This is a genomic window from Mycobacterium sp. NGS59, from assembly GCF_059812345.1.
Genome location: NZ_JCALCN010000022.1, coordinates 1 through 55,486, shown reverse-complemented (window position 1 = coordinate 55,486; position 55,486 = coordinate 1). Strand labels below are relative to the sequence as shown.

The 55,486-nt window shown below is 66.0% G+C and carries 58 protein-coding genes, 1 other RNA gene and 1 pseudogene (1 of these 60 cut by a window edge); 24 read left to right on the top strand and 36 right to left on the bottom strand.

Features of this window, described 5'->3' with window-relative positions; all coding sequences use genetic code 11:
- The 7 genes in view from AC5Y46_RS20640 to AC5Y46_RS20610 are tightly spaced (at most 9 nt apart) and all read right to left on the bottom strand, a layout consistent with a single transcriptional unit that may run on beyond the window.
- Positions 1-1,408: the 5' portion of an NADH-quinone oxidoreductase subunit G gene (locus AC5Y46_RS20640; protein ID WP_499992738.1), read on the bottom strand. 1,016 nt of this gene lie to the left of the window's left edge; 1,408 of the gene's 2,424 nt are visible here — the first part of the coding sequence; its start codon is at positions 1,406-1,408; its stop codon lies off the left edge, out of view.
- Between the two features lie 7 nt (positions 1,409-1,415).
- Positions 1,416-2,732 carry an NADH-quinone oxidoreductase subunit NuoF gene (gene nuoF / locus AC5Y46_RS20635; RefSeq protein ID WP_499946390.1) on the bottom strand — a complete coding sequence of 439 codons (1,317 nt, stop codon included), beginning with the start codon at positions 2,730-2,732 and terminating at the stop codon, positions 1,416-1,418.
- Entirely contained in the window at positions 2,729-3,499 is a 771-nt protein-coding gene (gene nuoE, locus AC5Y46_RS20630) for an NADH-quinone oxidoreductase subunit NuoE (protein WP_499946389.1), read from the bottom strand. The genes nuoF and nuoE overlap by 4 nt, the downstream gene beginning before the upstream one ends.
- On the bottom strand, positions 3,496-4,794 hold the full coding sequence (gene nuoD, locus AC5Y46_RS20625) for an NADH dehydrogenase (quinone) subunit D (protein ID WP_499946388.1): 1,299 nt from the start codon (positions 4,792-4,794) through the stop codon (positions 3,496-3,498). The genes nuoE and nuoD overlap by 4 nt, the downstream gene beginning before the upstream one ends.
- Complete coding sequence (locus tag AC5Y46_RS20620) at positions 4,794-5,531, bottom strand: NADH-quinone oxidoreductase subunit C (protein ID WP_499946387.1); 738 nt, start codon at positions 5,529-5,531, stop codon at positions 4,794-4,796. Before AC5Y46_RS20620 ends, nuoD begins: the two co-directional genes overlap by 1 nt.
- Positions 5,528-6,082, bottom strand: coding sequence for a NuoB/complex I 20 kDa subunit family protein (locus tag AC5Y46_RS20615; protein WP_499946386.1), 555 nt, complete (start codon positions 6,080-6,082; stop codon positions 5,528-5,530). Before AC5Y46_RS20615 ends, AC5Y46_RS20620 begins: the two co-directional genes overlap by 4 nt.
- A gap of 9 nt (positions 6,083-6,091) precedes the next feature.
- Positions 6,092-6,466 carry an NADH-quinone oxidoreductase subunit A gene (locus AC5Y46_RS20610; RefSeq protein WP_499946385.1) on the bottom strand — a complete coding sequence of 125 codons (375 nt, stop codon included), beginning with the start codon at positions 6,464-6,466 and terminating at the stop codon, positions 6,092-6,094.
- Between the two features lie 387 nt (positions 6,467-6,853).
- On the opposite strand from AC5Y46_RS20610, the gene AC5Y46_RS20605 reads away from it, so the two are divergent.
- Positions 6,854-8,161, top strand: a complete 1,308-nt coding sequence (locus AC5Y46_RS20605) for a PPE family protein (RefSeq protein ID WP_499946384.1) — start codon at positions 6,854-6,856, stop codon at positions 8,159-8,161.
- Here AC5Y46_RS20605 and AC5Y46_RS20600 read toward each other — a convergent pair.
- The 12 genes from AC5Y46_RS20600 to AC5Y46_RS20545 form a co-directional block, all read right to left on the bottom strand.
- Positions 8,158-8,559 carry an Rv3143 family two-component system response regulator gene (locus AC5Y46_RS20600; protein WP_499946383.1) on the bottom strand — a complete coding sequence of 134 codons (402 nt, stop codon included), beginning with the start codon at positions 8,557-8,559 and terminating at the stop codon, positions 8,158-8,160. The genes AC5Y46_RS20605 and AC5Y46_RS20600 overlap by 4 nt on opposite strands.
- A 15-nt stretch (positions 8,560-8,574) precedes the next feature.
- A complete protein-coding gene (locus AC5Y46_RS20595; RefSeq protein WP_499946382.1) occupies positions 8,575-9,117 on the bottom strand; it encodes a YceI family protein in 543 nt (180 codons plus the stop codon).
- Positions 9,114-9,521 (bottom strand): nuclear transport factor 2 family protein, encoded by a 408-nt coding sequence (locus AC5Y46_RS20590; RefSeq protein ID WP_499946381.1) that lies wholly within the window; start codon positions 9,519-9,521, stop codon positions 9,114-9,116. Before AC5Y46_RS20590 ends, AC5Y46_RS20595 begins: the two co-directional genes overlap by 4 nt.
- Entirely contained in the window at positions 9,518-9,868 is a 351-nt protein-coding gene (locus AC5Y46_RS20585; protein WP_499946380.1) for a DUF6285 domain-containing protein, read from the bottom strand. The genes AC5Y46_RS20590 and AC5Y46_RS20585 overlap by 4 nt, the downstream gene beginning before the upstream one ends.
- A complete protein-coding gene (locus AC5Y46_RS20580) occupies positions 9,865-10,824 on the bottom strand; it encodes a phosphotransferase family protein (protein WP_499946379.1) in 960 nt (319 codons plus the stop codon). The genes AC5Y46_RS20585 and AC5Y46_RS20580 overlap by 4 nt, the downstream gene beginning before the upstream one ends.
- Positions 10,821-12,059 (bottom strand): acyl-CoA dehydrogenase family protein, encoded by a 1,239-nt coding sequence (locus AC5Y46_RS20575; RefSeq protein WP_499946378.1) that lies wholly within the window; start codon positions 12,057-12,059, stop codon positions 10,821-10,823. Before AC5Y46_RS20575 ends, AC5Y46_RS20580 begins: the two co-directional genes overlap by 4 nt.
- Before the next feature lie 10 nt (positions 12,060-12,069).
- Positions 12,070-12,693 carry a TetR/AcrR family transcriptional regulator gene (locus tag AC5Y46_RS20570; RefSeq protein ID WP_499946377.1) on the bottom strand — a complete coding sequence of 208 codons (624 nt, stop codon included), beginning with the start codon at positions 12,691-12,693 and terminating at the stop codon, positions 12,070-12,072.
- Positions 12,693-13,589: a hydroxymethylglutaryl-CoA lyase gene (locus tag AC5Y46_RS20565; RefSeq protein WP_499946376.1), complete on the bottom strand. Its 897-nt coding sequence runs from the start codon at positions 13,587-13,589 to the stop codon at positions 12,693-12,695. The genes AC5Y46_RS20570 and AC5Y46_RS20565 overlap by 1 nt, the downstream gene beginning before the upstream one ends.
- Positions 13,586-14,791 carry a CaiB/BaiF CoA transferase family protein gene (locus AC5Y46_RS20560; protein WP_499946375.1) on the bottom strand — a complete coding sequence of 402 codons (1,206 nt, stop codon included), beginning with the start codon at positions 14,789-14,791 and terminating at the stop codon, positions 13,586-13,588. The genes AC5Y46_RS20565 and AC5Y46_RS20560 overlap by 4 nt, the downstream gene beginning before the upstream one ends.
- The gene (locus AC5Y46_RS20555) at positions 14,788-15,963 is read right to left on the bottom strand and encodes an alpha/beta hydrolase family protein (protein WP_499946374.1); all 1,176 of its coding nucleotides are present in this window, start codon (positions 15,961-15,963) and stop codon (positions 14,788-14,790) included. The genes AC5Y46_RS20560 and AC5Y46_RS20555 overlap by 4 nt, the downstream gene beginning before the upstream one ends.
- Entirely contained in the window at positions 15,960-17,069 is a 1,110-nt protein-coding gene (locus tag AC5Y46_RS20550; protein ID WP_499992733.1) for a homogentisate 1,2-dioxygenase, read from the bottom strand. Before AC5Y46_RS20550 ends, AC5Y46_RS20555 begins: the two co-directional genes overlap by 4 nt.
- A 258-nt stretch (positions 17,070-17,327) precedes the next feature.
- Positions 17,328-18,299, bottom strand: coding sequence for an NADPH:quinone oxidoreductase family protein (locus tag AC5Y46_RS20545; RefSeq protein ID WP_499946373.1), 972 nt, complete (start codon positions 18,297-18,299; stop codon positions 17,328-17,330).
- A gap of 144 nt (positions 18,300-18,443) precedes the next feature.
- Here AC5Y46_RS20545 and AC5Y46_RS20540 point away from each other — a divergent pair, with 144 nt between their 5' ends.
- Positions 18,444-18,974, top strand: a complete 531-nt coding sequence (locus AC5Y46_RS20540) for a GNAT family N-acetyltransferase (RefSeq protein ID WP_499946372.1) — start codon at positions 18,444-18,446, stop codon at positions 18,972-18,974.
- A gap of 5 nt (positions 18,975-18,979) precedes the next feature.
- On the opposite strand, the gene AC5Y46_RS20535 is transcribed toward AC5Y46_RS20540, so the two are convergent.
- From AC5Y46_RS20535 to hisN, 3 genes are all read right to left on the bottom strand, one after another.
- Complete coding sequence (locus AC5Y46_RS20535; RefSeq protein ID WP_499946371.1) at positions 18,980-20,182, bottom strand: acyl-CoA dehydrogenase family protein; 1,203 nt, start codon at positions 20,180-20,182, stop codon at positions 18,980-18,982.
- 35 nt (positions 20,183-20,217) lie between these two features.
- Positions 20,218-21,609: an acyl-CoA dehydrogenase family protein gene (locus tag AC5Y46_RS20530; RefSeq protein ID WP_499946370.1), complete on the bottom strand. Its 1,392-nt coding sequence runs from the start codon at positions 21,607-21,609 to the stop codon at positions 20,218-20,220.
- 76 nt (positions 21,610-21,685) lie between these two features.
- Complete coding sequence (gene hisN / locus AC5Y46_RS20525; RefSeq protein ID WP_499946369.1) at positions 21,686-22,471, bottom strand: histidinol-phosphatase; 786 nt, start codon at positions 22,469-22,471, stop codon at positions 21,686-21,688.
- A 23-nt stretch (positions 22,472-22,494) separates the two neighbouring features.
- On the opposite strand from hisN, the gene AC5Y46_RS20520 reads away from it, so the two are divergent.
- A complete protein-coding gene (locus AC5Y46_RS20520) occupies positions 22,495-22,854 on the top strand; it encodes a hypothetical protein (protein WP_499946368.1) in 360 nt (119 codons plus the stop codon).
- Here the strand turns inward: AC5Y46_RS20520 and AC5Y46_RS20515 are convergent.
- From AC5Y46_RS20515 to AC5Y46_RS20505, 3 genes are read right to left on the bottom strand one after another with little or no spacing between them, the layout of a single operon-like run.
- Positions 22,838-23,650, bottom strand: a complete 813-nt coding sequence (locus AC5Y46_RS20515) for a slipin family protein (protein ID WP_499946367.1) — start codon at positions 23,648-23,650, stop codon at positions 22,838-22,840. The genes AC5Y46_RS20520 and AC5Y46_RS20515 overlap by 17 nt on opposite strands.
- On the bottom strand, positions 23,647-24,270 hold the full coding sequence (locus AC5Y46_RS20510; RefSeq protein WP_499946366.1) for a hypothetical protein: 624 nt from the start codon (positions 24,268-24,270) through the stop codon (positions 23,647-23,649). The genes AC5Y46_RS20515 and AC5Y46_RS20510 overlap by 4 nt, the downstream gene beginning before the upstream one ends.
- A 3-nt stretch (positions 24,271-24,273) precedes the next feature.
- Entirely contained in the window at positions 24,274-26,604 is a 2,331-nt protein-coding gene (locus tag AC5Y46_RS20505) for a nitric-oxide reductase large subunit (protein ID WP_499946365.1), read from the bottom strand.
- Between the two features lie 231 nt (positions 26,605-26,835).
- Here AC5Y46_RS20505 and AC5Y46_RS20500 point away from each other — a divergent pair, with 231 nt between their 5' ends.
- The 3 genes from AC5Y46_RS20500 to AC5Y46_RS20490 are packed head-to-tail and all read left to right on the top strand — an operon-like array spanning position 26,836 to position 30,000.
- Positions 26,836-27,633, top strand: a complete 798-nt coding sequence (locus AC5Y46_RS20500) for a universal stress protein (RefSeq protein WP_499946364.1) — start codon at positions 26,836-26,838, stop codon at positions 27,631-27,633.
- A 23-nt stretch (positions 27,634-27,656) separates the two neighbouring features.
- The gene (gene dosR / locus AC5Y46_RS20495) at positions 27,657-28,307 is read left to right on the top strand and encodes a hypoxia response regulator transcription factor DosR/DevR (protein WP_499946363.1); all 651 of its coding nucleotides are present in this window, start codon (positions 27,657-27,659) and stop codon (positions 28,305-28,307) included.
- On the top strand, positions 28,300-30,000 hold the full coding sequence (locus AC5Y46_RS20490) for a GAF domain-containing sensor histidine kinase (protein WP_499946362.1): 1,701 nt from the start codon (positions 28,300-28,302) through the stop codon (positions 29,998-30,000). Before dosR ends, AC5Y46_RS20490 begins: the two co-directional genes overlap by 8 nt.
- On the opposite strand, the gene AC5Y46_RS20485 is transcribed toward AC5Y46_RS20490, so the two are convergent.
- The 3 genes from AC5Y46_RS20485 to AC5Y46_RS20475 form a co-directional block, all read right to left on the bottom strand.
- Positions 29,980-30,993: an Acg family FMN-binding oxidoreductase gene (locus AC5Y46_RS20485; protein ID WP_499946361.1), complete on the bottom strand. Its 1,014-nt coding sequence runs from the start codon at positions 30,991-30,993 to the stop codon at positions 29,980-29,982. The genes AC5Y46_RS20490 and AC5Y46_RS20485 overlap by 21 nt on opposite strands.
- Before the next feature lie 124 nt (positions 30,994-31,117).
- Complete coding sequence (locus AC5Y46_RS20480) at positions 31,118-31,546, bottom strand: pyridoxamine 5'-phosphate oxidase family protein (protein ID WP_499946360.1); 429 nt, start codon at positions 31,544-31,546, stop codon at positions 31,118-31,120.
- Positions 31,543-32,532, bottom strand: a complete 990-nt coding sequence (locus tag AC5Y46_RS20475; RefSeq protein ID WP_499946395.1) for an Acg family FMN-binding oxidoreductase — start codon at positions 32,530-32,532, stop codon at positions 31,543-31,545. The genes AC5Y46_RS20480 and AC5Y46_RS20475 overlap by 4 nt, the downstream gene beginning before the upstream one ends.
- 191 nt (positions 32,533-32,723) lie before the next feature.
- Between AC5Y46_RS20475 and AC5Y46_RS20470 the strand changes: the two genes are divergently transcribed.
- Both AC5Y46_RS20470 and AC5Y46_RS20465 read left to right on the top strand, forming a co-directional pair.
- Positions 32,724-32,927: a hypothetical protein gene (locus AC5Y46_RS20470; RefSeq protein WP_499946359.1), complete on the top strand. Its 204-nt coding sequence runs from the start codon at positions 32,724-32,726 to the stop codon at positions 32,925-32,927.
- Positions 32,928-32,937: 10 nt separating this feature from the next.
- Positions 32,938-34,515, top strand: a complete 1,578-nt coding sequence (locus tag AC5Y46_RS20465) for an FAD-binding oxidoreductase (protein WP_499946358.1) — start codon at positions 32,938-32,940, stop codon at positions 34,513-34,515.
- A gap of 261 nt (positions 34,516-34,776) precedes the next feature.
- Here the strand turns inward: AC5Y46_RS20465 and AC5Y46_RS20460 are convergent, their stop codons facing one another.
- Positions 34,777-36,135 (bottom strand): FAD-dependent oxidoreductase, encoded by a 1,359-nt coding sequence (locus tag AC5Y46_RS20460; RefSeq protein ID WP_499946357.1) that lies wholly within the window; start codon positions 36,133-36,135, stop codon positions 34,777-34,779.
- 120 nt (positions 36,136-36,255) lie between these two features.
- Between AC5Y46_RS20460 and prfB the strand changes: the two genes are divergently transcribed.
- The 10 genes from prfB to AC5Y46_RS20410 all read left to right on the top strand — a co-directional run bounded on the left by prfB (position 36,256) and on the right by AC5Y46_RS20410 (position 44,287).
- Positions 36,256-37,371 carry a peptide chain release factor 2 gene (prfB, locus tag AC5Y46_RS20455; RefSeq protein ID WP_499946356.1) on the top strand — a complete coding sequence of 372 codons (1,116 nt, stop codon included), beginning with the start codon at positions 36,256-36,258 and terminating at the stop codon, positions 37,369-37,371.
- Complete coding sequence (locus tag AC5Y46_RS20450) at positions 37,361-38,359, top strand: mechanosensitive ion channel family protein (RefSeq protein ID WP_499946355.1); 999 nt, start codon at positions 37,361-37,363, stop codon at positions 38,357-38,359. Before prfB ends, AC5Y46_RS20450 begins: the two co-directional genes overlap by 11 nt.
- Entirely contained in the window at positions 38,356-38,820 is a 465-nt protein-coding gene (locus AC5Y46_RS20445) for an Rv3103c family proline-rich protein (RefSeq protein ID WP_499946354.1), read from the top strand. Before AC5Y46_RS20450 ends, AC5Y46_RS20445 begins: the two co-directional genes overlap by 4 nt.
- Before the next feature lie 44 nt (positions 38,821-38,864).
- Positions 38,865-39,554, top strand: coding sequence for a cell division ATP-binding protein FtsE (ftsE, locus tag AC5Y46_RS20440; RefSeq protein ID WP_499946394.1), 690 nt, complete (start codon positions 38,865-38,867; stop codon positions 39,552-39,554).
- Positions 39,555-40,448, top strand: coding sequence for a permease-like cell division protein FtsX (ftsX, locus tag AC5Y46_RS20435; protein ID WP_499946353.1), 894 nt, complete (start codon positions 39,555-39,557; stop codon positions 40,446-40,448).
- 3 nt (positions 40,449-40,451) lie between these two features.
- Positions 40,452-40,949: an SsrA-binding protein SmpB gene (gene smpB / locus AC5Y46_RS20430; RefSeq protein ID WP_499946352.1), complete on the top strand. Its 498-nt coding sequence runs from the start codon at positions 40,452-40,454 to the stop codon at positions 40,947-40,949.
- A gap of 533 nt (positions 40,950-41,482) precedes the next feature.
- Positions 41,483-42,328 carry a maleylpyruvate isomerase family mycothiol-dependent enzyme gene (locus tag AC5Y46_RS20425; protein ID WP_499946351.1) on the top strand — a complete coding sequence of 282 codons (846 nt, stop codon included), beginning with the start codon at positions 41,483-41,485 and terminating at the stop codon, positions 42,326-42,328.
- Positions 42,329-42,512: 184 nt separating this feature from the next.
- Positions 42,513-43,475: a ferritin-like domain-containing protein gene (locus AC5Y46_RS20420; protein ID WP_499992732.1), complete on the top strand. Its 963-nt coding sequence runs from the start codon at positions 42,513-42,515 to the stop codon at positions 43,473-43,475.
- Positions 43,476-43,607: 132 nt separating this feature from the next.
- Positions 43,608-43,975: a transfer-messenger RNA gene (gene ssrA, locus AC5Y46_RS20415) on the top strand.
- A 93-nt stretch (positions 43,976-44,068) separates the two neighbouring features.
- Complete coding sequence (locus AC5Y46_RS20410; RefSeq protein WP_499947031.1) at positions 44,069-44,287, top strand: hypothetical protein; 219 nt, start codon at positions 44,069-44,071, stop codon at positions 44,285-44,287.
- 448 nt (positions 44,288-44,735) lie between these two features.
- Here the strand turns inward: AC5Y46_RS20410 and AC5Y46_RS20405 are convergent.
- From AC5Y46_RS20405 to AC5Y46_RS20395, 3 genes and pseudogenes are all read right to left on the bottom strand, one after another.
- A pseudogene (locus AC5Y46_RS20405) lies at positions 44,736-44,892 on the bottom strand (IS110 family transposase); the annotation flags it as partial.
- A gap of 174 nt (positions 44,893-45,066) precedes the next feature.
- Positions 45,067-45,498: an ankyrin repeat domain-containing protein gene (locus AC5Y46_RS20400; RefSeq protein WP_499947033.1), complete on the bottom strand. Its 432-nt coding sequence runs from the start codon at positions 45,496-45,498 to the stop codon at positions 45,067-45,069.
- A gap of 13 nt (positions 45,499-45,511) precedes the next feature.
- Entirely contained in the window at positions 45,512-45,859 is a 348-nt protein-coding gene (locus tag AC5Y46_RS20395; RefSeq protein WP_499947034.1) for a GH-E family nuclease, read from the bottom strand.
- A 48-nt stretch (positions 45,860-45,907) separates the two neighbouring features.
- Between AC5Y46_RS20395 and AC5Y46_RS20390 the strand changes: the two genes are divergently transcribed.
- Positions 45,908-46,219: an MmpS family transport accessory protein gene (locus AC5Y46_RS20390; RefSeq protein WP_499947042.1), complete on the top strand. Its 312-nt coding sequence runs from the start codon at positions 45,908-45,910 to the stop codon at positions 46,217-46,219.
- A 132-nt stretch (positions 46,220-46,351) separates the two neighbouring features.
- Here the strand turns inward: AC5Y46_RS20390 and AC5Y46_RS20385 are convergent, their stop codons facing one another.
- The gene (locus AC5Y46_RS20385; protein ID WP_499992752.1) at positions 46,352-46,795 is read right to left on the bottom strand and encodes a phosphatase domain-containing protein; all 444 of its coding nucleotides are present in this window, start codon (positions 46,793-46,795) and stop codon (positions 46,352-46,354) included.
- 136 nt (positions 46,796-46,931) lie between these two features.
- Here AC5Y46_RS20385 and AC5Y46_RS20380 point away from each other — a divergent pair, with 136 nt between their 5' ends.
- A complete protein-coding gene (locus AC5Y46_RS20380) occupies positions 46,932-47,762 on the top strand; it encodes a DNA polymerase beta superfamily protein (RefSeq protein WP_499947036.1) in 831 nt (276 codons plus the stop codon).
- 18 nt (positions 47,763-47,780) lie between these two features.
- Here AC5Y46_RS20380 and AC5Y46_RS20375 read toward each other — a convergent pair whose 3' ends face one another.
- The 3 genes from AC5Y46_RS20375 to AC5Y46_RS20365 all read right to left on the bottom strand — a co-directional run bounded on the left by AC5Y46_RS20375 (position 47,781) and on the right by AC5Y46_RS20365 (position 49,873).
- Positions 47,781-48,476, bottom strand: coding sequence for a proteasome protein (locus AC5Y46_RS20375; protein WP_499947037.1), 696 nt, complete (start codon positions 48,474-48,476; stop codon positions 47,781-47,783).
- A gap of 108 nt (positions 48,477-48,584) precedes the next feature.
- On the bottom strand, positions 48,585-49,007 hold the full coding sequence (locus AC5Y46_RS20370) for a hypothetical protein (protein WP_499947038.1): 423 nt from the start codon (positions 49,005-49,007) through the stop codon (positions 48,585-48,587).
- 197 nt (positions 49,008-49,204) lie between these two features.
- On the bottom strand, positions 49,205-49,873 hold the full coding sequence (locus AC5Y46_RS20365; RefSeq protein ID WP_499947039.1) for a FadR/GntR family transcriptional regulator: 669 nt from the start codon (positions 49,871-49,873) through the stop codon (positions 49,205-49,207).
- Between the two features lie 116 nt (positions 49,874-49,989).
- Between AC5Y46_RS20365 and AC5Y46_RS20360 the strand changes: the two genes are divergently transcribed.
- The 4 genes from AC5Y46_RS20360 (at position 49,990) to AC5Y46_RS20345 (ending at position 55,467) form a co-directional block, all read left to right on the top strand.
- Complete coding sequence (locus tag AC5Y46_RS20360) at positions 49,990-51,156, top strand: CynX/NimT family MFS transporter (RefSeq protein WP_499947043.1); 1,167 nt, start codon at positions 49,990-49,992, stop codon at positions 51,154-51,156.
- Positions 51,157-51,195: 39 nt separating this feature from the next.
- Positions 51,196-51,999: a crotonase/enoyl-CoA hydratase family protein gene (locus AC5Y46_RS20355; protein WP_499947040.1), complete on the top strand. Its 804-nt coding sequence runs from the start codon at positions 51,196-51,198 to the stop codon at positions 51,997-51,999.
- 180 nt (positions 52,000-52,179) lie between these two features.
- Positions 52,180-53,328: a triacylglycerol lipase LipY gene (lipY, locus tag AC5Y46_RS20350; protein WP_499947044.1), complete on the top strand. Its 1,149-nt coding sequence runs from the start codon at positions 52,180-52,182 to the stop codon at positions 53,326-53,328.
- 114 nt (positions 53,329-53,442) lie between these two features.
- Complete coding sequence (locus AC5Y46_RS20345; RefSeq protein WP_499947041.1) at positions 53,443-55,467, top strand: M13 family metallopeptidase; 2,025 nt, start codon at positions 53,443-53,445, stop codon at positions 55,465-55,467.
- The last annotated feature ends 19 nt before the right edge of the window (positions 55,468-55,486 follow it).

Sequence of the window (55,486 nt, the reverse complement as noted above, 5' to 3'; positions counted from 1 at the left end):
GCGTGCTGAGCAGGTCACCCAACTCTCCGGTCGCCAGGCCGTCCAGCGCCTGCGGTTCGGCGCCCGGTGCGGTCTGCAGCAACCGGCCCGACATCTTCTTCAGCGACCGGGTGGCGAACGGTGCGATGGCGTACACGGGGACGTTGTTCTTGCGCGCACCCTTGCGCAGCCGCAGGAACACCGAGGGCGACTCGTCTTCGGGCTCGAATCCGACCAGCAGAACCACCGGCGCCGATTCCAGGTCGGAGAAGCTGACCGTGATCGGGCGCCCGGCGATGCGCGCTGTCAGGAAATCGGTCTCCTCGGCCGAGTAGGGCCGGGCGCGGAAGTCGATGTCGTTGGTATTCAATACAATTCGCGCGAACTTGGCATAGCCGTAGGCGTCCTCCCAGGTCACCCGTCCGCCGACCAGCACGCCGGTGTTACCGCGCGCGGCTTGCAGTCCCTGTACCGCCGCGACGATCGCGTGCGACCACGACGCCGGCACCAGCTCCCCGGAGGAGTCCCGGATCAGCGGCGTGGTGAGCACGTCGCGTTGCGTGGCGTAGGTGAAGGCCCAGCGGCCCTTGTCGCAGATCCATTCCTCATTGACCTCGGGGTCGTCGCCGGCCAGCCGGCGCATCACCTTGTTGCGGCGGTGGTCGGTGCGCTCGGCGCAGCCCCCCGCGCAGTGCTCGCACACGCTGGGGCTCGAGACCAGGTCGAACGGCCGGGCCCGGAACCGGTAGGAGGTCCCGGTCAGCGCGCCCACCGGGCAGATCTGCACGGTGTTGCCGGAGAAGTAGGAGTCGAACGGTTCGTTGGCGTAGATGCCGACCTGCTGCAGCGCGCCGCGCTCCTGCATGTCGATGAACGGGTCGCCGGCGATCTGGCTGGAGAACCGCGTGCAGCGCGCGCACAGGATGCAGCGTTCGCGGTCCAGCAGCACCTGGGAAGAGATGTTGATCGGTTTGGCGAAGGTACGTTTGGGGTCGGTGAACCGAGATTCCGCGCGGCCGTTGGACATTGCCTGGTTCTGCAGCGGGCACTCGCCGCCCTTGTCGCACATCGGGCAGTCCAGGGGATGGTTGATCAGCAGCAGTTCCATCACGCCGTGCTGGGCCTTGTCGGCGGCCGGCGAGGTCAGCTGGGTGCGCACCACCATGTCGTCGGTGCACACGGTGGTGCACGACGCCAGCGGTTTGCGCTGACCTTCCACCTCGACCAGGCACTGGCGGCACGCACCGACCGGGTCGAGCAGCGGGTGGTCGCAGAACCGGGGGATCTGGATGCCCATCAGCTCGGCGGCGCGAATCACCAAAGTGCCCTTGGGGACGCTGATTTCGACGTCATCGATGGTCAGGGACACCATCTCCGGCTGAGCCAGGCCGTCGCCGGTCTTGTTGGTCGCATCAGAGGTCGTGGTCATCGGGAGCTCATGCCTTTCCGTCCAGCGAGAGCATCGAGTCTCGGGGGTCGAACGGGCATCCGCCTCTTTCGACGTGTGCGACGTACTCGTCGCGGAAGTGCTGCAGCGACGACATCACCGGGCTGGCGGCGCCATCGCCCAACGCGCAGAACGACTTTCCCAAGATCGCGTCGGAGATATCGAGAAGTTTGTCGAGGTCTTCACGGGTGCCCTGCCCGTTTTCGAGCCTCGCGTAGATCTTGTCCAGCCAGAAGGTGCCCTCCCGGCACGGGGTGCACTTTCCGCACGACTCGTGCTTGTAGAACTCGGTCCAGCGCCGCACCGCCCTTACCACACAGGTGGTTTCGTCGAATATCTCCAGCGCCTTGGTGCCCAGCATCGAGCCCACCGCGCCGACACCTTCGTAATCCAATGGCACATCGAGGTGTTCGTCGGTGAGCAGCGGGGTGGACGAGCCGCCCGGCGTCCAGAATTTGAGCCGGTGCCCGGCGCGGACTCCGCCGGCATAGTCGAGCAGCTCACGCAGCGTGATGCCCAGCGGCGCCTCGTACTGCCCCGGGTTGGTCACATGGCCGGACAGCGAATACAGCGTGAAGCCAGGCGATTTCTCGCTGCCCATGGACCGGAACCAGTCGACACCGTTGAGGATGATGGCCGGGACACTGGCGATGGTCTCGACGTTGTTGATCACCGTCGGGCAACCGTAGAGGCCGGCGACGGCGGGAAAGGGCGGCCGCAGCCTCGGCTGGCCGCGGCGACCTTCCAGCGAGTCGAGCAGCGCGGTCTCCTCGCCGCAGATGTAGGCACCCGCACCGGCGTGCACCACCAGCTCCAGGTCGAAACCGGATCCGCCGATGTCGCGGCCCAGGTATCCGGCGGCGTAAGCCTCGGCCACCGCGTTCTGCAGGCGCCGCAACACCGGGACCACTTCGCCGCGCACGTAGATGAACGCGTGGCTGGCGCGGATCGCGTAGGAGGCGATGATGACACCCTCGATGAGCACGTGCGGGGTGGCCAGCATCAGCGGAATGTCTTTGCACGTACCGGGTTCGGACTCGTCGGCGTTCACCACCAGGTAGTGCGGCTTGGCGGCGGCACCGGTGTCGCCCTGCGGGATGAACGACCATTTGGTGCCGGTGGAGAAGCCGGCGCCGCCACGGCCGCGCAGCCCGGAGTCCTTGACCGTCCCGATCACGTCGTCGGGATCCATGGACAGGGCTTTCTTCATGGCTTTGTAGCCGTCATGACGTTCGTACGTCGCAAGCGAAAACGATTCGGGGTCATCCCAATACCGGCTGATGACCGGCGTCAGCGGAGTGGTCACGACTCGGCTCCCGGGGCCGCGGTCGCCTGCATGTCGTTCTCGCGCGCCACCCGCAGCCCGGCCAGGGTGGCCGCACCGGCGCCGCCCTGTCCTTCGTCGGGGCGTTCGTCGCGCAGGCCCGCCAGGATGCGCGAGGTCTCGCGGAACTTGCACAGCGGCGCCCCTCGGGTGGGCGCCACCGGCTCACCGGAGCGCAGCGAATCCACCAGCCCGCGCGCAGATTCGACGGTCTGGTTGTCGTAGAACTCCCAGTTGACCATCACCACCGGCGCGAAATCGCAGGCCGCGTTGCACTCGATGTGCTGCAGGGTGACCGATCCGTCGGAGGTGGTCTCGTCGTTGCCGATGCCCAGGTGTTCCTTGAGGTCCTCGAAGATCGCGTCGCCGCCCATCACGGCGCACAGCGTGTTGGTGCAGACACCGACCAGGTAGTCACCGGTGGGGCCGCGGCGGTACATCGTGTAGAAGCTGGCCACCGCGGAAACCTCGGCGCCGGTGAGGTCGAGTTGTCGCGCGCAGAACTCCAGCCCGGCCGGTGTCAGGTAGGAATCCTCGCCCTGCACCAGGTGCAGCAACGGCAGCAGCGCCGAACGCTGGTTGGGGTACTTGCCGATGATCTCCTTGGCTTCGAGCTCCAGCCGGGACTCGACCTCCGGCGGATACGACTGCGGCGCGCCTTCCACGACGAACTGGTTGGGTTCTTCGGGAGGCGGTCCGAGTCTGATGAAAACCCGTTCGCCACTGCCGGATACGTTGGGTTCGCTCAACGGTCCACTCCGCCCATAACCGGGTCGATGCTGGCGACGGCGGTGATCAGGTCCGCGACCATGCCGCCCTCACACATCGCCGCCACTGCCTGCAGGTTGGTGAAAGACGGGTCCCGGTAGTGCACCCGGTAGGGGCGGGTGCCGCCGTCGCTGACCATGTGCACGCCGAGTTCCCCGCGTGGTGACTCGACGGCCACGTAGACCTGGCCGGCGGGCACCCGGATGCCCTCGGTGACCAGCTTGAAATGGTGGATCAACGCTTCCATCGAACCGCCCATGATCTTGGCGATGTGCTCGGGTGAGTTGCCCATTCCGTCGGGGCCGACGTAAAGGTCTGCGGGCCAAGCGATCTTGCGGTCCTCGACCATGGTCGGGCCGGGCTTGAGCTTGTCCAGGCACTGTTCGACGATCTTGATCGACTCCCACATCTCTTTGACGCGAATGATGTAGCGCCCGTACGCATCACAGGTGTCGGCGGTGATGACGTCGAAGTCGTAGTCTTCGTAGCCGCAGTACGGCTCACTCTTGCGCAGGTCGTGCGGCAACCCGGTGGAACGCAGGATCGGGCCGGTGATACCGAGTGCCATGCACCCGGTCAGGTCCAGGTATCCGACATCCTCGGTGCGGGCTTTCCAGATCGCGTTCTCGTTGAGCAGGTCGCCCATTTCGCGCAGCGGTTGCCGGAGCTGCCGAAGCGCTTCGGCGATGTCGTCCACCCCGTTGGGCGGCAGATCCTGGGCCAGGCCGCCGGGACGGATGTAGGCGCTGTTCATCCGCAGCCCGGTGATCTGCTCGAACAGGGTGAGGATGATTTCGCGGCCCCGGAATCCGACGAACATCGGTGTCATGGCGCCCAGCTCCATGCCGCCGGTCGCCAACGCCACCAGGTGCGAGGAGATCCGGTTAAGTTCCATCATCATCACCCGGATGACATTGACCCGCTCCGGGATCTCGTCGGTGATGCCGAGGAGTTTCTCCACGCCCAGGCAGTAGGCCGTTTCGTTGAAAAACGGTGACAGGTAATCCATTCGGGTCACGAAGGTGACGCCCTGCGTCCAGTAGCGGTACTCGAGGTTCTTCTCGATCCCGGTGTGCAGGTAGCCGATTCCGCAGCGCGCCTCGGTGACCGTCTCGCCCTCGATCTCGAGGATCAGCCGCAACACCCCGTGGGTGGACGGATGCTGGGGACCCATGTTGACGACGATGCGTTCGCCGGGGTCCGCGTTACGGGCGGCGTCGACGACCTTGTCCCAGTCCTGCCCGCCGGCGACCACGAGCGTTTCGGTTGTGCTCATCAGTTGTAACCCCTGCGCTCGTCGGGCGGAGGTATCTGCGCGCCCTTGTACTCGACCGGGATTCCGCCTAGCGGGTAGTCCTTGCGCTGCGGATGCCCATGCCAGTCGTCGGGCATCTCGATGCGGGTCAGCGACGGATGTCCGTCGAAGATGATCCCGAAGAAGTCGTAGGTTTCGCGCTCGTGCCAGTCGTTGGTCGGGTAGACGTCGAACAGCGACGGGATGTGCGGATCACTGTCCGGCGCAGACACTTCCAGCCGCAGCCGCCGGTTGTGGGTGATCGACTTCAACGGGTAGACGGCGTGCAGTTCCCGCCCGGTCTCGTTCGGGTAGTGCACCCCGTTGACACCCAGACACAGTTCGAACCGCAACTCCGGTTCGTCGCGCAGCCGCCGGGCCACCTGCGGCAGCAGATCCCGGCGCACGTTCAGGGTCAGCTCGTCGCGGTAGACGACGACTTTCTCTATTGCGTCGTCGAACTCGATGCCGTCGCGTGCCAGGGCCTCGCCCAGTCGGTCGGCGATGTCGTCGAAGTAGCCACCGTACGGGCGGGGGGTGTCGCCGGGCAGGGCGATCTCGCGCACCAGCCGGCCGTATCCGGAGGTGTCACCGGTGCCGCGAACACCGAACATGCCGTGGCGAACGGCGATGACTTCCTGCCCGTCGGCCGGGAAATCCGTCTTCGGGGCGCCGGGCGTCAACGCCGCACCCTGCGGGTCTTTTTCCGGTGAGCTCATCGCAGCAGTCCGCGCATTTCGATGGTCGGGCGCGCCGACATGGCCGCCTCTTCGGCTTCGGCGATTGCGCGTTCCCGGTTGACGCCGAGCGGCATCTCCTGAATCTTCTCGTGCAGCTTCAGGATTGCGTACAACAGCATCTCGGGCCGCGGCGGGCACCCGGGCAGGTAGATGTCCACCGGCACGATGTGGTCGACGCCCTGGACCACCGCGTAGTTGTTGAACATTCCCCCCGACGAGGCGCACACGCCCATTGCCAGAACCCATTTGGGCTCGGCCATCTGGTCATAGATCTGCCTCAGCACCGGCGCCATCTTCTGGCTCACCCGTCCCGCGACGATCATCAGGTCGGCCTGGCGCGGCGTCGCGGAGAACCGTTCCATCCCGAACCGGGCGATGTCGAATCGGGGGCCGGCCGTCGCCATCATCTCGATCGCGCAGCAGGCCAGTCCGAACGTCGCCGGCCACAGCGAGTTCTTGCGGACATAGCCCGCCACCTTCTCGACTGTCGACAGCAGAATTCCGCCGGGCAGCTGTTCTTCCAGTCCCACTTTGCTACCTCAATCCCACGTCAGGCCGCCGCGGCGCCACACGTACGCATAGGCCACGAACACCGTCAGCATGAACACCACCATCTCGACCAGCGCGAAAGTCCCCAGCGAGTCGAAGCTGACCGCCCACGGATAGAGGAACACGATCTCGATGTCGAAGACGATGAACAACATCGCGGTCAGGTAGTACTTGATCGGAAACCGTTGACCGCTGGCGTTCGGACCGCCCGCGGAGGTGTCCGTCGGCTCGATCCCGCACTCGTAGGCCTCGAGCTTCGACCTGTTGAAGCGGGTCGGGCCGGTGATGCTGGCCAGGAATACCGAGCCGACGGCGAAGGCTGCGGCGATGGCCGCCAGCACCAGGATGGGTATGTAGACGTTCAACTCGCTCCACGATCCGTCGTATGGGCCGCCCGCGCAGCGGCCAGGGCGGTGGCTGGGCTGGTTGTGACGGACCGGGCATGTGGGCCATCACAGTGACCTTCAACATAGTCTCGCGACGGCCGAAGCTCGTGGCCGGGGTCAAGCTCTTGGACAAGTCATGGGCGACGGGCGGCCGAGGTGGGCGGCGTCGATACCGCGCCGCGTGGGCCCATGGCCCCGAAATGTGCCGCACGGTCCTGCCGACGCTCTTAACCAGGCAAAATATGGCCGATTCTTTCGACCGGCAGACTCGGCGGAGCGCTAGTTGTTACCCTTACCACTGGACTGCTGCGGGGTTCTTGCGGGTCAGCAGCAACCGCTGACGGCCGATCTGGAAGGACGAAAACTGTGACCTTTCCCACGTTGCCGCCGGAGATCAACTCCTTGCGAATGTTCCTCGGCGCGGGTAGCGGTCCCATGTTGCAGGCGGCTGCGGCCTGGGACGGACTGGCCGCGGAGCTGGCATCGGCCGCCGACTCCTTCGGCTCGGTGATCTCGAACCTGGCGGGACAGGCGTGGCAGGGCGCGGCATCTGCGGCGATGGCGGCTGCTGCGGCGCCGTACGCCGGTTGGTTGGCGGCGGCGTCCTCGCAATCGATGGGGGCCGCCAGCCAGGCGCGCACTGTCGTCAGTGCCTTCGAAGCGGCCCGCGCAGCCACCATTCACCCCAGTGCAGTGGAGCAGAACCGCAACGCGTTCGTGCAGCTGGTGATGTCGAATCTGTTCGGGCAGAACGCGCCGTTGATAATGATGGCCGAGAGCATCTACGAGGAGATGTGGGCTCAGGATGTGAGCGCGATGACGGGGTATTACGCCGGCGCCGCGGCGGCGGCCGCGCAGGTGGTGCCGTGGCAGACGGTTTTGCAGAGCTTCCCGGCGCTGACCGCTGGTCTGGCGGGCGGACTCAGCGCAGCCGCGCACGCGGGTTCGGGGACCGGCGCCGCGGCGGGCGCGGCCGGGGGCGCCCCGGCCGCTGCCGGACCGGTAGGCGCCGGCGGTGCCGCCGCGGCGGCGGGCGGCGGTGGCGGCGGGAGCGCTGCTGGGGGCGTCGGAAGCGCCGACGCGGGCCTGGCGCCGGCCAGCTACACCGCCGGTGACCCGTCGGCATACACCGGCGGCGGCGCGGCAGCACCCGCGGCCGCAACCAGTGCCGCGGCCACCGCCGCGAATACCGGAGTCGCGAGTCCGGGGTTTGCCGGCATGGGCATGATGCCGATGGCGATGGGCGGCCTCGCCATGGCCGGGTTGCTCGGCGACAGTCCGTCGGTGCCGGTTCTCGCCAAGTACGGAGACCCCGAAGAGTCCGAGAAGAAGGCCGTCGAGCAGACCTCGGAAGAAGTGTCGGCGGAGGCACCGGACGCCGCCGAAACGCCGGCGGCCGAGGTGCCGGCGATGACCGTGCTGCCGACGGCGGCACCTGGCATCGCCGCGCAGGCGGCCCCGGGCGCGGCACCGGCGCAAACCGCTCCCGCGACGGCATCCGGGATTCCGCAGTCGGGTCTACGCGCGGCGGCCAAGCCGGCCGGGGAAGCCGCGTCGCAGGACGAGGAAGCCGTCGAGAACGTGGCCACGTTGCGGCCGGCGATCGCCCCCGGTGAGTTTCACGCTCGGGCAGAAGAAGAGGAAGAAGCCCCGCGGGTTCAGCTCCGCGGCTAGTGCGTGAGCGCTCGCAGCAGGCTGAGCACCGTGCGACCCAGCACGATCGGGTCGAGGGGATGCGGCACCGCCGCCTCGGCGCGTGACCAGTTGGCCAACCACGCGTCGTCCGGCCGTCCGGTGAGGACCAGGATCGGCGGGCAGCTGGACAACTCGTCCTTCAGCTGCTTGGCGATACCCATACCGCCCGTCGGCGTCGCTTCCCCGTCGAGAATGGCGAGGTCGATGCCGCCTTCGTCCATCGTCCGGATCACCATCGGGCCGGTTGCGATCTCGACGTAGCTCAACTCGGGCAGGTCGGGGTGCAGCCGTTTACCCAGGGCTTGCATCACCTGCTCCCGGGTCTGGACGTTGTCGCTGTAGACGAGAATCTTCAGGGGGCTGCTGGAGTCGGGCACGGTCCAGATGGTAGATCACGCGATTCCGGCGGACCGCACGAAGACGGCTTCTGACGACACGGTGACGGTGTTGGCCATGACGCCGAGTTTGTTCCAGTCCACGTCGAAACGGGTCCGGTCGAGCTGGGTTTCACCGTGTATCCGCACTGACCCGTCGTCCAGCTCGGTGATCCGGACCGGCAACAGCACCGGCTCGCTGACGCCTTTGATGGTGAAATTCGTCTGCAGTTCGGCGGACTTCCCGGTCGTCGGTTGCAAGCCGGTGACCAGGATCGTGATGTGCGGGAAGCGCTGGGCGTCGAAGAAGTCGGCGGACAGCAGGTGCCGGTCCCGACGGCGGATGCCGGTGCGCAACGAGGCGACCACGATGGTGAGCCGGCCCGAAATGGTGCCTTCGTCGGTGAGGCGTCCGTCGCCGCTGATCTTGGTGAACTTGCCCTTGACGGGCAGCACGCCCCACATGTTCTTGATCTTGAATCCGACCGACGACCGGTCGGGTGCCAGGTTCCAGGGCCCGGTGGTCTCGGGATCGGTGAGCAGCGTCTCCAGCGTCGTCATCGTCGGTCCTCGTGCCGGTCCAGTAGCGGGGCGAGTTCCTCGGGGTTGAAGTACTCGTCGATACGGTTGATAAAACCGTTGTTGTCCAACTTGATCACGATGCAAACCCGCAGCGAGATCGACTGCCCGGCGTGCCCGCTGGCGCGCAGGATGTGCTGTTGGACGAATCCGGTGTCGAAGACCTGCCGATCGAGGATTTCGTAGCTGCGCTCGGTGGTGGCCGAGATGAACCAGTTGATCACCCGCAGCGCGCGGGCCTTGTCATCGCACTTTCTGGGGTCGCGGTGTCCGTCCGTCCGCCATACCGCGATGTCGTCGCTCCACATGTCGGCCACCTCGTCGCAGTCGCCGCGTTCGATGGCGGCGAACAGGCGATCGGCGGCCTCGAGAACGGCATGGCTCATGGGGCGGGCTCCTCTGGTGCGTCGTATCCGGGATGGGCGGCGGCCAGCCGATGGCGGACCAGGGTGCGTAGCACGGCGGTGACGTCTTGGGCGTGCTCGTCGAAGTCTCCGCGCCGGATGGCGGCGGTCAGGGCGGCTTCGTCCGGGAACCCCAAGTCCGTCAGCGCCGCCCGGACGTCGGATTCGTCGGGTTCGAGCAGTTCTCGTTCGACCATGCGCAACGCGTTGGCGGCCACCCGGGCGTGGAAGTTGACCGGTCCGCTGGTCGCCTCGCGGACCTCGGTCTCCAGGAATTCGGCGACGGCGGCGACGAGTTCGGCGGCCGTCGGCCGGCCGTGCAGACTCACGACGCTTCCTCGAGTAGGTCCAGCAGGTCCCACTCGTTCTCGCAGACGCGCCGGCCGATGGTGGCCAGTTCGACCGAGCGGGTCTGCCCGCTCAGATGCCGCTCGGCCTGGTAACGGCAGATGATCCCCCACCGCAGGGTGGCCAAGACCAGCCACCACCGGAACGTCGGGCGATCGACGGTCGAACCGGCGGCGTCCTCGTAGCTGCGCAGGAAACTTTCGATGCTGCCCAGCCCGCCCGCCGCGCGGCTGGGGGGCGCGCCGAACCGCCAGGCGCGCACACAGAACCAGGCCAGGTCTTCGTAGCTCTCTCCGGCGTGCACCAGCTCCCAGTCCAGCACGGCGGCCAGCTCGGATCCATCGACGATCAGGTTGCCCATCCGGAAATCGCCGTGCACCAGCACGGTGGGGGAAGGCGTCGACGGCCGGTTGGCTTCCAGCCAGCGGAACGCCCATTCGAAGGTGGCGGTGGTGTCACCCATCTCGTCGAGCCGTTCGCGCCACTGGCCGACGGGATCTTCCTCGGTGAGCCCGGGTATGTCGGGGTCGGCCCGGTGAATGGCGGCGATGGCCTGCGCGCACTGGTGCAACAGCCGCTGTGGGTCGCTGAGTTGCCGGTAGATGCGCCGAACGATGGTCTCGCCCTTGATCTCTTCGCAGATGAGGAACGGATTGCCCAGGGCGCCTACCGAATCATCGGCGATCAGCACGTGCGGAACCGGTGCGCCGGCGGCTCTGGCGGCGGCTTGGGTGCGGGCTTCCAGCTCCATGCCCGCGTGGACGTCATCGGGCGGGCCGCTGCGCAGGATCAGCGCGCGCCTCTCGGCGTCTGTGACGGCGTCGAACGCGTAGGTGGTGCGGCTGGCGCCGCCGGTGAGCACGCGCAGGTTCTCGACGGTCACCGGCTGGCCGGTTACCCCCGCCAACAGCGCGGCCAGGTCCTCGGCGAGGGTCATTTCTTGCCGAACTTGAACAGCCGCTGGGCGACTCGGCGGATCTGGATCTCCTCGGCGCCCTCGGTGATCCGGTAACGACGGTGATGGCGGTAGATGTGTTCGAGTTGTTCGTGGCGGCTGTAGCCGATGCCGCCGAGCACCTGCATGGCCCGGTCGGCGGCTTCGCACACCAGGCGGTTGGCGCGGTAGTTGGCCATCGACACCTTGTCGGAGACCTCCATGTGGTGGTTGTCGTCCAGCTGGGTGGCCGCGTAGTACACCAGCAGCCGCACCATCTGCGCTTCGGTCTGCAACTCCACCAGCGGCCACTGCACGGCCTGGTTCACTGCCAGCGGCTTGCCGAACACGATGCGTTCACCGGCGTAGGCCACCGCGCGGTCGATGCAGTACTGCGCGGCGCCCAGGCTGCTGGCCGCCTGCCGAATCCTGTTCTCGTGCAGGAAGGTCTGGCCCACTTCCAGGCCGCGGTCCACCTCGCCGAGCACCGCGTCGGCGGGCACCCGGACATCTTTGAGTTCCACCTCCGCGTGGTCGGTGGGCATGTTGAACGTCCACCAGTAGTACGGGATGGTGAAGCCGGGGGAGTCGCACGGCACCAGGAACGCGCTGATGCCACGGGCCTGTCCGGGCTCGCCCGAGGTGCGGGCGAACACCAGATCGTGGCTGGCGCGATGCACGCCGGTGTTGAATCGCTTGGCGCCGTTGATGACCCAGTCGTCGCCGTCCTTGACCGCGGTGGTCTCCAACCAGGTGGCGTCCGATCCGTGGCCGGGTTCGGTCAGTCCGAACGCCATCGAGCGCTCGCCGGTGATCAGCGCCTCGGTCCACTCCTGCTTCTGTGCGTCGGTGCCGAACCGGTCCATCATGATGACCTGCGGGAAGTTGCCGACGATCGACGACTCGTCCTGCAGGTCGTTGTGCAGCCCGAGACCCTTGTGCGCCAGGTGTTCCCGGATGAGGGCCATGTCGATGTTGCTGCCGTCGCGGCCACCGAACTGGGCGGGCAGGCCGTAGCGCAGCCAGCCTGCCCGGTCCGCGCGCCTGCGCATCTCGCCGAGCAGGTCCTCCCATTCGCGACGGGGGATGCCACCGTTGTCCCAGTCGGTGCGGGCGTTCTCCCGGCGATGGTCGAAGTACTGGATGTTCTCGCGTTCCAGCGGTTTGATCTCGGTCTCGATGAACTCGTCCATCTCCGCGAGCAGTCCCGGAAGATGTTCTGGCAGAGCGAAATCCACGTTGTTATCCTTACTTTCCGTACAGGGTTTTCTTCCAGATCCGCGACAGCAGGGCGATGGCGTCCTCGTCGGTGATCGTGACGCCGAGTCCTTTTCGGGGGTCTGGCTTGCCGACGAACACCGTGGTGAAGTTCTCGAACAGCAGGGCAATCGCCGCCGCGGTGTGTTCCGGGTTCAGTTCGGTGCCGTACCCCTGCTCCTGGGCGCGGTGGACCGATGCCGCCACGATGTCCATGCCGAACCGGCGGAAGTCGTTCTGCACCTTGGCAAACCGCTGCTGGGTCGCGGCCAGCTGGGCCACCGCGATCATGATGCCGATGTTCTGTTTGAACATGTTCCAGTAACCGGTGACGGTCGTGGTGAAGAACGTGTCGTCGTCGGGGGAGGAGGGCAGGTCGACGCTGGATCCCGATGGTTCGACGACGTCATGCAAAAACGACTCCGCCAGCGCGGCCAGCAGGTCTTCCTTGTCGGTGAAATACCGGTAGAACACCGCCGAGGACTTGCCCGCCGCCGAGGTGATGTCAGCCAGCGTGGTGCCGTGAAAACCGCGCTCGGCGAACAGCTTCCGGGCCGCCAGCTCGATAGCCTGACGGGTCTGTCGCCCCTTGGCGCTCACCAGCTCGGCGGGCATCAGCCGCGGATCCGGTCTCCGGCGCGCAACAGTGCGCTGGGCAGGTCATGCCCCACAGCCGATCTCGCAACCTCCGCCGCCGCGATCGCGGCCGCCAGGTCCACGTCGACCTCGAATCCGCTGTCGGTCAACAGGTACACCAGGTCCTCGGTCGCGATGTTGCCGGTGGCTCCCGGCGCGAACGGGCAGCCGCCCAGGCCGCCGACCGACGCGTCCAGGCGGGTGACGCCAGCGGTGACCGCGGCATACGCGCTGGCCAGCCCGGAACCGCGGGTGTTGTGGAAATGCCCGCCCAGCGGCAGGTCGGCGATGACCGGACTCAGTTGCGCGACCAGCGAACTCACCCGGCCGGGCGTGGCGGTGCCGATGGTGTCGGCGATGCAGAACCGGTCCACGCCGTGCGAGACCGCGGCCGCACCGATGTCCAGGACGCGCTGCGCCGGGGTGGGCCCGTCGAACGGGCAGTCCCACGCGGTGGCGACGATGACCTCGACGGCCGCGCCGCCGTCGTGGGCGATGGCGACGATGTCGCCGATCTGGTCGGTGGCCTCGGCGCTGGAACGCCCGACGTTGGCTTTGCTGAACGCGTCGCTGGCGGCCACCACATACTCGATCGAGCGCAGTCCGGCCGCGATCGCGCGTTTGGCGCCGTTGGGACTGGCCACCAGGGCGGAGAATTCGATCTCCGGGAAGTTGTGCAGTTCGGCGGCCAACTCGGCGGCATCGGCCATCGACGGCACCTTCGTCGGAGAGACGAACGCGGTGGCTTCCACCTCACGTACCCCGGTGGCCGCCACGGCGGCCAGCAGTTCCAGCTTGGCCGACAACGGGATCGGCTGCTCGATCTGCAGGCCGTCGCGCAGTGCCACTTCGCGAATGTCTATGTGGGCGTTCACAACACCTCCTCGGCGACCCATTGGGCGATGTCGTCGGAGCTCTTGCCCAGCAGGCCGGCGTAGACGTCTTCGTTGTGTTGCCCCGGCCGCGCCGGACCGGCGTTGCGGACCGCACCGGGGGATTCCGAGAGCACCGGCACGATTCCCGGGCCCAGCACTTCCCGGCCGACCCGCTCGTCGTAGTGCGGCACCAGCATGTCGCGCGCCCGCAGTTGCGGGTCGTCGACCACCTCGGCGACCGTGTTGATCGGTCCGGCGATCACCCCTGCGGCGGAAAGGGTTTCGATGATGTCAGCCGGCTGGCGCCCGGCGGCCCAGGCGCCGATGATCTCGTCGAGTTCGTCCTGGTTGCGGCCTCGGGCGCGGTGGGTGTCGAATCGTTCGTCGGTGACGAGTTCGGGACGTCCCATCGCCTTGCACAACCGGGCGAACACGGTGTCCTGGTTGGCCGCGATCACCACCCACGAGCCGTCGGCGCTGCGGTAGATGTTGGACGGGGCGATCCCTTCCAGCCGGGTGCCCGACGGTCCTCGCACCACGCCGCCGACGTCGTAGTCGGGAATCGTGGATTCCTGCACGGCTAAACAGGATTCGGTCAGCGCGACATCGACGACCTGACCTCTACCGGTGACGCCGCGGCGGTGCAGCGCAGCCAGGGCGCCCTGCGCGCCGAACATGCCGGCCAGGGTGTCGCCCAGGGACAGCGCGAGCCGGGGCGGGGGGCCGCCGGGGAAGCCGTTGAGGTGCCGCAGCCCGCTGGCCGCTTCGGCGACCGAGGCATAGCCCGCCTTGTGGGCGTCCGGTCCGGTCTGGCCGTAGCCCGACACCCGGACCAGGATGATGCCCGGATTGCGGTCACTGAGCACGTCGTAACCCAGGTTCCATTTTTCCAGCGTGCCCGGGCGGAAGTTCTCGACGATGATGTCGGACTTGTCGACGAGGTCCAGGAACAACTCGCGTCCGCGGGGCTTGCGCAGGTCGAGGGTGATGGCGCGTTTGTTGCGGGCGTGCACGGTCCAGAAGACGCGATGTCCGTCGACTTCGGCCTGGCCCCAGGTGCGCAGCGGGTCGGGGGCGTTGGGTGGTTCCACCTTGATGACGTCGGCGCCCATGTCGCCCAGCAGCCGGCCGGCGAACGGGCCGGCGATCAAGGTGCCGAGTTCGAGCACCCGGATGCCGTCCAGCGGGCCGGTGGAGGTCATCCGGCGCTCGCGAAGTCGTGCCGGTTCAGCCAGTCGGTGACGATGTCGACGGCTTGGCGCAGTTTGTCACGCTGGTCGGGTCCCACGTAATAGTGTGTCGCGCCGGGGATTTCGTACATCTCCTTGTCCGGGTGCCCGATCGCCTCGAAAAGCCGCCGGGTGTGGCTGGGTGTGCACGCGTCGTCGCCCAGGTTACCGATCACCAATGCGGGGATCGCCAGGTCCTTGCCGCACGCCACGCCGTCGCCCCGGGCGTCGTCGTAGCTCCACTGCGACAGCCAGCCGCGCAGGGTGGAAAACCGGGCCAGCCCGACCGGGCTCATGTTCACCACCTGCGGATCACCCAGGTAGCAGGTGCCCGGTGTGCGTTCGTTGGGGTCGACGGTGGGATCCAGCCAGCGCGGGTCGGCCATGGTGCCGTGCACGACGAAGGCGAACTCGTCATCCGGGCGGCCCGCCGCCTTCAACTCCTGCAGCTTGTCCTTCGCCCACGCGGTGATGCGCCGGTTGCGTTCGATCTGCGCGTTGCGGTAGCGGACCAGGAACTCCTCGCTGTAGGGCGGTTGGTTCGGGTTGTCCGGGTTGTACAGGTCCAGCTCGGGGTCGCGGTTGCTGGGATCGGATTCGTCCAGGATCGACGCATCCAGCCATTCGGTCAGCGTGCCGTGGCGGCTGATGTGCGCGGCCAGCAACATGATTCCGTCGGCGGGCGGCAGGTCGAGCTTGGTCAGGTCGGGGCCGTCCCCGGACGGGCTGGAGGTGATCGTCGGGTGCTGCGCCTGCTGCTGGTAGAACACCGACAGGGAGCCGCCGCCGCTCCAGCCGGCCAGGACCACTTTCTGGTAACCCAACCGGTTCTTGGCGTCCTTGATGCATTCGCCGAGGTCCTCGACCACCTTCTCCATCAGTAGCGCGGAGTCGGTGCCGCGGAACCGGCTGTTGCAGTAGATGACATGGTGACCGGCCCGGGCCAGGGCGTTGATCATCGGCAGGTAGGCCCCGCCGCCGATCGGGTGCATGAAGACCAGCACGGTGTCCGACGGGCGGTCCTTCGGCTTGAGCAGGTAGCTCTCCAGGACGGTCAGCTCGGCCACCCCGCCGTAGACGTCTCGTACCGCCGAATGGTTCTGGAAAGCAACGAGATAGGGGATTCGCTCGTAGTCGTACTTCACTGGTGCTGTCCTAGGTCGTTGGCGAGTATTTCGGGTGACGGGGTCAGCCGGCGCCGGGTGTCGATGGCGATCACCTGCCAGTCCACCCGTTGATAGTCGTCGAACTTGCGGCGCGCCCGTTCGCGAGCTTTCTCCGGCGCCCCGTGGTGAACCCCTTGCGGCGCATGGGAGATCAGGCCCGGCGGCATCGGGATGCCGTACAGCGAGCCGCCGTGGAAGAACGCGATCTCGTCGTAGTCGACGTTGCGGTGATACCACGGGGTTCGTTCGGTGCCGGGGATGCCCTCGGCGGGTTTGGGCAGGAAGTTCATCACGTACACGCCGGTGGCCTGCATGAACAGATGCACGGTCGGGGGCAGGTGCACGCTGTCGGAGGTGACGACGTTGTAGTCGGCGATGTTGAAGGTGAACGCGAAGCTGTCGCCGCGCCAGCCTTCGACGTCGATCGGATTGTGTTGGTAATAAAGAGTGGTTGTCGACCCGGCATCCGGCATGTCCCGATGGATCAGCCGCACTTCGTACTCGTCCCGGCCGTCGTCGTCGAGCGCCACCGGGTCCGGGATCACGGCCTGCGACGGGTCGAACGGGAAGTGCCGGCCCAGCGCACCGGGTGGCGGCACCCGGAACTCGTCGGTCGCCTCGATCATCAGCAAGGTGGTTTCGCCGTCGGGTATCTGGCGCCAGGTGGTCGCTTTCGGGAGGTACACCCAGTCGCCCGGCCGGTAGCGCAGCGGGCCGAACTCGGTTTCCAGCAGTCCGGCGCCGTCGTGCACGAAGCACAGCAGGTCGCCGTCGACGTGGCGGGTGTAGAACGGCATCTCCTCCTGCCGGCGGCTCAGCAGCACCCGGCAGTCGGGGTTGCTGAACATCAGCAGCGGTCCACCGCCTGCATCGGTGGCGTCGCTGGGTTTGAGCTGGTCGGCCAGCACGTCCACCGGTCGCAACGGTCCCACCGCGCGGTAGGCGGTGGGGTCGTGGCGGCGGTAGATGTTGGCGGTGCGACCGGTGAACCCGCCGCGGCCGAGTTCGTCGTCCTTGAGGCCGTCGAGGTCGGCGTGTACGCGTTTCGGTGTCCTGCCTTTGCGCAGGTGAATGAAGGATTCCACGGCGGCCTCCAAGACTCTGTCGAGCAGACGCAAACTCGCATGGTTGCGGACCAAATTGTGCGATTTTGCGTCTGCTCGCGCGGGGACGGGCTCATAAAACTAAAAGTGACATTAGTTTCTCTTTTGCCGGGATGCAAGCACAGGCGGTGCCGCCGGGACTTCTCGGTCACGAGGGTCCCCAAAATGCCAGAAAACCGGTGCTGCGCCGTACATTTGCGGACGCTCGCGGGATCAATCGCGTCGCGAACTGCGCACGCTCTAGTCGCGGATGCGCAGTACGACTTTCCCCTTGGCCGAGCGGTTCTCCAGTGACGCCACCGCGGCGGCGGCCTCGGCCAACGGGTACACGTCGGGTTCCGGCGGTGCCAGCTTGCCCGAGGCGAACAGTTCCTCCAACGCAGCCCACTGTTCGTCGAGTGCACCCGGATGCTTGCCTGCCCACGCGCCCCAACCGACCCCGACCACGTCGATGTTGTTGAGCAGCAACCGGTTTACCTTCACCGTGGGGATCTCGCCACCGGTGAAGCCGATCACCAGCAACCGTCCCGCCGGGGCCAGGGAACGCAGTGAATCGGTGAACCGGTCGCCGCCCACCGGGTCCACCACAATGTCGACGCCGCGGCCGTCGGTGAGCTCTTTGACCGCGTCTTTGAACCCGTCGGCCAGCACCACATCGGTGGCACCGGCCGCCGTCGCGATCTGTCCTTTCTCTTCCGAGCTGACCACCGCGATGACGCGGGAGGCGCCCAACACCGGCGCCAGGCGCAGCGCCGACGTGCCGATGCCACCGGCGGCCCCGTGCACCAGCACCGTCTCACCGGTCTGCAACCGGCCGCGGGTACTCAGCGCGAAGTACACCGTCAGGTCGTTGAACAGCACCCCGGCGCCCGCCTCGAAGCTGACGTTGTCGGGCAGCTTGAACACCCGGTCCGGGCCCAGCACCGCGACCTCGGCCATCGCCCCGGTCAGCATGGTCAGTCCGAGGACCCGGTCGCCGGCTTGCACGTGCGCCCCGTCGGGCGCCGAGCGGACCACTCCGGCGATCTCGGCACCCAGCACGAACGGGGGATCCGGCCGGTACTGGTAGAGACCGCGGGTGAGCAGCGCGTCGGGGAAGGCCACTCCGGCGGCGTGCACGTCGACCACCACGCCGTCGCCGGTGGGTTCGTCGACGTCTGTCACCTCGATCGCGTCCGGACCGTCCAGTCGAGTCACCTGTGCCGCGCGCATGCCAACCTCCAAGTCGATTCCCGCCTGCCTCAATCTAGAACTCCGCATCGTGGTGGCGCCGGGCGGTAGGCCGGTCTCGGGCTAACCTCGAGCGGTGGATCGCTTCCCTTTTGGTCGCTGCGGCGTTGTGCGACTGGCCGGCTGATGTCGTTGGTTCGCACCGCCACCGTTGCTGATGCTGCGGCGTGTGCCGAGATTTACCGGCCCTATGTGCTCGATACTCCGATCACCTTCGAAACCGAAGTGCCGACGGTGCAGGACATGGCCGATCGCATCGAAGCCGCTGTCGACGGCTACGAATGGCTGGTGCTCGAGGTCGACGGGATTGTCACCGGCTATGCCTATGCGAGCCAGTTTCATCCACGTTCGGCCTACCGGTGGGTGGTGGAGACCAGCGTCTATCTGGCGCAGGATCGCCAGCGATCGGGCGGCGGGCGGCTGCTGTACACCGAACTGCTCAAACGTCTTCCCGGACATGGGTTCCGCAGAGCATTCGCCTGCATCGCCCAGCCCAACGAGGCCAGCAACGCGTTTCACGAAGCCTTCGGGTTCCAGCCGGTCGGGCTTTTTCGTCGGGTCGGATGGAAGCTCGACACCTGGCACGACGTGCAGTGGTGGGAACTGGATCTGGTGGACCCCGACGACGAAGTCGACCCGCCGGCGGAGATCGGCTGAGTCCGCTACTTCAGTTCGGCCGAGGACAGGCCCAGCAGGCGCCGGGCGACCACCAGCTGCTGAATCTGTTGGGTGCCTTCGAAGATGTCCAGGATCTTGGAGTCGCGACCCCACTTCTCCAGCAGTGTCTGCTCGGAATAGCCGGTGGTGCCGGCTAATTCGACCGTCTTCAAGGTGACGTCGGTGGCCATTCGGCCGGCCTTGGCCTTACTCATCGACGCTTCCTTGGAGTTGGGGATGCTGTTGTCGGCCTGCCAGGCTGCCCGCAGCGACAGAAGATAGCTTGCCTCCCAGTCCGATTCCATGCGCAGGAACTCCGCAGCGGCCGCACTCTGGGCGTGCGCCGGCCGGTCGTAGTCGATGTCGACGCCGGCATTGGAGAGGATCTTGCGGATTTCCTCCAGTGCGGCCCGGCCGACGCCGACGGCCATCGCGGCGACGATCGGCCGGGTGTTGTCGAAGGTCTCCATCACACCGGAAAAGCCCTTGCCCACTTCGATTTCCGGATTGCCCAGGATGTTGTCCTTGGGGATGCGCGCGTTGTCGAACCGGATCACCGCGGTGTCCGAACCCTTGATACCCAGCTTGTGCTCGAGGCGTTCAACGGTGACGCCGGGATGCTCGCGCGGCACGACGAACGATTTGATGGCCGCGCGTCCGACCGACTTGTCCAGCGTCGCCCACACCACGATGTGGGTAGCGCGGGAACCGGCGGTGACGAAGATCTTCTCGCCGTTGATCACGTACTCGTCGCCGTCGAGGCGGGCGGTGGTGGACACCGCGGCCGAGTCCGAGCCGAACCCCGGCTCGGTGATGGCCATCGCGGCCCACACCTTGCCGAAGCGTTCCAGTTGTTCCTCGGTGGCGACGGCGGAGATGGCCGCGTTGCCCAGGCCCTGGTAGGGGATGGACAGCATCATCGCCAGGTCACCCCAGCTGGCTTCGAGGGTCTGCACCAGCGCGGCCATGTTGGCGCCGTTGTGGTTGTCGTCCTTGCTCTCCGCACCGCGCAATTCACCGGCGCCGGCGAAACTGAACGACTCGGACGCCCCCTCGAAGAGGTTGATCAGGGTGTCGAGCTCGACCGGGTAGGCGTGCTCTTTCAGGTCGTATTTGCGGGCGATCGGCCGGACCAACTCCGCGACGCCCTGGTGGGTCTTGGTGATGACGGCCTGCAGCTTGCCCGGTAGCTCGAGATTGATTGCCATGATTGATCTTTCGATTCAGAAGTTCAGGTGGCCACTCAGATGACGACGACGCCCTCGGCGACGCCGATGGCGCGTAGGTCGCGGTACCAACGTTCGACCGGGTGCTCCTTGGTGTAGCCGTGCCCGCCGAGCAGCTGCACGCCGTCCAGGCCGATCTGCATGCCCTTGTCGGCGCCGAACCGCTTGGCCAGCGCGGCTTCCCGGGCGAACGGCAGGCCCTGCTCGGCGCGCGATGCGCCGCGCCAGGTGATCAGCCGCAGCCCGTCCAACTCGATGGCGATGTTGGCGCACATGAACGCGACGGCTTGACGACGCGCGACCGGTTCGCCGAAGGCTTCCCGTTCCTTGACGTAGGGGATGACGTAGTCCAGCACCGCGTGCGAGGTGCCGACCGCCAGCGCCGCCCAGCCCAGCCGGGACAGCGCGATCGCCTCGGAATAGTCGGCGTCGCTCGCCTCGTCCTCGCCGAGCCGGGCGTGCAGCGGCACCGAAACCCCGGACAGCTCAATCTGTCCCAGTGCCGCGGCGCGGATTCCCATGCTCGGGTCGGGGCGGACGGTAAGTCCGTTGGCGGACGATTCGACGATGAACAGCGCGGGCTTGCCGTCGAGTTGGGCGCCGACGATGAACAGTTCGGCGTCGGCCGCGGCCGGCACCAACGACTTCACGCCGTCCAGGCGGTACCCGGACGGGGTGCGGACCGCGGTGGTCTTGAGCCGGGTCGGGTCGAACAGCGGCTGCGGTTCGGCGATGGCCACACAGGCCTGCGGGACGTTCTCGCCGGCGAACTCGTTCAGGTAGGTCGCCTGCTGATCGGCGCTGCCCCAGTGGGTTAGCGCGGAGGCCACACCGCCGGGCGCCAGGATCGGCAGCGCCTGCCCCATGTCGCCGTACGCCAACGCCTCGGCCACCAGCACGTTGGTGACGGCCGAGCGGTGCTCGGCGATGCCGTCGAAGTCCTCGGGGATATTGATCGCGGTGATGCCCAGTTCGGCGGCCTTGGTGATCAGGCCGGACGGGTAGGCGGCGGCTTCGTCGGCGTCGTGCGCGGCCGGACGCAGGATCTCGGCGGCGAATTCCTGCACGGTTTCGACGATCATCTGCTGGTCGTCGTCGGGCGTCAGGTCGAAGTAGTTCTTGCCGCTGGACTTCAGCCTGGTCGGGCCGCCACGCAGGCTCTGTACCCGCTTGAACTGCCGGGTGGCCGCGGTGGTGGTGCTGAACAGCGCCTTCGTGCCGGAGCGCAGGCCTTTGTTGAGCGGGTCCCGCAAGTGGTACTTGTCCAGGAATTCCTGGCCGACGAGCGGGGTGATCAGCGCGATGGCCACGTCGACCGCGGTGCGCTTGTGCGGTCTCATACCGATCGCGGTCTGGCGGTCCCGGCGCTTCTTGGCGCGCGGCGGGGTATCTGAAGCAGTGTCGGTCATTTCGGCAGCCTCGGTCGTTGGGGCGATGCGAATAACCGTATCTTACTCCGGAGTAAGATAGATAGCGCCGTGTTAGCTAATTCACAGCGGTGCGCAGGCTGTTCAGCACGCGGTCATGCAGCAGACCGTTGGTCGCGACCGCGCTGCCGCCGTGCGGTCCGGCGGCGCCGTCCAAACTGGTGAAGCGACCGCCGGCCTCGCGCACCACGATGTCCAGCGCGGCCAGATCCCAGACCGACACTTCCGGCTCGGCGGCGATGTCGACGGCCCCCTCGGCCAGCAGGCAATAGGACAGAAAATCGCCGTAGGCGCGCACCCGCCAGACCGCGTCGGTCAGTTCGAGGAAGTTGTTGCGAAGTCCCAGTGCTGCCCACCCGGACAGGCTCGAGAACGACAGGCTGGCCGAATCCAGTTCTGCCACAGCCGAAACCGACAGCCGACGGGGTGCGGCGTCGTTGGCCGACGCGAACGCGCCCTGGCCGTGCGCGGCCCACCACCGGCGCTGCAAGGCGGGAGCACTCACCACGCCGACGACCGGGACGCCGTCCTCGAGTAGCGCGATCAGGGTGGCCCACACCGGAACCCCGCGCACGAAGTTCTTGGTGCCGTCGATCGGGTCGATCACCCACTGCCGTCCGCGCAACGTTGCCGTCCCGCCGAACTCCTCGCCCAGCACGTCGTCGCCGCGCCGCCCGACCGCGATCGCTTCTCGCAATTCGGTTTCCACGGTGCGGTCGGCGTCGGTCACCGGGGTCAAATCGGGCTTGGTGTCGATGTGCAAATCGAGTGCGCCGAAGCGGTCACGGGTCAAGGCGTCGGCACGGTCGGCCAGCGCCAGTGCGAACTGCAGGTCTTCGCCCATGTCAGCAGTCCTACCATGGCCTTGTGTGGGAATTCATGGTGCTGCTGTTGCTGGTGGCCGTGCTGTTGGCGCTCATCGTGCCGCGGTTCATGCGGCCAGGGCCGCGAGGCGCGCTGGCCAGCGGCACGCTGCTGGTCACCGGGGTCAGCGCCGGGTTGCCCGATGACGGCGGACAACAGTTCGTCACGATTTCCGGGGTCATCAACGGACCCACGGTCAACGAGCACGCCGTCCATGGCCGCATGGTCGTCGGCGACGGCACGCCCTGGCCGGTGATGGGACAACAGCTTCCCGTCGTGTACTCACCGAACAATCCGGACAATTGGAGTTTCGCGCCGTCCGAACCACCCGGAGAAGCGCCCGAAATCAGTCGTGGTGATTGACGCCGGCGTTGTTGACGTTGTCGATCACGCCCCGCAACGCGTCCGGATTGCGCAGGAACGGCGTGATGATGTCGACGGGCAGCGGGAAGACCACCGTCGAGTTCTGATCGGCACCCAACTCCAGCAGCGTTTGCAGATAACGCAACTGCAGCGACGCCGGACTCTTGGAGAGGGTCTCGGCCGCCTCGCGCAGCTCCTCGGACGCCTGTAGTTCGCCGCGTGCGTTGATCACCTTCGCGCGACGCTCCCGTTCGGCTTCGGCTTCGCGCGCCATGGCGCGCTGCATCGACTCGGGGATCTCGACGTCCTTGATCTCCACCACGCGCACCTGCACACCCCACGGCTCGGTCATCTTCTCGATGATGGTGCGCAGGTCACTGTTGAGGTCTTCGCGATGGGCCAGCAGGGTGTCTAGGTCGACGCGTCCCAGCAGCGACCGCAATGTCGTCTGCGCGATCTGCGAGGTGGCCACCGCGTAGTTCTCCACTGCCAGAATCGCTTTCAGCGGATCGGTCACCGAAAACATGACCACGGCGTTCACTCGCGCCGGCACGTTGTCGCGGGTGATCACCTCCTGCGGCGGGATGGTCAAAGTCACCAACCGCTGGTCGACTCGGATCATCTTGTCCAACAACGGGACCAAGAAACGCAGGCCGGGCTGATACAGCGGTCGCACGTGACCCATCCGGAACACCACGCCGCGTTCGTATTCGCGCAGCACGGCCAGCGATAGCACGGCCAGCACACCCAACAGCACTATCCCGACGCCGGCAACCCCCAGCACCGCACCGGTCATGTCTTGTCCTCCTTGCCTTCCCAACCCCCCCAGCGGGTCGAATAGCGGTCGACCGCGGCGGCCACCTGATCCTCGATCGCGGTGCGGTGGGGCAGATGGTCCGGCGCGTTGGCCGGGGTGTTCCAAAAGTGGCGGGCCAGTGGCGCACCCAACAGCGCTACCACCACGATGGTGCCCGCCAGTACCAGCACGTCGGCCGCGGAATGATTGGCGATCAGCATCGCCAGCGGCAGCACGATCCCGAATGCGGCCACGCTGCAGGCGATTCCGCGGTGGAACCGGCCCGCTTCGGAATGCGGCCACGGATCGACGTCCCGGCTGATCTCCCGGCCGTGCTCGGAGGAGGTGCAGGACAATTTGACCGGGCAACTGTTGCACACCACCGGCAGCGCCCGGTAGCGCATCACCCGGTGCTTGGGATCGAACGACGTCGGCCACAGCCAGTGATCCTGCGGACACACCCAGGCGTCATGGTCCGGGCGGTAGCGGAACTGCCCGGTGCGCCAGGCCGCCGCCCGCGCCGAGGCGTGCCGTGCCATCGCGTCGAAGCACCACCCGACGGCCAGCAGTATCAGCGAGTAACCGGCAATCAGCCATACCGAGGTCGCGGGTGGTGCCACCGATCAGTCCTTCGCCACTGCCGGCTCCACCGTGGTGTTCTCGGTGTACAGCGGGTGCTCGGGCAGTTCCTCGACGGTGGTGCCGGACCGGAAGTTGCGCAGTGCCAGCAACGCGATCCACACGAACGGCAACACTCCGCCCACGATCAGGATCAGGTCCCCGGGCATCCGCAGCCACTCCAGCACCGCGTTGCCCGGCTTGGTGATGTAGCCCAGCGACCGCGCCTCGTAGTAGCCGTCGTTGACCGAGTGGAACAGTTGCATCACACCCAGCGGCAGCAGCGTGACGAACACCATCCAGGCCAGGCCGATGTTCATGCACCAGAACGAGATTCGGGCCAGCTTCTCCGGCCACTTGTCGGCCGGGATCACGTAGCGGAACGCGAACATGGCCAGCCCGACGGCGAGCATTCCGTACACGCCCATCATGGCCGCGTGGCCGTGGTTGGCGGTCAGCGCGGTGCCGATCTGGTAGTAGGACACCACCGGCAGGTTGATCAGGAACCCGAAGATGCCGGCGCCCAGGAAGTTCCAGAAGCCCACGGCCACCAGGAACATCACCGCCCAGCGGTGCGGGAACGGGTTGGCGTCGCCGGTCTGCTGGCGCGAACCCAACTGCAGGAACGCCCACGCCTCGACCGTCAGGAAGGTCAGCGGAATGACCTCGGCCGCGGAGAAGAACGCGCCGAGCGCCATGTGCTCCACCGGGGTGCCGGAGAAGTACAGATGGTGCATGGTGCCGATGACGCCGCCGGCCGAGTACAGGATGACGTCGAGGAAGATCACGCCCAGCGCGATGCGTTCACGCACCACTCCCAGCAGCACGAACATGTAGGCCACCATCACCGTGGTGAACAGCTCGAGGAAGTCCTCGACCCACAGATGCACCACCCAGAACCGCCAGAAGTCGGCGACGGTGTAGTGGGTGTCGCTGCCGGCCAGCAGGCCGACGGTGTAGAACACCGGGATCGCCAGTCCGGAGAAGAAGAACAGCCAGGGCATGTTCATCTTCGACTCGCCCTTGAGCCGGGCCCGCATGCCGCGCCAGATGATCGCGATCCACACGAACATCCCGACGATCAGCAGTATCTGCCACAGCCGCGGCAAATCCAGGTACTCCCACTGCTGGGAGAACAGCCCACCTTCGGGGATCACACCGTAGATGGACAGCGCCTCGGTGATCATCGATCCGAACACCACCAGCGCGACCGCGCCCAGCAGCACGTAAGCCAGCGTCGCCTGACGCTTCGGCTCGCGGCGGGCGATGAACGGCACCAGGAAGATCCCGCCGGCCAGGAAGGCGGCAGCGGTCCAGAACAAGGCCAGTTGCAGGTGCCAGGTCCGGGCCAGGTTGTACGGCAGTATGCGGGCCAGGTCGATGCCGAAGAACGTCGACAGGTCGGCCCGGTAGTGCTCGGCCGCCGCGCCCAGCAGCGTCTGCACCAGGAACAGCACCGCCACAACCGCGAAGAACCACACACAGGCCCGTTGAGCGGGAGTCAGGCCCACCTGCCCGGGTTGGCGGAACGACAGGGTGGACGACTCGGCGCCGTGCCAACCCACCTTCTGGCTCCACCGCCCGTAGACGGCGAACATGATGCCGATGCCGCCCAGCAGTGCGATCAGTGACAGCGCCGACCACACGATCACCGATGCGGTCGGACCGTTGTCGACGCGCTGCTCGGACGGCCAGTTGTTGGTGTAGGAGTACTTGTGGCCGGGGCGTTCGGCCGCCGCCGCCCACGCCGTCCAGGCGTAGAACGCGGTGAGCTGGCGGATTTGGGTCTTGTCGGTGATCAGCTCGGGCAGCAGGCCGTACTTGGTGGAGTTCTCCCCGAGTATCTCGGCGTAGTGATTCTGGATGTGGTCGAACGCCGTGGCCTGCCGGTTGGTGAATACCAGCGTCTTGTTTTCGGCGTTGTAGCGGTTGGTGCGGAATTCGTTGACCACCCGCTCACGCGGCTCGGTGACACCTTCGGCGCGGAATTGGTTCGCGACGTCGTCGGTGGCCATCCGCAGATAGTCGGCCGTGTAATCGGGGCCCAGATAAGCGCCGTGGCCCAGTACCGATCCGTACTCCATCAGACCGCGGGCCTGGTAGATCTCTTGACCTTTGGTGATGTCTTCCCCGGTGAACAACACCTGTCCCGACTCGGTGACCACCTTGTCCGGCATCGGCATCGCCGCCGTGTAGGTGCGGTAGGCCAGGATTCCCATCACGAAGAACCCGAAGATCATCACCAACGCGACGCCCTGAATCCACCCCCTGCCCACCAGTGGCTTCGGCGACGGATCACGCGGATTAGTGGAGGACGGGACTTCTTGCACAGCCATTCAGGGACTCCTGTCTGGACGGTGGGCTGGATTCGCCAGGCATCTCACGCACGGGCTGGGTGTGTGTGCCTATCAACATCCAATTCTGGATTCGGCACGCTGGCAAGAGGTCATCCCCACCCATTTTCCGGGACCAATGGCCCTGTCCCGGGGACCAATTCCTCTGTAAACGCCGTCCGCCCGGCAATACGTTCGGATTAGCCGAACGGATCGAAGTGAAGGGAGACGGCGATGAACAGCTTCGAAGCTCCGGCCGTCGTCGTCGGTATAGACGGGTCGAAGGCGGCGCTGCACGCGGCTCTGTGGGCGGTCGACGAGGCGGTCAGCCGCGACATCCCGCTGCGACTGATCTACGTCATAGACCCCGCGTACGCCTCCGTCGGCGATGACGTCGACGCGCGCCAGTCCGTCGCCCGTACGGCGCTCTATGACGCTTATCGGGCGGTCGAGGCGACGGGCGCGCTGGTCACGATGGAAACCGAAATCCTTTGGGGCAAACCACTGAACAAGTTGATGGCCGAATCGCGGTCGGCCGCGATGATCTGCGTCGGCTCGATGGGAGTCAATCACGCCCGGTGCGGCAAAGGGTCGGTTGCGGGTGCCCTGGCCGGGTCGGCGCTGTGCCCGGTGGCGGTGATCCACCGTGCGCCCGACGACGCGTCAACCCCCCAGATCGGGCGCGTCGTCGCCGAAGTGGACAATGGTTCCGTGTTGCGACACGCCTTCGAGGAGGCCCGGCTGCGTGAGGTTCCGCTGCGCGCCATCTCCGTGCGTGCTGCCTGCGCCCGGGGATCCGACGACGGAAGCCATTTGGCCCAAGCGCAATTGGATCGGCGGTTGGCGCGCTGGACCCGGCTGTATCCCGACGTCAGGATCGAGTCGGCCATCGTGGGTGGACATGCCGGCCGGTATATGGCCCACCACGGCGCTCCGGGGCAACTGTTCGTCACCGATGCCCACGCGGCGCAGGTGTGCAGCGTGTACAACGCGGGATCGTCGGTACTGACTGTGCGGTGCGGCAACTTGTAGTGACGCCAAAGGGGAGTGCAGCCTTGGTAAAGGTCTTCTTGGTCGACGACCACGAAGTGGTCCGCCGCGGACTGATCGACCTGCTGGGCGCCGACCCCGAACTCGACGTCGTCGGTGAGGCCGGTTCGGTCGCCGAAGCGATGGCCCGGATACCGGCGGCCAACCCCGATGTGGCGGTCCTCGATGTGCGGTTGCCGGACGGCAACGGCATCGAACTGTGCCGTGATCTGTTGTCCCGCATGCCCGAACTGCGATGCCTCATCCTCACCTCGTACACGTCCGACGAGGCGATGCTCGATGCGATTCTGGCCGGGGCGAGTGGCTACGTGGTCAAGGACATCAAGGGGATGGAATTGGCGCGCGCCGTCAAAGACGTGGGTGCGGGCCGGTCGCTGCTGGACAATCGCGCCGCGGCGGCGTTGATGTCCAAGTTGCGAGATGCCACCGAGCGGCCGGACCCGCTGTCGGGCCTGACCGACCAGGAGCGGACGTTGTTGAGTCTGCTCAGCGAAGGCCTGACCAACAAGCAGATCGCCGACCGCATGTTTCTTGCCGAGAAGACGGTGAAGAACTACGTGTCGCGGTTGCTGGCGAAGCTGGGCATGGAGCGCCGAACCCAAGCCGCGGTTTTCGCAACGGAATTGAAACGGTCCCGGCCGCCTGGCAATGGATAACGACATGCATCCGTTGCGCCAGACGCTGTCCGGGCTGCGTCTGCGTGAGTTGCTGGCCGAGGTGCAGGATCGGGTCGAACAGATCGTGGAAGGCCGCGATCGGCTCGACGGTCTGCTGGAAGCCATGCTGGTGGTCACCTCGGGGCTGGAAGTCAATGCCACCCTGCGCTCGATCGTGCACTCCGCGACCAATCTGGTCGACGCCCGCTACGGCGCACTGGAGGTGCACGGCCGGGACAACCGGGTGCTGCATTTCGTCTACGAGGGCATCGACCAGGAGACCGTCCGGCGTATCGGGCACCTACCCGAGGGTCTCGGTCTGATCCGGCTGCTCATCGACGAACCCAAACCGCTACGGCTGGACGATCTCTCGCAGCACCCTGCGTCGGTGGGTTTCCCGCCGAATCACCCGTCCATGCGGACCTTCCTCGGAGTTCCGGTGCGGGTCCGCGACGAATCCGTCGGCACCCTGTATCTGACCGACAAGACCAACGGGCAACCGTTCAGCGACGACGACGAGGTGCTGGTGCAGGCGCTGGCCGCGGCGGCGGGCATTGCCATCACCAATGCGCGCCTCTACCAGCAGGCCACCACGCGCCAGTCCTGGATCGAGGCCACCCGCGACATCGCCACCGAATTGCTCTCTGGCGCCGAACCTTCGACGGTGTTCCGGCTGGTCGCCGAGGAGGCGCTCAAGCTGACCGACGCCGATGCCGCCGTGGTCGCCGTACCGCTCGACGAGAGCCAGCCGGCCCTCGACGTCGCCGAGATGCTGGTCATCGAGACGGTCGGCAGCCCGGCGAATGCCGTTGCCGGAAAGACCATTCCGGTGGCGGGGTCGGCCGTCGGCGAGGTGTTGGTCGACAGCGCGCCGCGCCAGGTCGACCGGATCGACCTCGACGGCTTGGCCTACGCGGGGCCTGCTCTGCTGTTGCCGTTGCGCGCCGGGGACACCGACACCGTCGCCGGGGTGGTGGTGCTGCTGCGCCACGGCAGTCCGGGATCGTTCACCGACGAACAACTCGAGATGATGGCCGCCTTCGCCGACCAGGCGGCGCTGGCTCTGCAGCTGGCCACCTCGCAGCGCCGGATGCGTGAGCTCGACGTGCTCACCGACCGCGACCGCATCGCCCGGGATCTGCACGATCACGTGATCCAGCGCCTGTTCGCGGTGGGCCTGTCGTTGCAGGGCGCGGTGCCGCGCACCCGAGAACCCGAAGTGCAGCAGCGGCTTTCGGAGTCGATCGACGATCTGCAGGCGGTCATCCAGGAGATCCGGACCGCCATCTTCGACCTGCACGGGTCCTCCCAGGGCATCACCCGGTTGCGGCAGCGGATCGACGCCGCCGTCGGGCAATTCGGCGGATCCGGATTGCGTACCACGGTCCAGTACGTGGGTCCGCTGTCGGTGGTCGACGGCGGGTTGGCCGATCACGCCGAAGCGGTGGTCCGGGAAGCGGTCAGCAACGCCGCCCGGCACGCGCAGGCCGGCATGGTGACGGTGCGGATCAGGGTCGAAGACGATCTGTGCATCGAGGTCAGCGACAACGGCCGCGGAATGCCGCAGGATTTCACCGCCAGCGGCCTGACCAACCTGCGTCGACGTGCCGAGGAGGTCGGCGGCGACTTCTCCATCGCGAACCAGTCTTCCGGTGGCACGCTGTTGCGCTGGTCAGCGCCGCTCCTCCAATAGCGGCTCCTCCAGTTGCTGGCCGGGCCAGTCCACGACGCGGACCAGACGACGCCGCGGGGTGGCCGGGAGCGGGTCGGCGTTGATCGGGGCCCATCCCACCCGCAACAGCATCTGCGGAAAACCGCTGGCGCCGAACACATCTGAGCGCACTGCGGCACGGGTCTCGGGAATCTCCAACGGCTCGGTGATCGGACAGCAAGCCAAGCCCATCGCGGTGGCGCTCAACAGCACCACGCTGGTGGCCTCGCCCGCGCGCAACCGTGCCAGCCGGTCATCGCTTTCGGTGCCCAGCGCCAGCACTGCGGCGCTGTCGTCGGCCGGGGAGACGCCTGACGGTTGCGCCAGCCCGGCGCCGGCGAACAGCCGGCCTGGGATCGGGGCGTCGGGGTCCGACGGTGGAGCGTTGCGGGCCGGAACCCCAGCCACCGAGCCGTACCGGCCGCTCCATGTGGTGAGTTCCCGCATGTAAGCGTCGTCGGTCGCGTGGTCCCAAACAGCCCGCGCCACAATATCTTTCATCCGCTGCACGCTATCCACCTGGCGAAGCATCACCCCGCAGCGTGCGGCCCGGGCCGCCATCTGGGCGATATCGCCGCCCGGCACCGGCCAGGAACTGTAGGCACGCCGATCGGTGCGCCGCCGCGGAATGGCCGCCGCCAGTGCGATGTCGGTCTGGTCCGGAGCCTGTGGCACCACCTCGACGGTGGCCAGGTGGCGGGGATTGTCCGGGTCGGGCAGGCGGCTCACCTTGGCGTGCCAGCCCATCGAGGCCAGTGCCACCACGCAATGATGCAGCGCGACACCGCAACTGATGATCAGGTCGCGGCCGTCGGGATCGGTGCTCTGCAGCTGCATGTCGGGTTCGGCGAACAATTGCAGCGTGTCAGCGCCCACCCGCCAGCGCCACGGTTGCGTGTTGTGGATCGACGGCGCACGGGTGGCCAGGGTGAGAACCGTCCGCAGCGTGCCGGCATCCGGAAATGACACGTTCATGGTCGCCGGGCTCCTCCTGTCGATCACCGGGGGTCGTTCATCCAAGGATCGTCTGTCGATCACCGCGACGGCCAGAGGCGCAAGCCCTGGCGGCGAGGGACCTTTGGCCCTGCCCGCAACCGGCTTAGGTGACGGTCTCGTTGCCGTCGGGTTCCGGGCCGAAAACGAAACGGCGACCGGTGATGTCGGTGGCGACTATCCGCACGTAATTGGGCTTTCGGGTCGCGATCCACGGATACAGCCCGGCGCGATCGGCTTCCTGAATGTCCTTGTCGGCCTTCAATTGATGCGCGCGACCCCGCACGATCACACTCCAGCCTTCCGCGGCGTTGTGATCGTCGGCTTCGAAGACCACGGTGTGGTTCGCCACGGCGGAGAACAGTTTGGTGCCCTCGGCGGTGCGAAACAGGATGGTCTGGCCCTGCACCACGTAGTTCACCGGAAAGATTTCCGGTTCCCCGGCAAAGTTGGTCACCAGCCGGCCAAGCGCGGCGCTGCCCAGCAGATCCCAACTCTCACTTGTCGACAGGACGGTGAAGGGTTCGTCGGTCATCGGCTCAACCTATCTCCTGGGGCGTTGCGACGGACTTCGAAAACGGCATCCAGCGGATGCCGGGGTGTCGGTGGGGGAATGGGTTCCATCACCGGGGCGATCCCGACGCGAATCAGGACCTGCGGTTCGCCGCGTTTCCCGATCAGGTCGCGCACGATGTCTCGGCTCTCGTCGGTTTCGATCACATGAGTCAAGGTGCAGGTCGCCATGCCGGCCATGGTGCATTCGAGTAGCACCGTCGACAGTACTTCGCCGCACCTGAGTACGTCCGTCCTGGTGTCCTCGGGAGTGGACAAGACGACGATCTTCGACCAGTCCGCGGTCATTTCCCGACGCCGATCCTGGTGGCCGCGGACCGGGAAATCCCGTGCCACATCGACCCGGCGGCTTTCGGTGTCGGAGGCCAGCGCGGACGGCGGCACACCGTCGGACAAGACGAACGGCGAAGTCCACCAGTCGAGTTCGGCGTGATATGACGAGTCGTCGCGCCGCAGTGCTTCGGTGAGCCGGGACGCTCCGACCAAGCGGGGCCGCTGGTCGTCGTCGAGCACGTCGACCGTGGCCACCTCGTCGTCGACGATGCCGCGCAGCACCGGTTCGAACTGGTCCCAGAATGCCGGACGTGCGAACGGAAGCCGATCGGTGCGGCGCTGCAGGATGGCCTCGGCGCGGTTGCGCTGCGCCGGTGTGACGTGATCGGTCGGGCTGAAGTCCACGGCCGCCAGATGGCTCGGGTTGTTCGGGTTGGGAAAACGGGCGACGCCGGCTCGCCAACCGGCGGCATTCATCGCGACGCGCAGATGGTCGAGCGCCGCGCCGCAGCTGATGAGCGCTTCGCGGCCGGAATGGTCTGTGGCAGGCACAGTTCGGTCCCGATCGACGAACAAGTGGACGGTCGCATTGTCGGCCACGAACCGCCACGGCTGACTGTTGTGTACCGACGGAGCCCGGCCCGCCAGCAGGACCGCGTTCCGCAGGACTTCCATGTCCATGACCCCGACGTTACGGAGCGTAGCGCCTGGCCGGTAGGGGCTTTGGTCACCTCGGCCACGTTCGCATCGGAATCCGTTGCCGCACTGGCACTTCAGTTAGCTGCGGAAGTTGCCGGAATGGTTCACGGCGGTTTTCGGAGCGGTCCGACGTTTGCATTGTGGTGCCCACCTGGCATTCTGAACGGATGGCGGGCAAGGAAATCGATCCGATCCGGGCCAGGAGTGCGCTGGCGGTGATCAGGCAGAATCCGGGGATAGTGCTGTTCGCGGTGTCGCCGCTGATCGCGCTGGTGGCGGTCACCTGGGTATTCGCCGGCGCGGGCTGGGGCATCGCGCTGGCGCTGGTGCTGCTGGTCGCCGGCGGGGCCTTCGTCATGCTGCGGCGCTGACGCCACCGCCATGCGCTCGTGGTGGGGTTGGGGAACCCTCGAGCAAGCCCTCACCGAGCGGGAGACCAAGGATCTGGCGGCCCGGGTGGCGGCGATGCTGCCCGGCCACGACCTGACCGACCACCGCCCGCCCGACCCGGGCGCGCTCGGCTTGCCGGGTCCGCGGATCACCCCACCCGCGGCACTGGCCGCGCTGTGCTCGGCCCATGTGGTGGACCGGGTCGGCCACGCGCGCGGCAAGGCGTTTCGCGACGTCGCGCGCAACCTGCAGGGCACCATCGACCACGTTCCGGACCTGATTGTGCGGCCGCGACGCGAGCAGGATGTCGTCGATGTGCTCGATTGGTGTGGGCGCGAAGGGATTTCGGTGATCTCGTACGGAGGTGGCAGCTCTGTGGTCGGGGGAGTGGAGCCCCGTTTCGACGGACCCGCGATCACCCTGGACGTCAGCGCGATGAGCGCGGTCGTCGAAGTCGACGCGGTCAGCCGGGCCGCCCGCATCCAGGCCGGTGCGCTCGGGCCCTGGATCGAGGACCAGCTCCGGCGGCACGATCTGACGTTGCGGCACTTTCCGCAGTCGTTCGCGTTCTCCAGCCTCGGGGGTTGGCTGGCCACCCGTGCCGGTGGGCACTTCGCCACCCTCTACACCCACATCGACGACCTGACCGAGTCGGTGCGGGTGGTCACCCCCGCCGGGATCAGCGAATCGCGACGACTGCCGGGGTCGGGGGCAGGGCCATCCCCGGACCGGCTGTTCATAGGCTCCGAGGGCGCCCTCGGCGTCATCACCGAGGCGTGGATGCGCCTGCAGAACCGTCCCCGTTGGCAGGTCACGGCGTCGGTGGCGTTCGACCGGTGGGCCGGCGCGGTCGCCGCGACCCGCTCGATCGCGCAAGCCGGACTCTTCCCGGCGAACTGTCGGTTGCTCGACCCCGCCGAGGCGTTCCTCAACGCGGGCACCTCGGTGAGCGGCGGGCTGCTGGTGTTGGCCTTCGAGTCGGCGGACCACCCGATCGACCCGTGGCTCAACCGCGCCGTCGAGATCGCCGCCGAGCACGGCGGCACCGTCGTCGCCCGGCGCAGCCGCGACTCCGAGCCCGACCGGTCCGACGATGCTTCGGAGAGCTGGCGCTCGGCCTTCCTGCGCATGCCCTATCAGCGAGACGCCCTCGCGCGCCGCGGCGTCATCGCCGAGACGTTCGAAACCGCTTGCACCTGGGACGGATTCGATGCGCTGCACGCCGCGGTGACCGACGCCGCGCGGACCGCGATCGAGCGGGTCTGCGGTGCCGGAGTGGTGACGTGCCGGTTCACCCATGTCTACCCCGACGGTCCGGCGCCGTATTACGGCATCTACGCCGGCGGACGGTGGGGGTCGCTGGATGCACAGTGGGACGAGATGAAAGCCGCTGTGTCCGAAGCGATCAGCAGCACCGGGGGCACCATCACCCATCACCATGCGGTCGGTCGCGATCACCGTCCCTGGTATGACCGACAACGTCCGGGGCCGTTCGCCGCCGCACTGCGTGCGGTCAAGCAGACGCTGGACCCGGCCGGAATCCTCAATCCCGGAGTGCTACTGGGATAGTGGGGGCCTGCGTCGGCTGGTCTGCGGCGCTGGACGTTGCGTGTGAAGCCAGGGCGTTGCGTGTGAAGTCTGGGCGTTGGGTGTGAAGCCAGGGCGTTGCGAGTGAAGCCTGGGTGGAATCTTCACTAGAATCCCGCCCTGCTTTCACTCTGAAAGCCGTGTATTCACAATCAAAGCCAACGGTTCACACTCAAAGCCGACGATTCACACTCCGCAGCCGCGCGGGGCCGTGCGGATCTCAAATGTGAGCGAGCACCGTCGTCAGCCGTGCCCGATGTCCAGCAGCCTGGCCAGGTTGGGCAGCTTGACCCGCGGCCGGCCGTGCGGCTCACCGGCCGCCCGCTCGAACTGGTCGATGACATCCCAGTGCGCCGAGGTGACGACCTTCGGCTGACGTTCGGCCAGCCAGTCGGCCAGCCGGTCCGCGTGGTCGTCCGGCCGCTCGGTCCCCCCGCCCCCGGCCAGATCAGCGAGCAAGGTGTCCACGGTGTCCTGCGAATCCGACTTGTTGGTGCCGATGACCCCGGTCGGGCCGCGTTTGATCCAGCCGACGACGTATTCGTTGCGGCTGCCGTCGATCCGGCCGTCGCTGTGTGGAATGGTGCCGCGCTTGTCGTCGAACGGCAGCCCGGGGGTGGGGATACCGCGGTAGCCGACCGAGCGGACGACCAACTGCACCGGAAGTTCCTCGCGTTCGCCGGTGTCCTTGGCCGATGCCCATCCGCTGTCGTCGACGACCAATTCGTTGCGGCCCAACGTGATTCGTTCGACCTGGCTCTCACCCTGGATCTCGATGGGCGAGGTGAAGAAACGGAAGACGATGCGCCGGTGGCCGGGACGGGGTTCGCGCTCGGCGTAGCCGCGTAGCACCTTGATGTTCTGCTTGGTGGTTTTGCCCGCGGCCTCGGCGTCCTCGTCGGTGATGTCGGCGAACTGAGCCGGGTCGACGATCACGTCGACGCCCTCGAGTTCACCGAGCTCACGCAGCTCCAGCGTGGTGAACGCCGTCTGCAGCGGTCCGCGTCGACCGATGATCACCACTTCTTCGACTCCGCACGGACGCAGCGACTCCAGCGCATGATCGGCGATGTCGGTTTGGGCCAACACGTCGGGATCTGTGACCAGGATCCGGGCGACGTCGATGGCGACGTTGCCGTTGCCCACGACCACCGCGCGGGCGCCCGAGAGGTTCGGCGTCTTCTCTTCGAAGTGCGGGTGCGCGTTGTACCAACCCACGAAGTCGACCGCCGAGATGCTCCCGACGAGGTTCTCACCGGGGATGTTCAACGGTTTGTCCGACTGCGCGCCGACCGCGTAGATCACCGCGTCGTACTGTTCGGCGAGCTCGCCGGCCTCGACGTGCTCCCCGACGACCACGTTGCCGAAGAAACGGAAGCGGGCGTCGCCCGCGGTCTTCTCGAACTGTTTGCTGATCGACTTGATCTTGGGGTGGTCGGGTGCGACACCCGAGCGCACCAATCCCCACGGCGTCGGCAGCATTTCCAGCATGTCGACGGCCACGTCGATGTCGTCGGACGCGTCGGCGGCTTTGAGCAGGGAAGCTGCGGCGAAGAAGCCCGACGGACCGGAGCCGACGATCGCGACGTGATAAGGACGCATGCTTGTGCCTTCTGTTCGTGCCCGGCTGCGACGCGGGGGCTGAAGCCGGGCTGCGCGTTGCGGTCGGGCGGTGCACTGGTCTCCTGATGCTAGACGGTGCTGCCGGTAACGTAAGCGCCTGTGGAACCTGACCGTCAAGCAGACATCGCCGCTCTGGACTCCACCCTCACGACGGTCGAACGGGTGCTCGACGTCGACGGTCTGAAGAGCCGGATCGAGAAGCTCGAGCAGGAGGCGTCCGACCCGAACCTGTGGGACGACCAGGCGCGCGCGCAGAAGGTGACCAGCGAGCTGTCGCACACCCAGGGCGAGCTTCGCCGCATCGAAGAACTGCGGCAGCGGCTGGACGATCTGCCCGTGCTCTACGAGTTGGCCAGTGAAGAGGCAGGGGCAGAAGGCGATACTGCGCTCGCCGAAGCCGATGCCGAACTCAAGGCGTTGCGCGCCGACATCGAAGCCACCGAAGTGCGTACTTTGCTGTCCGGTGAGTACGACGAACGTGAGGCTTTGGTCACAATCCGCTCCGGTGCGGGTGGAGTAGACGCCGCCGACTGGGCCGAGATGCTGATGCGGATGTACATCCGCTGGGCTGAGCAGCACAAATACGGCGTTGAGGTGTTCGACACGTCCTATGCCGAAGAAGCGGGCATCAAGAGCGCCACCTTCGCCGTGCATGCGCCGTTCGCCTACGGCACGCTGTCCGTCGAGCAGGGCACCCACCGGCTGGTGCGGATCAGCCCGTTCGACAACCAAAGCCGACGTCAGACGTCCTTCGCCGAGGTCGAAGTGCTCCCCGTGGTGGAGACCACCGACCACATCGAAATCCCTGAAGGCGACATCCGGGTGGACGTCTACCGCTCCAGTGGGCCGGGCGGTCAGTCGGTGAACACCACCGACTCGGCGGTTCGTTTAACCCACATCCCAACGGGTATTGTCGTGACTTGCCAGAACGAGAAGTCGCAACTGCAGAACAAGGTTTCGGCTTTACGAGTGCTTCAGGCAAAGTTGTTGGAGCGCAAGCGTTCCGAAGAACGCGCGGAGCTCGACGCCCTTAAGGGCGACGGCGGCAGCTCCTGGGGAAACCAGATGCGGTCATATGTGCTGCACCCCTATCAGATGGTCAAGGATCTGCGCACCGAGTTCGAGGTGGGCAACCCGACGGCCGTCCTGGACGGAGACATCGACGGATTCCTGGAGGCGGGGATCCGGTGGCGCAACAGAAAAGATGACGACTAATACACAGGCTTTTTCAATGAATCTCGCCGATGCGGCGCAGCGCTGGCAGGACTTCTGGCGCGGCCAGATCGGCGAATGGATCATCACCCGTGGACTGCGGATCGCCATGCTGGTGATCGGAGCGATGCTCGCCGCCCGTTTCGTGCAGTGGGTGGCCCAACGGGTGACGCGCCAGCTCGACGTCGGGTTCACCGAAAGCGACGCGCTGGTGCGCTCGGAGGCGACCAAGCACCGCCAGGCGGTGGCGTCGGTGATCTCCTGGGTGTCCATCGTGTTGATCTCGATCGTGGTGATCGTGCAGATCGGCAGCTTGTTGCAGTTCTCGGTGAGCGGTCTCATCGCGCCGGCGACAGTGGTGGGCGCCGCGCTGGGCTTCGGGGCTCAACAGCTGGTCAAAGACCTGCTGTCGGGATTCTTCATCATCGTCGAGAAGCAGTACGGGTTCGGCGACCTGGTCTCGTTGACGGTTTCGGGGATCGCGGCCGAAGCCCGCGGCACGGTAGAGAACGTCACGTTGCGGGTCACCCGGTTGCGTTCCTCGGACGGTGAGCTGTTCACCATTCCCAATGGCTCGATCATCAAGACGATCAACCTCTCCAAGGACTGGGCGCGCGCGGTCGTCGACATCCCCGTCTCGACCAGCGCAGACCTCAACCGGGTGAACGAGGTCCTGCACGACGAGTGTGAGCGGGCACTCGACGACCCGAACTTGGGTGACCTCCTGCTGGACGCACCCACCGTGATGGGGGTGGAGAGCATCGAACTCAGTACCGTCACGTTGCGACTGGTCGCCCGCACGCTGCCGGGCAAGCAGTTCGAGGCCGGCCGACAGTTGCGGGTGCTGGTCATTCGTGCGCTGGCCAAGGCGGGCATCGTGACGGCAGCCGATGCGAAGGTCGGCGTGGTCGACGACGCGGGTGTCGACGACCACGAGGGCGGTGAGGTGGCCGATCCCGACAAGACCGCGGGGCAGGTGACGCGACGATGAAACTTCGGCTGAATCTGCTGCAGCAGCGGCGTGATAAAGATGAGCAGCGCGCGCCGAGTCACTTGTTCGGCGGTCGAATCCGCACCTCAACGGTGGTATTGATAGTGGCGTTCCTCGCGCTCTGGTGGACCTACGAAACGTATCGTCCCCACGAGCAACCGCGCACCAACAATCCGCCGGCCCAAGTGGTGCCGCCCGGCTATGTGCCGGATCCGGATTACACCTGGGTGCCGCGCACCAGGGTGCAACAACCGCAGCGCACGCCGGCGTCGACTCCTGTGCCGACGACGACAACGCCGCCCCCGCCGCCGGTTACCACCACGACGACGACCACTCCGCTGATCCAGCTGCCGTGCATCCCGCCGTTGTGCGTGCCCACGACGACTCCGGGCCCGACCTCGGGACCGCCGCCGCAACAGGGACCGGGTCCGACGACGACGTCGACGCAGCCGGCGCGCTGACTTTCGCTGCCCGGCCAGACACCCCGCTACACTGGCGTGCCGTGATGATCACCCTCGAACATGTCACCAAGCAGTACAAATCGTCGGCGCGTCCGGCGTTGGACGACATCAACGTCCAGATCGACAAGGGTGAGTTCGTCTTCCTCATCGGCCCGTCGGGGTCGGGCAAGTCGACCTTCATGCGGCTGCTGCTCGCCGCGGAGGTACCCACGTCCGGCGACATCCGGGTGTCGAAGTTCCACGTCAACAAGCTGCGGGGGCGCAACGTACCGAAGCTGCGTCAGGTGATGGGCTGCGTCTTCCAGGACTTCCGGTTGCTGCAGCAGAAGACCGTCTACGACAACGTGGCGTTCGCCCTGGAAGTCATCGGCAGGCGCGCCGACGCGATCAACAAAGTCGTGCCCGAGGTGCTCGAAACCGTCGGGCTGTCGGGCAAGGCGAACCGGTTGCCGCACGAGCTCTCCGGCGGGGAGCAGCAGCGGGTGGCGATCGCTCGCGCCTATGTCAACCGGCCGCTGGTGCTGCTTGCCGACGAGCCCACCGGCAACCTCGACCCGGACACCAGTAAGGACATCATGGATTTGTTGGAGCGGATCAACCGCAACGGCACGACGGTGTTGATGGCGACACACGACCACCACATCGTGGACGCGATGCGGCAGCGTGTGGTCGAGTTGTCGCTGGGCAGGCTGGTTCGCGACGAACAGGGTGGCGTCTACGGGATGGATCGCTAAGTGCGCTTCGGATTCCTACTCAACGAGGTCCTGACCGGGCTTCGCCGCAACGTCACCATGACGGTTGCGATGATCCTGACAACCGCGATCTCCATCGCCTTGTTCGGCGGCGGACTGCTGGTGGTGCAGTTGGCCGACGACTCGCGTGCGATCTACCTCGACCGGGTCGAGACGCAGGTGTTCCTCACCGACGACGTCTCCGCCAACGACCCCGGTTGCACGACCAACCCGTGCAAGGCCCTGCGCGAGACGATCGAGAAGAGGCAGGACGTCAGGTCGGTGCGGTTCCTCAACCGGGACGACGCCTACAACGACGCGATCGGCAAGTTTCCGCAGTACAAGGAGATCGCCGGCAAGGATTCGTTCCCCGCGTCGTTCATCGTCAAGCTCACCAACCCCGAGCAGCACAAGGACTTTGACGCCGCGATATCGGGCCAGCCCGGCGTGCTCTCGGTGCTCAACCAGAAGGAGCTGATCGACCGACTGTTCGCGGTGCTCGACGGGCTGAGCAACGCGGCGTTCGCGGTCGCGCTGGTCCAGGCCGTCGCCGCGATCCTGCTGATCGCGAACATGGTGCAGGTCGCGGCCTACACGCGTCGCACCGAGATCGGCATCATGCGGTTGGTCGGAGCCAGCCGCTGGTACACGCAGCTGCCGTTCCTGGTGGAGTCGATGCTGGCCGCGACCATCGGGGTGATCATCGCGATCCTCGGCCTGGTCGCCGTGCGGGCGTTGTTCCTGGAGAACGCGCTGCGCCAGTTCTACCAAGCCAACCTGATCGCCAAGATCGACTACTGGAACATCGTCTACATCGCGCCGTGGCTGTTCTTGGTGGGTGTGGCGATGGCCGGCCTGACGGCATACGGCACGTTGCGCCTCTACATTCGGCGATAGGTCGTGGCCAAGAAGCCGCCGTCAAAGCGACGAGGGGACGGCAGACAGATCATCGCCAGCAACCGCAAGGCCCGGCACAACTACGCGATTCTCGAGGTGTTCGAGGCCGGGGTGGCGCTGCAGGGTACCGAGGTCAAGAGCCTGCGCGAGGGGCACGCGTCGCTGGTCGATGCGTTCGCCACGGTCGATGACGGTGAGATCTGGCTGCGCAACGTGCGCATCCCGGAATACCGGCACGGCAGCTGGACCAATCATGAGCCGCGGCGCAACCGCAAGCTGCTGCTGCACCGCCGCCAGATCGACCAGCTGATCGGCAAGATCCGTGAGGGCAACTACGCGCTTGTGCCGCTGTCGATGTACTTCTTCGAGGGCAAGGTCAAAGTCGAGCTGGCGTTGGGGCGCGGTAAGCAGGCGCACGACAAGCGGCAGGACATGGCGCGGCGCGACGCGCAGCGGGAAGTGGTCCGGGAGCTGGGTCGGCGCGCCAAAGGTATGGCCTGACGCGTTCGTTCGCGTTACTCCGGGGCGCTTTCGTGGTCCGCAAATGCCAGAGACATGGTGCTCTGCGCGTACATTTGTGGGCCCTCGCGGGATAGCGTCCCGGCGCGACGGTGGGGTATTCCTTGCTACTGCACGACTACTGCACGACTTCGATGTGCATCGTTGGCGTTGGGTGTGAAGCGAGGGCTTTCGGCGTGCGCCCACGGTGGAAAAATCGGATAAAACCCGCCCAGGATTCACCCTGAAAGCCCTGGTTTCACGCTGAAAGCCCTGGTTTCACGCTGAAAGCCCTGGTTTCACGCTGAAAGCCCAGGCTCACTGGAACACCCAGGCTCACCGGAACGCGACAGCGCCGCGAGCTCCGGTGTGGCGATCCGCTGCGACCGGCTCCGCCGCTCTTGCGATCGCGCTGGGCCTGATGGTGGCGATCCGCTGTGACCGGCTCCGCCGCTCTTGCGATCGCGCTGGGCCTGATGGTGGCGATCCGCTGCGACGGGCTCCGCCGCTCTTGCGATCACCACTAGTATCCGAGCATGGCTGACCGTCCCGTGACCCTGCTGGACAAGTCCGACGTGCTGGCGGGTCTCTTCGCCGTGTGGGACGAACTCGACGCGCTGCTGGACGGCCTGTCCGAACCGGACTGGGCGGCGCCCAGCGCGCTGACCGGCTGGGATGTGAAGGCGGTCGTGTCGCACATCATCGGCACCGAATCGTTCCTGCAGGGCATCAGTCCGCCGGAACCCGATATCGACGTCAAGGCGCTCGATCACGTGCGCAACGACATCGGGGTGATGAACGAATGCTGGGTTCGCGCACTCAGCAAAGAATCGGGCACCCAAGTGCTCAAGCGGTTCCAGGAGATCACCGCCACTCGCCGCAACGTGCTGCAGGACATGTCCGACGACGACTGGAACGCGGTGCTGCCCACGCCGGCAGGCATGGACAGCTACGGAAGGTTCATGCGCATCCGCGTCTTCGACTGTTGGATGCACGAGCAGGACATTCGGGTGGGCTTACAGCGCCCGTCGTCCGACCAGGAGTTGGACGGACCGGCGGCGCGCCTTTCCCTCGACGAGATGTCGGCAAGCATGGCTTTCGTCGTCGGCAAACTGGGCCAGGCGCCCGACGGCTCGCGGGTGTTGTTCGAACTGACCGGTCCGCTCGCCCGGGACATCCGGGTCCGCGTCGACGGTCGCGCCCAGTTGGTCGAAGGTTTCGCCGACCAGGAGCCGACGGCGACGATTCGGGTCGACGGATTGCAGTTCACCAGGCTCGGTGGTGGGCGTCCATTGTGTCCCGCTCGCAGTCAGGACGTCGAACTCGGCGGCGACGATGAAGTGGCCGGCAGGATCGTTCAGCGATTGAATTACGTTATCTGACTTTGTATTTCGTTTGAGCCTTCGGCGGCGGTGCTCGTTTGCGTGGCCCGGGTGAGCCCGATAGTGCGATTTACGTCACAAACCCACGCATGCTCTTTTGACCTCTGGATCAACGGGTAGCCGACCTAGTACCGGCGCACCGTGCGCCAACATCACCAGTCAAATTCAGGGAGGCACCACACTAATGACTGCACCGGATACGACCAGATTGCTCGCGCAACTGCGGACTCTGCTCGATCTGACCAACACCGAGATCCAGGTCGCTGAAACCCGGATAGCTCAAGCCCGCACCGAAGCCGTTCGCCGCGAACTCGAGCAGAATGCCGCCAACGGTCGCGAGCGCGCGGAGGCCATCCAGTCAGCGATTCGGGACCTCGGCGGATACCCCGACGTGATCGGTCCGTTCCTGGGTCGCGCCGCCGCAGCGGTCAAGGCGCTGACCGAACAGGCCGAGCCGTTCGACGAAGCGCTGTTGGGTGACCTCGCGCTCGAAGACCAGCTGCTGGACCGCTCGCGCTACACCAAGGCGCTGGCCATCGCGGCAAACAACAAGGACGTCGAGAAGCTGGCGGAGCGTCTGATCACCGCGCACTCGGCGACCGTGGACTGGTTGACCACCGTGCTGGCCGAGGACGCGTTGGGTGGTCCGGCCGCGCTGCGCCGCACGCCTGTGCAGGCCGCTGCCGGTGCCGCGGTCAAGTTCGTCAATCTGCCGGTCACCTGGTCGGCTCGGGGTATCGACCGCGCCGTCGAGACGCTGCGCAATGCCGGTCCCGCGTTCAACGAGCTGGTGAAGCGGGGTGGCAACGCCAGCGAGATCGCGGCCAAGGCGATCTCGGCATCGCAGAACGCCGCTCTGCGGGCGGCGGAACGAGTCACTCGCAACGAGGGCGCTGACGAAGTCGCCGACGCTCTGCACTCGGGCCGGGAGTCCGTCGGCGTGCTGGACGCCAGCGAGCTTCCGATCAAGAACTACGACGAGCTGAACGTCAACGAAGCCGTGGGTGCGATCAAAGAACTCACCGTCCCGCGCGACGTTCGCGTGATCATCGCCTACGAAGAAGCGCACAAGGGTCGGCAAGGCGTGGTCTCTGCTGCGCAGACCCGCGTCGCCGCCATCGCCAAGGAGGCGGTCGGCATCAGCTGACGAAGCTGCGTCGAGTGCCCCCGGTGTCGTGGGACCCGGGGGCACTCGGCTCTGTCGGGAAGATAAATGCGTTGCCGGATGTTATGAGCGGCGTACCATGGGATGTCCTGCCGGGAATCGGCAGGGATGCGAGGGGCTGAACGGTTTCGACTTCGCGCATCGAATCAAGGGAAGCGTGCCGGTGCAGGCAAGAGACCACCGTAAGCGTCGATGCAACCAATTAAGCGCCGAGTCACATCAGCGCGACTACGCTCTCGCTGCCTAAGCGACAGCTAGTCTGTCGGACCGGGAACGCCCTCGCCCCGGACCCCGGCATCAGCTAGAGGGATCCACCGATGAGTTCGGTCGCGGGACTCATCGGGACACCAACAGCGACTGGGATCGTCATCCTGGCTAGTTCGCGTGACCAGGAGATCCGAGCAGAGACATAGCGGACTGCGCACGGAGAAGTCTTGAGGGAATGCCGTAGGACCCGGGTTCGATTCCCGGCAGCTCCACCACTCTGACCTGCACTGATGCAACATCAGATGCTATGTCAAACGGTTTGTCAAACGATTCGCGGGTGGGCGCGTCCATCCGGGCACGACGGAAGGGTGAGCCTGCCGAACGCCAGCGTGGACCCCGTTGGTGATCTGACCGCCTTGCGGTATCAGCAGCCGATTACCGACGCGGTGCAGGCCGCCACCCAGGCCGACCAGCTCTGTGCCGATGCCCTGAGCGCGGTGAGCCTCAACCCCGGCGACATCACCAAGGAGCAAGCGCAGAACGCGCAGAGCGCCGCGGTGCGCAAGGCTGTTGAAGAGGCGTCGTAGGTAACGTCCCGGTGATGCGCAGAGCGCGGTGGTGGTTTCTTGCGACCGCGATCCTAGTCGTGACTGCTCTAGCTTCGATAGAGATCGCTGGGTGGCAAATCGGTTCTTGGGTCCGCAAGGTGGAGGCCGCACACTGTGCGGGACCCTACCCGCCCGAACCCAACGTGAGCGTTGCTGGATGGATCACGGTCTGGTCAATAGTCCTTGCGACCGGCTTGATACTCCTAGGCGAGATTATTCTGCTAATCGGCCCCGTTCGCAGGTGGCTGAAGCTGGTTTCGCCATTACTTATCCTCCTCGCACTTCTTGGATTTTTATTCCTGCTACTTATTGGCTATGACGACGCGACGAGTAACGGCATTGATCCTTAAACGACGTCAGGCAGCGACGGAGGACCCTTTTGTCCAGCTTCGGGTTAGGCGCTGAGAGGAGATTCTCAATGAAATTGTCAAGCCGCCGCAGCAGTAGTTGCGGTGGATTGATATGGCCACGGACAGCAGCATTGCCCACAGCACGTTGAGGCGTCGGCGGGCCAGGGCGAGCACGGCTTGGGTGTGGGTGCGGGTTTTTCCTTCGGCGCGTTTGCGGTCGTAGTAGGTGCGCGAGGCGGCCGTCGCTACGATCGACGACTCTTGCGCAGCTGCTACCTGTCGGCCCAGATCGCCATCCGCACCGACCCCGGGTAGTTCGTGCCGTCGCTAATACTCGTCGAGGACATCGGCGAGGCGGTCAACACGGTCATCAAATGCCTTGCCGCACAGCGTCGTAATGGCTTCGGCTCATTCATCGAGCAGTGAGCCGAAGGCAGCACGGCGCCCAAATTTATCGTCGCCTCGTTTGGCGAACGATATTGCCGTGTTGCCGTTTTCATTCGCGATATACGGATCTGCGCCGCGATCGAGAAGGTAGCGGATTATTTCTGCGCCACGCGTGCCGTTATAGCCCGGCGACGCCGTCGCGATGAACAGCGCCGTTTGGCCCTTGTGGTTGGTCAGGTTCACGTCCGCTCCAGCTTCCACCAAGGCTTTGACGACTTCGACGTTGTCGTCGTTCTGTGCGGCGAACATCAGCGGGGTGAATTGCCCGGTATCTTCACGGGCGTCGATCTCAGCGCCGGCGGCGATCAGCGCGTTGACGTCGTCGAGTTTGTTATCGACGGCCGCGTAGTGGAGCGGGGTTCGTCCGACTTGGTCACGGTGATAGACGTCCATATATCCTATGCCTTCACTGTTCAATCTTCTTGGCTTGCATACTATCTCGCACGAGGACCTCGAAGCGGTGACTCTGGTTGCCCGGTGCGTCTTCGATCTGAAAATGTCTTGGTGGGTTGAATTCGCCGATGAACTGTTTTCGGGTCCAGCCTTCCCCTATGGCCTGGTCGCGTAACCGCCAATACTCTTGGCCGGGGCGGTGCCCGAATTGTGTGGTCGGGTTGACCGGATACTTCAATCCCGTTGCGGCGTCAACAAAGTACTCGGGCTTGCCGCTCCTCGGATTGTTCTGAATCGGCAGTTTCGTCACCGATTCGGGATATCCCCCCGCTACCGGAATGAGAACGTTGTCGCCTGCCATGAGGATGGGACCAGTGTGACCTGATTTTTGCCAGGGTGATGGGACCACCTGGATTGCCAGTTATGGGACCACCGGCGCGTCCCTGCGGTCGCTGCGACATCAGTTACCTACACGGTCGAATCCGACGGTGACTTATCCAGCGTCACCTACTTCGACGGCATGGGTGACTTGCAGCAGATCGCCAACGTAACCGCGCCGTGGACGAAGACGATCACCAACCAGGCCACGTACCCGTCGTATGGTGTCGGCGCCCAGACCAACGGGCTACGGGTGTCGTGCAAGATTTCTGTGAACGGGCAGGTGAAGGATCAGCAGTCCGCGACCGCTCGCTACACAGTCGTCAACTGCAACGCCGGCTGAGTTGTCATCGGCCGCTAGCCGAGATGTCCCGGCTCACCGGGCGGGATGGTGTCCGGAGTGACCCGGTGATGGTGGCGTCGGGGGCTGCCCAAGGGCGTAGCAGGTCCGAAGCACCCGTTGGGTTCGCCGTCCTCATGCGTCGTCATCCCATCCGGGGACGATTTCGACAGGTATGCCCAACTCGGTCCACAGCGCCACGATCGCCGGGTTGTCGTCGCACGCGTACCGCACGTCGTAGCTGCGCGCGAGGTAGTCGTAGATGCGGCGCTTCACCGACACATCGGAATGCCGCAGCCCGTCCTCACGCATGATCGGCCCGTCGTACGGCACCGGCATGTGCCGGTCCAGCCAGTCCTTAGTCACCTGGTAGTGCCGCTCCATTCGGGCGGTCACCACAATGACGACGTGTCCGGAGGCGTGGTGGCGTCGGCAGAAATCCAGCGCCTGCTCATTCGGGGGGCAGTCCCAGGACGCCTGGTGGAACGCGTCGAAGTCTTTCTCCCCACCGGGCGCTGGCCGCACATGATGCCGGATCGCTGCCACGTCGCACAGCGTTCCGTCTACATCACAGACCACTGCTTTAAGACGCACAGCGCCGATTGTTTCACTTCCCGTCCTTGGTGGCAGCTGCTTATTGCGTCGGCGGGCCGGCGGCACCTCAGCCTTCGCCGAGCGCATATTCGGGCGCTGCCGTAGGGCTACGATCCGAGAGATGACGTCCTCGGACAGCAACGTCGATGACGCCGATCGCATCTTCAAGAATCGGCACAACACCGCCTGGCACCGGCACATTGCCGAGGCGAATACCGTCCTCCGCACTCAAGTGGGCTCGGGTCTGCATGGCGTGACGATCGCCGGCACCGACGACCGCGACGAGATGGGGGTTTGCATCGAACCACCCGAGTGCGTGATCGGGCTGCGCCAGTTCGAGCAGTACCAGTACCGCACCCAGCCCGAAGGCGTCCGATCCGGCGCCGGAGACCTCGACTTAACCGTCTACAGCCTGCGCAAATGGGCCCGGCTCGCGGCCGCCGGCAACCCCACTGTCCTGCTCCTGCTCTTTGCCCCCGAAAGCGAGATCGTCAGCATCGCACCTCCGGGTCGAGACATGCGGCAGCACCCCGAGCTTTTCTTGTCCCGCGATTGCGGTCGCCGCTTCGTCGGCTACTTGGACGCGCAGCACGAGCAGATGCTCGGTTTGCGCTCCAAGCACAGCAACCGACCCGAACTCATCGAGGTCTACGGATTCGACACCAAATTCGCCTATCACGCAGTGCGGCTCGGGATGCAGGGGTTGGAGCTGGTGACGACCGGCCGGATCACGCTGCCGATGCCGGAGCCCTCCCGCAGTTGGCTTTACGACCTGCGCACAGGGAAGGTCGACAAGCAAACAGTGCTGGACGCGATCGACGAGGCACGCAATGAGCTCGTTGCCCGCACGGCCAGCGCGGATCTGCCCGACAAGTGCGACTACGACCGGCTCAACCGCTGGCTCGTCTCCACATACCAACAGTGGTGGGCGGCCCACGGCATCGATCCGTAGCAGAATCGGCGGCGACACTTATTCGAAGAGCTTGTCGAGCGCTTCCTGTTCGAGTTCAATCCAGCGGTTGACGTGGCGTCGGACCTCGTCCACTTCGTCCGGACTCAAGTGTTTCGCGCCGTCCGGGGTGATGCGGCAGACGTCCATCGGGCCCCCGACGCTTGGTGACGAAGCATCCAACGCATCGAGCACCCGCAGCGCGGCGACCACGCCGTGGTCGACGTCGCGCTCGGTCATGTGAAAGTGCGTCAGCAAGGCGTGTGCCTGCTGCGCCATGGCCGCGCCACTGCCGATGGCTTGGAAGCCGGTCTCTTCGTGGTGCCCGATGAGACCGTTCGGGTCCAAGTCGATGATGAAGGGGACCTCGCCTGCGTACCCCGCGGCTAGCACGTAGGTGGCCGGTGTACCTGCGGATTTCTGTGCGGGAACGTGCTCGATGTAGTTCTCGTAGTGGTATTTGAGCACCGGAAGCACCCGCCCCTGCAACGCATGACCAATGTCCTTCGCCTCGACAACGGACTCGGCCTCGGAGTTGAAGATTTGCTCGAGGTCATAGAGCACAGCACGTGATCCACTCCCGCCCCACGCGGCATACTTTCCCAGCTGATGCAGCTTCTGCGCGGGGTACGTCAGACCCCGGCCGTCATCGGTGATCTGCGAGTCGGAGGCCATCACAATGCCGTCAGCGCAACGCAGCGCGAGAACGACGGTCACCGGGCGATCCGTTCAAGAGGCATCTGCCGATCGTCTCACGGAGCGACTGCCAAGCGGTCGACGTGCAAGGAGAGGGGCAGGAGATGAGCCCGGGTAGACCGTGGTCGGTCAGCTAATTTTTGACATCTGGAGCGTGCCTCCGGCGGAGAACGGCGTTCCATCGCAGCCGACGGCAGCGGATCCGTTATGGGTGCCAGCGAGTGTGGTGCTGTTCCAGGTGTAAGTGGCTGTACCAGGCAAGAAGCGCCCATCGTTGCAAATGACTGCGTCTGGTCGCTCGACAACCAGGGTCCATTCGTCACCGCTTTGGGTGGCGTTGCCGGAATAGGGAGCCCGCCCTCGGTCGGTTACCGCCGAGATCGCTTCACAACCCGGGCCGCAGGGTGTGATCGTCCAAGTGTGGACTGTCCCGGCGGGCTGGAACGTGACGTTGTAGCGGCCGTTGAGTTCATCGGCGACCGACGGTGATGCTAGCCCGATAGCAGCCCCAGCCAAGACGGCGGATGTCGCGAGGAATGTGCCAATCTTCATGTTGTACTCCTTTGATGCAGTAGCAGGCGGTTTGCCACTCTGCGTGCCAGCTAAACCTTCGGGGCTCAGCGTGGCACCAGCACCAACGGCGCCTACCTGCCTTCGCACCCTCACCCGACTTGTGCCGCGACCGCTCGATGCGTTCGTATGCACATCTGAGGTTCAACCCGCGCGGTGTGCGCCGAGGTTTGGCACCGTCATCCCGGCAACTTCTCGATGAGCTCGTCCAGGAACCCGCCGGCCTCCCGTCCGGCCCCTTCGACGTCCCCGCCGGCGATGGCGTCGATCAATCCGCCGTGGCGGATCTCGCGCGGTTCGTGCGTCGCGCTCGTGGTGGCGACACTGGCCATCACGACTTCGGTAAGTCCGCGATACAGCTCGGTCAGAACGGTGTTGCCTGACGCCTGCACCACGGCGAAGTGCAACGCGGCGTCCGCTGCCACAAAGGCGGCGCGATCCTCACCGAGTTCCAATTCGTCTCGCCGACACAGCAATTGGCGTAGCGCGGTGACGTCCTCGTCCGTGCGGGCAGCGGCCGCGAGCCGTGCCCCCTCAACCTCCAGGCATCGGCGCACCTGCAGAATCTCGCGGAGCTCGGACCCGCACAGGCGGCGCAACGCCCCGGACACTTCGCTGGTGGCGCGCACGTAGGTCCCGTCTCCCTGTCGCACGTCGAGGATTCCGGCGTGCACCAGGGCGCGTACCGCCTCGCGGACCGTGTTGCGGCCCACGCCCAGTGCCTCGCTGAGGCTCGGTTCGTTGGGTATGCGTGTGCCGACGGGCCATTCGCCGGCCGTCACGGATTGCCGCAGCTGATCGATGACCTGCTCGACCAGCCCAGCGCGACGCGTTGTTGCCAAGGGCACAGTAATCTCGATTCATCCAATCATGGGATGTATGACAGACTAACCCAGTGAGTAGGGAAGTGGCCGGCATCTGCGCCGAAGTCGACGAGCGCGCAGCCGCGCTTCCCGCTGACAAGATCCCCCGGGCCACCCGGATCGCAGGCGGGGGCCTGCTGATCGCGGCCGTGGTGCTCACGGCGTTGAATCTGCGACCCGCGCTCACCAGCGTCGGGCCGCTGCTGGGCGCGATGCGTGAATCGCTCGGCGCTTCGGCGACGTGGGCTGGAGTGCTGACCACGCTGCCCGGACTGTGTTTTGCCGCCGCGGGACTCATTGCGCCGTGGCTGGCCCGCCGGATCGGCCTGCGGCACGCCATCGGAGCCGCGTTGCTGACGTTGGTCGTCGGCTTGTTGCTGCGCGTCCTCGACGGTCCCATGGTCGTGATCGGCGGCACGATAGTGGCCACCGGTGGCATCGCGTTGATCAACGTGTTGATTCCGGTGGTGATCCGGGGGTCATTCCCCGCTCAGATCGGTGTGATGACGGGCATCTACACCGCTGCCCTGCAGGCCGGTGGCGCCATGGGGTCGGCATTGACCCCGCCGATGGAGTCCGCATTCGGGAGTTGGCGTGAGGCGCTCGGCGCCTGGGCCTTCCTTGCGCTATTGGCTGTGATCACCTGGTTCGCGGGCGCGCGTCGAGTGAGCGCCGTTGAACTGCCGGTTCACTCCGCGGGCGGATCGCTACTGCGCAATCGTCTGGCGTGGACGGTGACCCTGTTCTTCGGCTTCCAGTCCACGCTCGCCTACATCATGTTGGGTTGGCTGCCCGAGGTATTCGTTCAAAGCGGTGTGCCCAAGGCGACCGCCGGGATGCTCGTCGGGCTGATGTCGCTGATCGCCGTGCCGGTCAGCATCTGCCTCGCGCCGCTGGCCGCTCGATCCGGCAGTCAGAGCGGTTGGATCGTCGCGTTGGGCGTCATCGGACTCGGCGGGGTCATCGGGCTGATGGTCGATCCAGCGGCCGCACCCCTGTTGTGGAGTGTGCTGGTCGGCCTGGGTCTGAGCGTATTCTCCTTGGCGCTCACAGTGATTGCGCTCCGCGCCCGCACCACCGAAACCACCGCGCAGCTCTCCGGGATGGCGCAGGGTTTCGGTTATCTGCTCGCCGGCATCGGGCCGTTCCTGTTCGGCCTGCTGCACGACGTCACCAACGGTTGGACCGTGCCGTGGATATTCGTATTGGTGGTCTACATGCTGCAGATGACGATGGGCGCGCTGGCGGGCCGTAACCGTTATGTCTAGGCCACATCGGATCAGGCCACGCGCGATAGATTGCTAGTCGTGAGTGAAGACAGAGTCCGCGTGCGGGTCGCCGACAACGGCGTGGCAACGGCGACGATGGTGCGTGCCGAAAAACACAATGCCCTCGATCAAGCGATGTTCGAGGGCCTGGTGGATGCCGCAGCGCAGCTGGCGAAAAATACCTCGGTCCGCGCGGTCGTTCTGCACGGTGAGGGTAAGAGCTTCTGCTCTGGCTTGGACGTGGCAAGTTTCATGAGCGGGGAACGAGGCACGGGCGTTCTGTTGAGCCGGGACGACGACGGGCCGGCGAACCTTGCGCAGCGCGTGAGCTACGACTGGTCGCTGGTCCCGGTGCCGGTGATCGCCGCGATCCACGGCAACTGCTTCGGCGGCGGTCTGCAGATCGCGCTGGGCGCAGACATCCGGATCGGCGCGCCGGACGCGAAGTTGAGCATCATGGAGATCAAGTGGGGACTCGTTCCCGACATGGGCATCACCCAGACGCTGCCGAGACTTCTGCCGATCGACGTGGCGAAAGAGTTGACGTTCACTGGCCGGATCGTCTCCGGCACTGAGGGTTTCGAGCTCGGTTTGATAACCCGAACGGCCGAGGATCCGCTGGCGGCGGCGCTCGCGCTCGCGGACGAAATCGCGCAGAAGTCACCGGATGCAATCCGTGCCGCCAAGCGCCTGTACAACGAGACCTGGGTCAGCAACGACCCCGCGGCTGCTCTTTCGCGCGAATCAGTTCTGCAGACCGGGCTGATCGGCACGCCCAACCAGATCGCCGCCGTCGTCGCTGGAATGTCCGGCGAGCCGCCGGTTTTCACCGACCCCGCATAGCCCGAAGCAATCGCGCTTGCGACACCTCGACGTTGACAAGTCGCGCGATTCGCTACGTGATTGCAAGCTGACGGCATAGGCTCCGGCTACTCGGCGAACGATTTTTGGCAGGGCAACTTCGGGGTTGCCCGTACATGGTGGGAGCGACCGGTGTCGTATGTTTTTGCGTTACCCGAGCTGATGTCCGCCGCGGCCGAGGACGTGGCCGTGGTCGGTTCGGTGGTAGCGACGGCAAGCCAGGACGTAGCGGGGGCCACCACCGGGGTACTGGCCGCGGCCGAGGACGAGGTCTCAGCGGCGATCGCGGCCCTGTTCTCCGCGCACGGCCAGGGCTATCAAACCCTCAGCGCACAGGCGGCCGCATTCCAGCAGCGCTTCGCGCAGGCACTCGCCGGTGCGACCGGAGCGTATGCCGCGGCCGAGGCTGCCAGCGCCGCGCCGCTGGCGACCTTCGAGCAGACGCTGCTCGGCATCCAGCAGCAGATTCGGCAGATCCCGGCGACACTGGCCACCGGAATCGATTCGCTGATATCCACGCCGAGCTCTCCACTGTTGGCGCTGTTTGCCAGCGACATCCCGCCGCTGTCGTGGCTCATCGGGAATTCCCCGCCGCCGTTGCTGAACCTGCTGCTCGGGCAAACCGTCGAATACAGCACCTTCGACGGAATGAGGGTCGTCCAGATCACGCCGGCTCATCCCACCGGCGAACAGGTGGTGGCGATCCACGGCGGCGCGCTTATCTTCCCGCCGTCGTTCTTCCACTGGATCAACTACTCCGTAACGGCCTATCAGACCGGTGCGACCTTCCAAGTGCCGATCTACCCGTTGATGCAAGAAGGCGGCACCGCGGGCTGGGTCGTACCGAGAATGGCGGGCCTCATCTCCGAGCAGATCTCGCAGCACGGATACCAGAACGTCAGCGTCATCGGTGACTCTGCGGGCGGCAACCTCGCACTAGCCGCCGTCCAACACATGGTGCAGACGGGAACGTATGGCCCGGTACCGGCGTCCTTGGTGTTGTTGTCTCCCTGGCTCGACGTCGGTACCAGGGGGATCGGCTCGGTATGGGCGGGCGATCTACCGCTGAACAACTACATGGTGAGTCCGCTGTTCGGGTCAGTGACCGGGCTTCCCCCGACATATGTGTATTCGGGTGCGCTGGATGGACTTGCAGCGCAAGCCGCCGTCCTGCAGCAGGCAGCGATAGCCCAGGGTGCGCCGATGACGTTCGTATTGGACCGCTGGGGAATTCACGACTGGGTCCTGCTCACTCCACCCGGCTGGCTGTATTGGCCACAGATCAACCAAGAACTCGGCATCGTCGCCTGATTCGCGTCACAACACGGCTTCGGCCGGCCATCTCGCTGTCGGCTCCCACGGTTAAGCTGCCCTTTGGCCCGGCGACTGGAGGTCTGCGTGCGAGTGCCCATTCGTGTGGTTGCAGTGTCATTGACCATCGCCATGATGGCCGTCGGGTGTAGCCGTTCGGCCGAACACCCGGCCAAACCGAAATACGGCACCTGGGGCGTCGACCTGGCCGAGATGGACACATCCGTCCGGCCCGGCAACGACTTCTTCGGATACGCCGTCGGCGGCTGGGTGAAGAACGCGACCATCCCGCCCGACAAGGTATGCGCCGGCGTCAATCTCGACATCCAGAACCAGCTCAACGCCGACCTGAAGGCGATCGTCGAAGGCGCCGGCGCCAAACACGCACCGGCCGGCGACATCTCGCAGCAGATCGGCGACCTGTTCGCGTCCTACATGGACGAGGCGCTGCTGAACAAGCTGGGCGTCGAGCCCGTGCGTCCCCTGCTGTCGTCGATCGACGGGATCAACGACAAAGCAGGCCTCGATGCGGTTCTGGTCTCGTTCAACGGCAAGACCCGGGTCAGTGATCCCTTCCCGGTCTCGGTGGAGATCGATCCCAACAACCCCACGCGCTACCTCCCGATCATCTGGCAGGGCGGGCTCTCGCTGGGTGAGCGCGGGTACTACGTGGACACCGACGCCGAATCGGTCGAGCTGCGCAACAAATTCGTCGCGCACGCCGCCCGGCTGCTCGCTCTCGCCGGTTTCGCGGATTCGCAGCAGCAGGCCGAGCGACTTCTTGCCCTCGAAACCAAGTTGGCAGAGGTACAGGTGTCGCGGGAGGACGAGCGCGACGTCGTCAAGACCAACAACATCATGCCGCGCGCCGAAGTCGAGCAGCTCGGGCAAGGTGCGCCGCTGCGCGCGTTGTTCGACGCGCTGAGGCTGCCGGCCGCAACCGACTTCCAGGTCGGCATGCCCGATGTATTGCGCAGTACCGCAGCGCTTTTCGCGGGTGAGCCGGTGGAATCCTGGAAGTCGTACATGCGCTACCAGGTCCTCGACGCGTACGGCCCAGAACTTTCGACGCCGTTCGCCGACGAGCTGTTCGACTTCTACGGCCGAACCATGTCCGGTGCCCAACAGCGCGCGCCTCGAGTCGAGCGCGGCGTCTCGCGGGTGAGCAAAGGTCTCGGCGACCCGGTCGGGGAACTGTATGTCGGGGCGCACTTCACTCAGCCGACACGCGACAAGGCGCGGGCGCTGGTCGAGAATCTCCGTACCGCATACGGCAAGCGCATCGACGCCGCGTCGTGGATGGCACCCGAAACCAAGCGGGAAGCTCAGGCCAAGCTCGCGGCTCTGGTCGCCAAGATCGGCTACCCCGACCGGTGGAAGTCCTACGCGACGGTCAAGATCGAGGCGGGCAACCTCGTCGGCAACGAGAACAACCTCGCGTTGTGGTCGTGGGACTACGACGTCAACAGGTTGGGCAAGCCCATTGACCGCGCCGAATGGAGCATGACGCCGCAGACCAACAACGCCTATTACTCGCCACGCCTGAACGACATCGTGTTCCCCGCGGCCATCCTGCAGCCGCCCAACTTCGATCCCGCGGCCGACCCGGCGGCGAACTACGGCGCAATCGGCGCCACCATCGGCCACGAGATGAGTCACGCCTTCGACGACCAAGGCCGCAAGAGCGACGGCACCGGTATGCAGCGTGATTGGTGGACACCGGCCGACGCCGAGCGCTATACGCGCGAGGCGAACAAGCTCGTCGAGCAGTTCAACGGTTATGAGCCGCTGGCGGGCAACCGCATCAACGGAGCGGTGACGCTCGGCGAGAACATCGCCGATCTCGCCGGACTGCGCATCGCCTACGACGCCTACAAACTGTCCCTGGGCGGCAAAGAGGCTCCCGTCATCGGCGGCCTGACCGGCGACCAGCGGTTCTTCCTCGCCTTCGCGGCGAGCTGGAAGGAAACCTGCCGCCCCGAGACCGAGCGTCACCGACTGCTGTCAGATGTCCACAGCCCGGCCAAGTTCCGGGTCAACGGCATCGTCCGCAACATGGACGAGTGGTACGCAGCGTTCAACGTCCAGCCCGGGGAGGCGCTGTTCCTCAAACCCGAGGACCGCGTCCGAGTCTGGTGAACGGTGCCGTCGCCGTGCA

Excerpts from the sequence above, each read along its gene's own strand:
- nuoD (WP_499946388.1), bottom strand. The coding sequence starts at position 4,794 with ATGAGCACAACCGAAACGCTCGTGGTCGCCGGCGGGCAGGACTGGGAC.
- AC5Y46_RS20620 (WP_499946387.1), bottom strand. The coding sequence starts at position 5,531 with ATGAGCTCACCGGAAAAAGACCCGCAGGGTGCGGCGTTGACGCCCGGC.
- AC5Y46_RS20595 (WP_499946382.1), bottom strand. The coding sequence starts at position 9,117 with ATGACGACGCTGGAGACGCTGCTCACCGATCCCGAGACCACCGGGCCC.
- AC5Y46_RS20590 (WP_499946381.1), bottom strand. The coding sequence starts at position 9,521 with ATGAGCCATGCCGTTCTCGAGGCCGCCGATCGCCTGTTCGCCGCCATC.
- AC5Y46_RS20580 (WP_499946379.1), bottom strand. The coding sequence starts at position 10,824 with ATGACCCTCGCCGAGGACCTGGCCGCGCTGTTGGCGGGGGTAACCGGC.
- AC5Y46_RS20570 (WP_499946377.1), bottom strand. The coding sequence starts at position 12,693 with ATGCCCGCCGAGCTGGTGAGCGCCAAGGGGCGACAGACCCGTCAGGCT.
- AC5Y46_RS20560 (WP_499946375.1), bottom strand. The coding sequence starts at position 14,791 with ATGACCTCCACCGGCCCGCTGGACGGCATCCGGGTGCTCGAACTCGGC.
- AC5Y46_RS20545 (WP_499946373.1), bottom strand. The coding sequence starts at position 18,299 with ATGCGCGCGGCACAGGTGACTCGACTGGACGGTCCGGACGCGATCGAG.
- AC5Y46_RS20540 (WP_499946372.1), top strand. The coding sequence starts at position 18,444 with ATGTCGTTGGTTCGCACCGCCACCGTTGCTGATGCTGCGGCGTGTGCC.
- AC5Y46_RS20535 (WP_499946371.1), bottom strand. The coding sequence starts at position 20,182 with ATGGCAATCAATCTCGAGCTACCGGGCAAGCTGCAGGCCGTCATCACC.
- AC5Y46_RS20530 (WP_499946370.1), bottom strand. The coding sequence starts at position 21,609 with ATGACCGACACTGCTTCAGATACCCCGCCGCGCGCCAAGAAGCGCCGG.
- hisN (WP_499946369.1), bottom strand. The coding sequence starts at position 22,471 with ATGGGCGAAGACCTGCAGTTCGCACTGGCGCTGGCCGACCGTGCCGAC.
- AC5Y46_RS20515 (WP_499946367.1), bottom strand. The coding sequence starts at position 23,650 with ATGACCGGTGCGGTGCTGGGGGTTGCCGGCGTCGGGATAGTGCTGTTG.
- AC5Y46_RS20505 (WP_499946365.1), bottom strand. The coding sequence starts at position 26,604 with ATGGCTGTGCAAGAAGTCCCGTCCTCCACTAATCCGCGTGATCCGTCG.
- AC5Y46_RS20500 (WP_499946364.1), top strand. The coding sequence starts at position 26,836 with ATGAACAGCTTCGAAGCTCCGGCCGTCGTCGTCGGTATAGACGGGTCG.
- AC5Y46_RS20490 (WP_499946362.1), top strand. The coding sequence starts at position 28,300 with ATGGATAACGACATGCATCCGTTGCGCCAGACGCTGTCCGGGCTGCGT.
- AC5Y46_RS20485 (WP_499946361.1), bottom strand. The coding sequence starts at position 30,993 with ATGAACGTGTCATTTCCGGATGCCGGCACGCTGCGGACGGTTCTCACC.
- AC5Y46_RS20480 (WP_499946360.1), bottom strand. The coding sequence starts at position 31,546 with ATGACCGACGAACCCTTCACCGTCCTGTCGACAAGTGAGAGTTGGGAT.
- AC5Y46_RS20475 (WP_499946395.1), bottom strand. The coding sequence starts at position 32,532 with ATGGAAGTCCTGCGGAACGCGGTCCTGCTGGCGGGCCGGGCTCCGTCG.
- AC5Y46_RS20470 (WP_499946359.1), top strand. The coding sequence starts at position 32,724 with ATGGCGGGCAAGGAAATCGATCCGATCCGGGCCAGGAGTGCGCTGGCG.
- AC5Y46_RS20465 (WP_499946358.1), top strand. The coding sequence starts at position 32,938 with ATGCGCTCGTGGTGGGGTTGGGGAACCCTCGAGCAAGCCCTCACCGAG.
- AC5Y46_RS20460 (WP_499946357.1), bottom strand. The coding sequence starts at position 36,135 with ATGCGTCCTTATCACGTCGCGATCGTCGGCTCCGGTCCGTCGGGCTTC.
- AC5Y46_RS20450 (WP_499946355.1), top strand. The coding sequence starts at position 37,361 with ATGACGACTAATACACAGGCTTTTTCAATGAATCTCGCCGATGCGGCG.
- AC5Y46_RS20445 (WP_499946354.1), top strand. The coding sequence starts at position 38,356 with ATGAAACTTCGGCTGAATCTGCTGCAGCAGCGGCGTGATAAAGATGAG.
- ftsE (WP_499946394.1), top strand. The coding sequence starts at position 38,865 with ATGATCACCCTCGAACATGTCACCAAGCAGTACAAATCGTCGGCGCGT.
- AC5Y46_RS20425 (WP_499946351.1), top strand. The coding sequence starts at position 41,483 with ATGGCTGACCGTCCCGTGACCCTGCTGGACAAGTCCGACGTGCTGGCG.
- AC5Y46_RS20420 (WP_499992732.1), top strand. The coding sequence starts at position 42,513 with ATGACTGCACCGGATACGACCAGATTGCTCGCGCAACTGCGGACTCTG.
- AC5Y46_RS20400 (WP_499947033.1), bottom strand. The coding sequence starts at position 45,498 with ATGGACGTCTATCACCGTGACCAAGTCGGACGAACCCCGCTCCACTAC.
- AC5Y46_RS20395 (WP_499947034.1), bottom strand. The coding sequence starts at position 45,859 with ATGGCAGGCGACAACGTTCTCATTCCGGTAGCGGGGGGATATCCCGAA.
- AC5Y46_RS20380 (WP_499947036.1), top strand. The coding sequence starts at position 46,932 with ATGACGTCCTCGGACAGCAACGTCGATGACGCCGATCGCATCTTCAAG.
- AC5Y46_RS20370 (WP_499947038.1), bottom strand. The coding sequence starts at position 49,007 with ATGAAGATTGGCACATTCCTCGCGACATCCGCCGTCTTGGCTGGGGCT.
- lipY (WP_499947044.1), top strand. The coding sequence starts at position 52,180 with ATGTCCGCCGCGGCCGAGGACGTGGCCGTGGTCGGTTCGGTGGTAGCG.